The sequence below is a fragment of the Psychrobacter sp. van23A genome, from assembly GCF_030845275.1.
GTDB lineage: Bacteria > Pseudomonadota > Gammaproteobacteria > Pseudomonadales > Moraxellaceae > Psychrobacter > Psychrobacter faecalis.
Genome location: NZ_CP132595.1, coordinates 2,018,499 through 2,076,169, shown reverse-complemented (window position 1 = coordinate 2,076,169; position 57,671 = coordinate 2,018,499). Strand labels below are relative to the sequence as shown.

General features: G+C 43.7%; 48 protein-coding genes, 2 tRNA genes and 1 other RNA gene (2 of these 51 cut by a window edge). 25 read left to right on the top strand and 26 right to left on the bottom strand.

The features are described 5' to 3' along the window. From aroC to ssrA, 3 genes are all read left to right on the top strand, one after another. Positions 1-1,089, top strand: the 3' portion of a protein-coding gene (gene aroC, locus RAH45_RS08830) for a chorismate synthase (protein ID WP_068404446.1). 15 nt of this gene lie to the left of the window's left edge; the window shows 1,089 of its 1,104 coding nt (coding positions 16-1,104); its start codon lies beyond the left edge, outside the window; its stop codon occupies positions 1,087-1,089. Positions 1,090-1,278: 189 nt separating this feature from the next. Further along, positions 1,279-1,950, top strand: a complete 672-nt coding sequence (locus RAH45_RS08825) for an alpha/beta hydrolase (protein WP_068404444.1) — start codon at positions 1,279-1,281, stop codon at positions 1,948-1,950. Between the two features lie 85 nt (positions 1,951-2,035). Further along, positions 2,036-2,394: a transfer-messenger RNA gene (gene ssrA / locus RAH45_RS08820) on the top strand. Between the two features lie 198 nt (positions 2,395-2,592). Here the strand turns inward: ssrA and RAH45_RS08815 are convergent. From RAH45_RS08815 to RAH45_RS08780, 8 genes are all read right to left on the bottom strand, one after another. Beyond that, positions 2,593-2,679: transfer RNA gene (locus RAH45_RS08815), tRNA-Leu, on the bottom strand. 122 nt (positions 2,680-2,801) lie between these two features. Next, positions 2,802-2,875, bottom strand: a tRNA-Cys gene (locus RAH45_RS08810). 218 nt (positions 2,876-3,093) lie between these two features. Next, the gene (locus tag RAH45_RS08805; RefSeq protein ID WP_219621718.1) at positions 3,094-3,228 is read right to left on the bottom strand and encodes a putative transporter small subunit; all 135 of its coding nucleotides are present in this window, start codon (positions 3,226-3,228) and stop codon (positions 3,094-3,096) included. Positions 3,229-3,330: 102 nt separating this feature from the next. Further along, positions 3,331-4,977, bottom strand: a complete 1,647-nt coding sequence (locus RAH45_RS08800) for a sodium:solute symporter family protein (RefSeq protein WP_198328706.1) — start codon at positions 4,975-4,977, stop codon at positions 3,331-3,333. A 902-nt stretch (positions 4,978-5,879) separates the two neighbouring features. After that, complete coding sequence (fdhD, locus tag RAH45_RS08795) at positions 5,880-6,833, bottom strand: formate dehydrogenase accessory sulfurtransferase FdhD (RefSeq protein WP_102076593.1); 954 nt, start codon at positions 6,831-6,833, stop codon at positions 5,880-5,882. A gap of 132 nt (positions 6,834-6,965) precedes the next feature. Further along, entirely contained in the window at positions 6,966-9,362 is a 2,397-nt protein-coding gene (locus RAH45_RS08790) for an FdhF/YdeP family oxidoreductase (RefSeq protein WP_306495186.1), read from the bottom strand. A 200-nt stretch (positions 9,363-9,562) separates the two neighbouring features. Further along, positions 9,563-10,531, bottom strand: a complete 969-nt coding sequence (locus RAH45_RS08785) for a c-type cytochrome (protein ID WP_198328685.1) — start codon at positions 10,529-10,531, stop codon at positions 9,563-9,565. Then, positions 10,531-11,907, bottom strand: a complete 1,377-nt coding sequence (locus RAH45_RS08780) for a cytochrome c (RefSeq protein ID WP_306495185.1) — start codon at positions 11,905-11,907, stop codon at positions 10,531-10,533. Before RAH45_RS08780 ends, RAH45_RS08785 begins: the two co-directional genes overlap by 1 nt. Positions 11,908-12,143: 236 nt before the next feature. Between RAH45_RS08780 and RAH45_RS08775 the strand changes: the two genes are divergently transcribed. After that, complete coding sequence (locus tag RAH45_RS08775; RefSeq protein ID WP_306495184.1) at positions 12,144-14,378, top strand: sensor histidine kinase; 2,235 nt, start codon at positions 12,144-12,146, stop codon at positions 14,376-14,378. A gap of 235 nt (positions 14,379-14,613) precedes the next feature. Further along, complete coding sequence (locus RAH45_RS08770) at positions 14,614-15,267, top strand: response regulator transcription factor (RefSeq protein ID WP_082894261.1); 654 nt, start codon at positions 14,614-14,616, stop codon at positions 15,265-15,267. 75 nt (positions 15,268-15,342) lie between these two features. Here RAH45_RS08770 and RAH45_RS08765 read toward each other — a convergent pair whose 3' ends face one another. From RAH45_RS08765 to RAH45_RS08740, 6 genes are all read right to left on the bottom strand, one after another. Further along, positions 15,343-16,137, bottom strand: coding sequence for an ABC transporter ATP-binding protein (locus RAH45_RS08765; RefSeq protein WP_068404438.1), 795 nt, complete (start codon positions 16,135-16,137; stop codon positions 15,343-15,345). A gap of 31 nt (positions 16,138-16,168) precedes the next feature. After that, on the bottom strand, positions 16,169-17,068 hold the full coding sequence (locus tag RAH45_RS08760) for an ABC transporter permease (RefSeq protein WP_068404436.1): 900 nt from the start codon (positions 17,066-17,068) through the stop codon (positions 16,169-16,171). A gap of 341 nt (positions 17,069-17,409) precedes the next feature. Further along, entirely contained in the window at positions 17,410-18,438 is a 1,029-nt protein-coding gene (locus RAH45_RS08755) for an ABC transporter substrate-binding protein (protein WP_193029990.1), read from the bottom strand. 166 nt (positions 18,439-18,604) lie between these two features. Further along, entirely contained in the window at positions 18,605-19,654 is a 1,050-nt protein-coding gene (locus tag RAH45_RS08750; protein WP_193030040.1) for an ABC transporter substrate-binding protein, read from the bottom strand. A 308-nt stretch (positions 19,655-19,962) separates the two neighbouring features. Continuing rightward, positions 19,963-22,080, bottom strand: coding sequence for a methionine--tRNA ligase (gene metG / locus RAH45_RS08745; protein ID WP_306495183.1), 2,118 nt, complete (start codon positions 22,078-22,080; stop codon positions 19,963-19,965). A gap of 408 nt (positions 22,081-22,488) precedes the next feature. Next, complete coding sequence (locus RAH45_RS08740; protein WP_193029988.1) at positions 22,489-23,904, bottom strand: GntP family permease; 1,416 nt, start codon at positions 23,902-23,904, stop codon at positions 22,489-22,491. A 326-nt stretch (positions 23,905-24,230) separates the two neighbouring features. Between RAH45_RS08740 and RAH45_RS08735 the strand changes: the two genes are divergently transcribed. The 9 genes from RAH45_RS08735 (at position 24,231) to dcd (ending at position 31,884) form a co-directional block, all read left to right on the top strand. After that, complete coding sequence (locus tag RAH45_RS08735; protein ID WP_144296479.1) at positions 24,231-24,947, top strand: CoA transferase subunit A; 717 nt, start codon at positions 24,231-24,233, stop codon at positions 24,945-24,947. A gap of 68 nt (positions 24,948-25,015) precedes the next feature. Beyond that, positions 25,016-25,645: a CoA transferase subunit B gene (locus RAH45_RS08730; protein ID WP_306495182.1), complete on the top strand. Its 630-nt coding sequence runs from the start codon at positions 25,016-25,018 to the stop codon at positions 25,643-25,645. A gap of 67 nt (positions 25,646-25,712) precedes the next feature. Next, positions 25,713-26,513, top strand: a complete 801-nt coding sequence (locus tag RAH45_RS08725; protein WP_306495181.1) for a 3-hydroxybutyrate dehydrogenase — start codon at positions 25,713-25,715, stop codon at positions 26,511-26,513. Between the two features lie 171 nt (positions 26,514-26,684). Further along, positions 26,685-28,037, top strand: coding sequence for a magnesium transporter (gene mgtE / locus RAH45_RS08720; RefSeq protein WP_289050128.1), 1,353 nt, complete (start codon positions 26,685-26,687; stop codon positions 28,035-28,037). 260 nt (positions 28,038-28,297) lie between these two features. Then, entirely contained in the window at positions 28,298-29,521 is a 1,224-nt protein-coding gene (gene apbC, locus RAH45_RS08715; RefSeq protein ID WP_306495180.1) for an iron-sulfur cluster carrier protein ApbC, read from the top strand. Between the two features lie 91 nt (positions 29,522-29,612). Next, entirely contained in the window at positions 29,613-30,035 is a 423-nt protein-coding gene (locus RAH45_RS08710) for a hypothetical protein (protein ID WP_306495179.1), read from the top strand. 26 nt (positions 30,036-30,061) lie between these two features. Further along, positions 30,062-30,868, top strand: coding sequence for a DUF2804 family protein (locus RAH45_RS08705; protein ID WP_373429167.1), 807 nt, complete (start codon positions 30,062-30,064; stop codon positions 30,866-30,868). Further along, complete coding sequence (locus tag RAH45_RS13775; protein ID WP_373429166.1) at positions 30,840-31,157, top strand: DUF2804 family protein; 318 nt, start codon at positions 30,840-30,842, stop codon at positions 31,155-31,157. The genes RAH45_RS08705 and RAH45_RS13775 overlap by 29 nt, the downstream gene beginning before the upstream one ends. 151 nt (positions 31,158-31,308) lie before the next feature. Continuing rightward, on the top strand, positions 31,309-31,884 hold the full coding sequence (dcd, locus tag RAH45_RS08700; RefSeq protein ID WP_102076576.1) for a dCTP deaminase: 576 nt from the start codon (positions 31,309-31,311) through the stop codon (positions 31,882-31,884). A gap of 148 nt (positions 31,885-32,032) precedes the next feature. Here the strand turns inward: dcd and RAH45_RS08695 are convergent, their stop codons facing one another. Together RAH45_RS08695 and RAH45_RS08690 are read right to left on the bottom strand one after the other, a co-directional pair. Next, positions 32,033-32,470, bottom strand: coding sequence for a ClpXP protease specificity-enhancing factor (locus tag RAH45_RS08695; RefSeq protein ID WP_068404415.1), 438 nt, complete (start codon positions 32,468-32,470; stop codon positions 32,033-32,035). Positions 32,471-32,603: 133 nt separating this feature from the next. Further along, positions 32,604-33,218: a glutathione S-transferase N-terminal domain-containing protein gene (locus RAH45_RS08690; RefSeq protein WP_068404413.1), complete on the bottom strand. Its 615-nt coding sequence runs from the start codon at positions 33,216-33,218 to the stop codon at positions 32,604-32,606. Between the two features lie 232 nt (positions 33,219-33,450). Here RAH45_RS08690 and RAH45_RS08685 point away from each other — a divergent pair, with 232 nt between their 5' ends. Next, complete coding sequence (locus RAH45_RS08685; RefSeq protein ID WP_306495174.1) at positions 33,451-34,752, top strand: IS4 family transposase; 1,302 nt, start codon at positions 33,451-33,453, stop codon at positions 34,750-34,752. Between the two features lie 66 nt (positions 34,753-34,818). On the opposite strand, the gene RAH45_RS08680 is transcribed toward RAH45_RS08685, so the two are convergent. The 4 genes from RAH45_RS08680 to RAH45_RS08665 form a co-directional block, all read right to left on the bottom strand. Next, positions 34,819-35,532: a cytochrome c1 gene (locus RAH45_RS08680; RefSeq protein WP_068404411.1), complete on the bottom strand. Its 714-nt coding sequence runs from the start codon at positions 35,530-35,532 to the stop codon at positions 34,819-34,821. Next, positions 35,532-36,752 (bottom strand): cytochrome b, encoded by a 1,221-nt coding sequence (locus RAH45_RS08675; RefSeq protein WP_369811263.1) that lies wholly within the window; start codon positions 36,750-36,752, stop codon positions 35,532-35,534. The genes RAH45_RS08680 and RAH45_RS08675 overlap by 1 nt, the downstream gene beginning before the upstream one ends. Positions 36,753-36,759: 7 nt before the next feature. Beyond that, positions 36,760-37,344, bottom strand: coding sequence for a ubiquinol-cytochrome c reductase iron-sulfur subunit (petA, locus tag RAH45_RS08670; RefSeq protein WP_191692517.1), 585 nt, complete (start codon positions 37,342-37,344; stop codon positions 36,760-36,762). 449 nt (positions 37,345-37,793) lie between these two features. Then, complete coding sequence (locus tag RAH45_RS08665) at positions 37,794-39,743, bottom strand: ATP-binding cassette domain-containing protein (RefSeq protein ID WP_306495178.1); 1,950 nt, start codon at positions 39,741-39,743, stop codon at positions 37,794-37,796. 202 nt (positions 39,744-39,945) lie between these two features. Between RAH45_RS08665 and RAH45_RS08660 the strand changes: the two genes are divergently transcribed. The 5 genes from RAH45_RS08660 (at position 39,946) to RAH45_RS08640 (ending at position 45,379) form a co-directional block, all read left to right on the top strand. Next, complete coding sequence (locus RAH45_RS08660; RefSeq protein ID WP_306495177.1) at positions 39,946-40,227, top strand: SlyX family protein; 282 nt, start codon at positions 39,946-39,948, stop codon at positions 40,225-40,227. Positions 40,228-40,461: 234 nt separating this feature from the next. Continuing rightward, on the top strand, positions 40,462-41,913 hold the full coding sequence (locus RAH45_RS08655) for a hypothetical protein (protein ID WP_306495176.1): 1,452 nt from the start codon (positions 40,462-40,464) through the stop codon (positions 41,911-41,913). A gap of 401 nt (positions 41,914-42,314) precedes the next feature. Further along, positions 42,315-43,631: an OmpP1/FadL family transporter gene (locus RAH45_RS08650; RefSeq protein ID WP_306495175.1), complete on the top strand. Its 1,317-nt coding sequence runs from the start codon at positions 42,315-42,317 to the stop codon at positions 43,629-43,631. A 177-nt stretch (positions 43,632-43,808) separates the two neighbouring features. Next, a complete protein-coding gene (locus RAH45_RS08645; RefSeq protein ID WP_306495174.1) occupies positions 43,809-45,110 on the top strand; it encodes an IS4 family transposase in 1,302 nt (433 codons plus the stop codon). A gap of 125 nt (positions 45,111-45,235) precedes the next feature. Beyond that, complete coding sequence (locus RAH45_RS08640; protein ID WP_227514994.1) at positions 45,236-45,379, top strand: surface lipoprotein assembly modifier; 144 nt, start codon at positions 45,236-45,238, stop codon at positions 45,377-45,379. A gap of 82 nt (positions 45,380-45,461) precedes the next feature. Here RAH45_RS08640 and putP read toward each other — a convergent pair whose 3' ends face one another. Both putP and RAH45_RS08630 read right to left on the bottom strand, forming a co-directional pair. Beyond that, the gene (gene putP / locus RAH45_RS08635; protein WP_068407662.1) at positions 45,462-46,961 is read right to left on the bottom strand and encodes a sodium/proline symporter PutP; all 1,500 of its coding nucleotides are present in this window, start codon (positions 46,959-46,961) and stop codon (positions 45,462-45,464) included. A gap of 547 nt (positions 46,962-47,508) precedes the next feature. After that, on the bottom strand, positions 47,509-48,381 hold the full coding sequence (locus tag RAH45_RS08630) for a LysR family transcriptional regulator (protein ID WP_068407658.1): 873 nt from the start codon (positions 48,379-48,381) through the stop codon (positions 47,509-47,511). 380 nt (positions 48,382-48,761) lie between these two features. Here RAH45_RS08630 and leuC point away from each other — a divergent pair, with 380 nt between their 5' ends. From leuC to RAH45_RS08605, 5 genes are all read left to right on the top strand, one after another. Next, the gene (gene leuC / locus RAH45_RS08625) at positions 48,762-50,180 is read left to right on the top strand and encodes a 3-isopropylmalate dehydratase large subunit (protein ID WP_068407655.1); all 1,419 of its coding nucleotides are present in this window, start codon (positions 48,762-48,764) and stop codon (positions 50,178-50,180) included. Positions 50,181-50,234: 54 nt separating this feature from the next. Next, positions 50,235-50,885 (top strand): 3-isopropylmalate dehydratase small subunit, encoded by a 651-nt coding sequence (gene leuD / locus RAH45_RS08620; protein WP_102077110.1) that lies wholly within the window; start codon positions 50,235-50,237, stop codon positions 50,883-50,885. A gap of 157 nt (positions 50,886-51,042) precedes the next feature. Further along, positions 51,043-51,801 carry a hypothetical protein gene (locus RAH45_RS08615; protein ID WP_102077109.1) on the top strand — a complete coding sequence of 253 codons (759 nt, stop codon included), beginning with the start codon at positions 51,043-51,045 and terminating at the stop codon, positions 51,799-51,801. Between the two features lie 171 nt (positions 51,802-51,972). Further along, positions 51,973-53,076 carry a 3-isopropylmalate dehydrogenase gene (gene leuB / locus RAH45_RS08610; protein ID WP_102077108.1) on the top strand — a complete coding sequence of 368 codons (1,104 nt, stop codon included), beginning with the start codon at positions 51,973-51,975 and terminating at the stop codon, positions 53,074-53,076. Positions 53,077-53,499: 423 nt separating this feature from the next. Continuing rightward, positions 53,500-54,603, top strand: a complete 1,104-nt coding sequence (locus RAH45_RS08605) for a L,D-transpeptidase family protein (RefSeq protein WP_102077107.1) — start codon at positions 53,500-53,502, stop codon at positions 54,601-54,603. Positions 54,604-54,834: 231 nt separating this feature from the next. On the opposite strand, the gene infA is transcribed toward RAH45_RS08605, so the two are convergent. From infA to RAH45_RS08585, 4 genes are all read right to left on the bottom strand, one after another. Beyond that, the gene (gene infA / locus RAH45_RS08600) at positions 54,835-55,056 is read right to left on the bottom strand and encodes a translation initiation factor IF-1 (protein ID WP_021814850.1); all 222 of its coding nucleotides are present in this window, start codon (positions 55,054-55,056) and stop codon (positions 54,835-54,837) included. Positions 55,057-55,198: 142 nt separating this feature from the next. After that, positions 55,199-56,071: a tRNA pseudouridine(38-40) synthase TruA gene (truA, locus tag RAH45_RS08595; protein WP_226928824.1), complete on the bottom strand. Its 873-nt coding sequence runs from the start codon at positions 56,069-56,071 to the stop codon at positions 55,199-55,201. 37 nt (positions 56,072-56,108) lie between these two features. Then, on the bottom strand, positions 56,109-57,209 hold the full coding sequence (locus tag RAH45_RS08590) for an asparaginase (protein ID WP_198329073.1): 1,101 nt from the start codon (positions 57,207-57,209) through the stop codon (positions 56,109-56,111). A gap of 147 nt (positions 57,210-57,356) precedes the next feature. Beyond that, on the bottom strand, positions 57,357-57,671 hold the 3' end of the coding sequence (locus RAH45_RS08585) for a FimV/HubP family polar landmark protein (RefSeq protein ID WP_102077106.1). The gene runs 1,353 nt beyond the window's last position; only the last 315 of its 1,668 coding nucleotides appear in the window; the start codon falls outside the window, past its right edge; it ends in the stop codon at positions 57,357-57,359.

Sequence of the window (57,671 nt, the reverse complement as noted above, 5' to 3'; positions counted from 1 at the left end):
ATTGGACAGGTTTTCACCGTAACGACGTGCGGTGAGTCGCATGGTGCAGGCCTGATGGCTATCGTCGATGGCGTTCCGCCAGGTTTAGAATTGTGCGAAGCAGATTTGCAGATAGATTTGGATCGCCGTAAGCCTGGAACGTCTAAATACTCAACCCAGCGCCGCGAGTCTGATGAAGTCGAGATTATCTCTGGGGTATTTGAAGGTAAGACCACGGGCACCTCGATTGGGCTTTTAATTCGTAATACCAATCAAAAATCAAAAGACTATAGTGAAATAAAAGACACTTTTCGCCCCGGTCATGCCGATTATACCTATAGTATGAAATACGGCTTTCGCGATTATCGCGGCGGCGGGCGTTCATCAGCCCGTGAAACGGCTATGCGGGTGGCGGCAGGTGCCATCGCTAAAAAATATTTGCATGAGCGCTTAGGCGTACAAGTGCGCGGACATGTTACCCAAATTGGCTCGGAATACAGTCAAGTGCTAGACCCGAGTCAAATTGACTGGGATTTTGTCAATAGCAATCCGTTTTTTTGTGCGGATAAAGAAGCGGTCAGCCGCTTTGAAGTCTTGATAGACAGCTTGCGCCGTGAAGGCACGAGTTGCGGAGCACGTTTGGAGATTATCGCAAGCGGCGTGCCCGTCGGATTGGGTGAACCGGTATTTGACCGCCTAGACGCTGATATTGCCCACGCGATGATGAGTATTAATGCCGTCAAAGGCGTAGAGGTCGGTGATGGTATGGCGGTAGCTGGACAGTTTGGTCATCGCTCACGTGATGAGATGACCCCTGGTGGTTTTACGGCCAATCATGCGGGTGGCATCTTGGGTGGTATCTCATCAGGCCAAGACATCCGCGTTAGTATTGCCTTGAAGCCAACCTCTAGTATCACCACGGCTGGCAAGAGTATCAACACAGAGGGTGAAGCGATTGAGATGCTGACTAAAGGGCGCCATGACCCTTGCGTGGGTGTACGCGCGACCCCCATTGCTGAAGCGATGCTAGCGATTGTGTTACTCGATCACTATCTGCGCCATCGCGGTCAAAATGTCGATGTTAAGCTGCCAGTGCAGTCGATTACTTAAATTTTCTACCATCTATTTATTTGCCCTTTGCCGCATCTACTGCTGTTCTATTAGATACGTTAGAGGGTTTTTTTATGCATGCCTAAAAAGTTAAGTAGGTAAGTTATAAACTCTATTTAAATACGGTATGTCTTGCTTAATAAAACAAACAAATCTGGTTTTATTTATCAGTTGAAGGAACTTAAACACATGAGTAACTATTTAGATGCTGTTATTGTTGAACATAATCCTACAAACAAAGTGATTGACCGAGCCGTCATTTGGCTGCATGGCTTGGGTGCTAGCGGTCATGACTTTGAGCCAGTTGTACCACAGTTAGGTCTTGCGGATGACATGGCAGTACGTTTTATCTTTCCGCATGCGCCTAATCGTCCAGTGACGGTTAATGGTGGTATGGTCATGCCCGCATGGTATGACATCTTAGAAATGAGCCTTGAACGTAAAGTCGATATCGCTCAAATCGAAGAATCTTCTCAGCAAATCCATGACTTGATTGCTCGTGAAATCGAGCGCGGTGTTAAGCCTGAGCATATTGTCATTGCGGGATTTTCGCAGGGCGGGGCAGTGGCGTATCATGTGGCACTTGGCTATCCACAGCGCTTAGCAGGCTTGATGGCGCTGTCTACCTATCTGGCGACCAATGACCATATCAACTATAACGCCGCCAACAAAGACATGCCGATATTGATTGAACACGGTACGCATGACCCCGTCGTGCCTGTGGTTCTAGGCGAGCAAGCACAAAATTTGTTATCGGAGAAAGGCTATAGTGTCGTTTACCATACCTACCCGATGGCGCATCAAGTTTGTATGCCGCAAATTCAAAATATTGGCCAATGGATGAATAAAGTTTTGGCTTAGATAATTGAGCTGTAACTTAATGTAATACAGAAGGTTTTTAGGTTGAAAACTGATAGGCAGGTACTATATAATAGTCAGTCTTATTGGGGATGTTCTGGCTTCGACGCTGGTGATGAAACTCAATGATGCATGTCGAGAGTGTATGTCCTCTCGTTAATCAAACATATATTGTTATAGTCGCAAACGACGAAACTTACGCTCTAGCAGCTTAAACCCTGCTTACTTGGTTGCTGATCACCTACAGTTGGTCAACTAAGTTGAAGCGTCCGCATGTAGGCTCGCCACAAGTGATTGTCTCAATCGCTTGGGTTCAAAAGTAGAGAATCGTCCAATCCATCCTGACTGTCGGATCGGTGCGGATTAAAACTAAAGACAGAAACTAAACATGTAGATTCATGAGCGTAATGCTGGCGGACGCGGGTTCAACTCCCGCCATCTCCACCAAATACTAAAAATCCGATCACATAATGTGGTCGGATTTTTTTTGATTTAAATTTATTACTAAGTTCGGAATGTAAATTTTTAATGAGAGTAGAAGGTTGATTGATCTATTTGATAGAGTTCAAAGACAGTAAAAGCACTGTTTTCTTAATGCGCTTATAAGAAAAAGGCCTCCAATCGCTTGGAAGCCTTTTAATATAATGGTACCCGGAGCCGGACTTGAACCGGCACGCTATTACTAGCGAGGGATTTTAAATCCCTTGTGTCTACCAATTTCACCACCCGGGCAAAACTTGTCTTATCTAAAAGTAAGCTTTCTACTTATTAGATAGTGGTCGCTATTATAAGCATTTCCATTAATAATGCAAGCTAAAATTAACGTCATACTTATATATTTATAGCTAAATAATTGGAGGCTGAGGTCGGAATCGAACCGGCGTTAACGGAGTTGCAGTCCGCTGCATGACCACTCTGCCACCCAGCCAATCAAGGATGCCTATATTAGCAAAAATAATTTAAATTACAAGTCATTTTTTAACGAAACAGCGCTTATTTGCTAAGTTGCCGCTATTTAACCATAAATGAGGCATTATTTGAGCCTTAATAAGGTAAAAGGACAGCAAAAGTGGTGCAAATGAAGTCATCGCCAAACCTAAATTCAGTGATGACTTGTTAAAAATAGTTATTCTAGTTTAGCGCTTGCTAGACAATATCTTGATTATTACGTTTTGCTTTTTTGAAATCGCGATAAGTTGCGGTACAGATTAATGTCAGCACCCCAAGGGTAATCGCCGGCCAGACGAGGATATAAAATCCATAGATAAAGACGTTTTCCATGATGTCTCCTTATAGTGTTTATATAAATTTTTTGCTTACTAGATTTTAGTAACAATGGCTAGCCAAGCATTGGTTAACCATCAATGACTAATGAGTTTTTGCTTAAGTTTTTGGTAACGTTTGTGCTTGCGGCTGTTTATCGTAGTTGCCCACCCGCTGTTTAATGAGGTCAAAATCAAAATGCTCGTCACCCATAAGGCTAACAATCACGCAGACGATGGTACTGGCACCGTAAGCGGTCAAGGAAGCCAGCAAGACCATATATTGGCGTAAAAAGCCGGTGGCAAAAATGAGCATCAGTACGAGCGTAATAGCGGCGGCGCCCACACCGATTTTGCGTCCTAAAAAGCCAAAGACCATGAGTCCAATGACGACAGCAGCACCAACACTGGCCAAAATTTCAAAAAATAGTGCGGTGAAGCCTTCAATGGGAATCAGCTCAAAGCGCGCGACGCAAAATAATAACAACCCGACGATGACGGCTGAGGTAAAGGCCACATTGGTGACGCGATTCCAGAACACACTAGCAATCACAGGGAATACAATGGTGCCCCACAATGCGCCAACGAAGACCAGCATGACCAATATATCAAGCTTAAAGCTGGCAAAAATCAATCCGGCAGCGGTGGCAATAATCATGGTTGAGCGTCCAACCAGCATCATGGTTTTTGGTTTTACGCGCCCTTTAGCGATATTTTTGCCATAAACGTCCGCCATCATAATCGTTGATAGCGCCGATAAATCTGAGTCAGCGGTTGAGGATAACGAGCCAATGACCAAAATAAAGAACAAGGCAATAAATACCGGATGCAAATAAGTACTAACCATTTGCGGGATTAAGTTATTCATATTGCCATCGAGCGGTTCAATACCAATGGTCAAAGCCATCAAGCCAATCATACCAAGTCCAATGACGATGCCCGCGTAGCCGACCGTTGCAGTGACAAAAGTGGCTTTGATTTTGCTTTTATCAATGGCAAATAATCGCTGGGTAATGGTTTGGTTGCCGATAGCATAAGCCAATACCGCGACAAAATAAGGCGCCCCTTGCTGAAAAAAGGCTTCGGAAGAAAACAGGTTTTGCTGCTCTAAGGTTAAGTTTGATAAGCCACTGACCATGACCGATGGCCCGCCCATGGCAAATAGCACCGCAGGGATGATGATGACTCCAATCGCCATCAAAGCAACTAATTGAGCAAAATCGGTAAATACGGACGCTCGAAATCCAGAGGTTAACGTATAGCTGAGCACTCCGACACCTGCGATAATGACGCCGGTCTGAAAAGATAACGGCGATAATACTGATACCAAAGCACCAGCAGCGGTGAAGTTGACCATCAAGCTAATTAAGCTGCCCATAAGATTAGATATTGCTAAAATTAATTGGCTTGATGATCCGTGGCGCGCGTGGATAAGTTCACCTAAGGTGTGTCCATTAGGAGCAAGTTCGCGAAAGCGCATGCCAAAAGGGTAGATGAATAAAATCATCAAGGCGCCCCAAAAACCATAATGTAGCGGTCCTGAAACGCCGTATTTATAACCGGAGGTTGCAGCCGCATAAAACGAGGCTGCCCAAATCCAAGTTGCAGTCATACTCGCCGCGCCCATGCCAAAACCGACACCATGACCGGCGACCATAAATCCAGAAGTGGTTTCCTTATCTTTTTTAATCAATAAAGACAGCAGGTAAGTACCGCCATAAAATCCTAATAAAAGTAAAAGAATGGTGATTGATGAAAATTGGAACAATGACTCAGTTTTCAAATTCATACCTCGCAATTGTTTGAAGAATAAAGGTTTGCAATAAAAGTCATGCCACAAACTGTTAGGAATGTAATAGGACGCATTGGTTCTATTCGCTGCTTGTATACAGCGCACAAGCACGCAATGAGGCAAGCCAAACGCTCACGTTAAATGTGATGCCGCTTTTTCATTTAGCACAGCCTGTTAGACAAATATTTGACAAAAAATATAGACTAAAAATTTGTCTTAGAAATAACGGCGGCAACTCTCAATAGGCGTCTGTTAATGGATTGACCATTACGCTGTCAAGTGATGCCTACTCGATAGTAACGAGACGCTAAAAGACGCTTATTGACTAAGCATCTCTAGCAAAAATACGGATAAGCACTGAGCCTAAACTGCTTGAGCGGTGCTAAATAGAGCTGTTTATAGTAGCTGCGTTAAGCAACAGTTAGGATGGATTTTCATCCCTTTATTGCTTGTGAGCGAACATCCGCTGTCGTGATAATAAGTAAATTTTTACGGCAGTTATTGCCAGTATTTACTTCTCATTGATAAATAAAACTACAGCGATGTTAAATTCTCGTAACATGTTTGTGCGGTAAGAGTAACCTATTCTGTCTGCTATCTCAAATTTTACCGCAGACTTTTTAGTCAGCCAGCATTAAGATAAACTAATAGGTCGTCATTAAAATGATCCTAATAAGCAGAAGAGGTTAGGAGAAACTATGAAGTTTAAACAAATTTTCTTGTATTAAGGAAAGGTAACGATAAAGGCTAGGGGCTCTTTTACGAACTTACAGGGAGAGTTAAGTTGAAGTAAAAATAAGTAGAAAATAGTTATTGCTTAGCGGTTTAGTGATAGAGTTAAGTGGATATAATAAAAGAGTCGCCCCTAACTTGTTGTTTTAAGCGTCTTTATAATTGGTATAATAAGTAACTCGGTCATCGCGTAAAAACCCTGCCAGTCCCAAACCATAGTGTTCAGCGACGCGTACTGCAGTACTGGTCGGTGCCGACATACCAACGAGCCAAGGAATGTGGCTACGAATGGATTTTTGTACCAGCTCAATAGACAATCGCGAGGTCATCACCACGCATGTCAGCTTGGTCTTGTTGCGCAATTGCCAACCGATGAGTTTATCAAGTGCGTTATGACGCCCTACGTCTTCAAATAAATACAAATCCTTGCCTTGCATGGTGGCTGCAGCGTGTACCGCACCAGTGAGTTGATGGGTATGCTGGGCGGCGTTAATTTGCTGATGCATGTGCAGTAAATAATTAAGACTGGGCACGGAGGATTCTGACTGTTTTTGTTGCAAGCTGGATGATAAATAATGACTTAAATCGGGAAGCGCTTGCGAAAGCCCGGTGATACCGCACATACCGCAGCCTGTACGTCCTGCTAGCTGTCGCCTCTGCGCTTGAATACGCTGATGACAGCGCTGATTTAGTACCAGCTCTACTACATATACATCATAGTCTTGCAACTGCGCTGAAAATTGCTCAAATGCCGTCTTTTCATCAAGTAAGTCATCCGTTAAATCACTGGTGAATTTTCGGTAACTGGCAATATCGGTCAGTTGCGTTACCTCCCACTCTAATAATTCATGACTATGATGAATCAATCCTTCGCTATACAAAAAACCAATAGCAAGATACTCAAGCTGGTAGGGGCTTGCCATCAATATCGCATAGTGGATACCATTAATGACAATCGCAACCGCTGCCTCTACTGCCAGCAGCGCTGATTTGTCATCAACCTCTGTTTCTGCATTTTTAGAAGAGACATTTGCTGTAGATAAATAAGCATGTTTTTGTGTTAAATGTAGGCGCGATAAAGGCACGGTCTGCATATCCATTATTGGCGCAGCAGCATGATCAGCATTGGTTTCTAAATCGGCCGCTGAGCCATTTAACCAAGGTTCTACTGCAACTACGTTATGTTTACTGACCATCATATTTTAACCATTTCCTTTATCAAACTATCTTTGTTAAGCGCTGGCAGCTAGTGTGTTTTCAGTAACGCGCTGCAAAACAACGGTAACGGATTTATAAGAAGGCGTCCTTGAGTCTGGCGCGTGAGTGTCTAAGTCGATAAGGTCGTTACATTCAGGATAATAAGTCGCCACTGCATTGGCAGCGATATCCATCTCAGTCAGTATTAATGGACCTAAGGTGCGCTGTTCATCTTGACTGTCTTGACGCGATACCATAACACTATCGCCTTTTTGCCAACCTAAACGCTTGATTTCATCGGGATGCATAAATAACACGTCGCGGCGGTTGGTCTGGCGATAGCGGTCTTGATGACCAAAAATCATGGTGTTAAATTGATCATGACTGCGGACACTGGTTAGCTGCCATACTTTTTGCTCAGCGCTTTGGGTTGGATTGTGATCGCTATTGCTTGGATGAATCGCGGGTTCATTATTTTTGCTATGGTCACTTTTAGCATTGTTATTTTTAGCATGGCTATGATAGCTCGATGTGGTTTCTGCCATCTGTGCTGCGACATAAGTAATGGGATATTGTGGGACTTCAAACTGCGCTTTGCCGCTATCGGTATTCCAAACGCGATGACGGGCAGGGTGGTATAAATGAAAACCGCGCTCGTTTTCACGAATACGATCGTTAAAATTCTCAAAGCCTTCAATCGCTTGAGCGATATAATTACGGATGATATCAAAGTCGCTGCTCATTGTTTGCCATGGAATAGACGAATCAGCGTCAAGCGCGTGGGTTGCCATATCGGCCACAATTTGCGCTTCAGATTTTAAATTATCACTAATCGGCTCAATGCGACCGCGCGTAGGAACAATTTGGCACATAGAGTCTTCAATCGTCGCGAACTGCTCACCTTTTTCCGTTACTAAGCGTTCGGTACGACTGATACAAGGTAAGATAAGGTTATTTTTACCCGGATATAGCATAGTTTCATTAAGTTTGGTGCCGATGAAAACATTGAGTTCGGTAGTGGTTAAGGCCGTTTGAATCGCACTTTTATCGGGCGCGGCAACGGCATAATTACCGCCCATGCTGATAAAAGCTTTGAGCTTACCTTGCATTAATGCTTTTGCGCCAGCGATGACATCAAGCCCATCTTCTTGTGGCATAGGGCGCTTGAACACGCGCTCAAGGCTATCAAGTAAGCTCTGTTTAGGGCGCTCATGGATACCCATGGTGCGATCGCCCTGCACATTGGAGTGACCACGCACCGGTGAGGCGCCTGCGCCATCGACCCCAATCATCCCCATGAGTAGCAACAAATTGGTAATCATGGCGACGTTATCTTCGCCTTGGACATGTTGGGTAATACCCATGCCCCAGGTACAAATGGTTGCTGGGCTATCAGCAACAAGTTTGGCAAGTTTGATAATGTCTGCTTTACTAATACCGCAGCCACGCTCTACCTCTGCCCAAGACTGCTGGCGTAACCAAGTATCGAGCGCCTCATAACCTGATGTGTGCTGCTCAATAAAATCATTATCAATTTTGCCATTTTTGGTCAGCCATTTGGCCAAGCCCGTCAATAAAGCGGTATCACCACCGATTTGAATTTGAATGACTTCATCAACCATTTCATCACTTTGCCCTGCGGCCATATGGGTAGGTTTTTGTGGATTTCTAAACTTGCTTAAACCTTGCTCCCGCATCGGATTGATAGAGATGATTTTGCAGCCTTGCTTATGAGCGTGTGCCAGCATCTCAAGCATACGCGGATGATTGGTGGCAGGATTTTGCCCAAACAGCATAATTAGCTTCGCCTGTTCAAAATCTTCCAAAACCACCGTGGCTTTACCGACGCCTAACTGTTTACCGAGCATCACTGACGTTGGCTCGTGACACATATTTGAGCAATCTGGCAAATTATTGGTGCCAAAACAGCGTACGAACAATTGATACATAAAAGCAGGCTCGTTAGTGACGCGTCCTGAGGTGTAAAATAACGCTTCATCTGGCGAATCGAGATTCTGTAATGTCTCGGCGATACGCTCATACGCTGCCTGCCAAGAAATCGCCACATAGCGGTCTTGCCCCGCATCATAATATAACGGCTCTGATAAGCGGCCGCTGTGCTCAAGCTCGTAGCCTGACCAGCCTTGTAGTTCTTTAACGCTATGTTTGGCAAAAAATGCGGCATCGGCGCGCCTACTCATCGTTTCACTGGCAATGACTTTAATACCCGTTTCACAGACATCAAGGCTTTTATGGGTCTTATGATCTGGCCATGCACAGCCCGGACAGTCAAAGCCGCCGTTGGGCTGGTTGCTATGCAAGATACTTATGCTGCCACGCAAAAAAGCCTTATAATCCATTAACTTACGAGTAGAAGCAACCAAAGCTGGCCAACCAGCTGCAGGGTGAGAGTAAATAGGAATTTTACGCATGATAGACCTCATAAGCGAATGGCGATAAGTAAGTATGACTGTAATAAAAGTCATTGCCTTAAGCACTACTATATAATGGCTGGTCAAAATTTTTTAGTCGCATTAACCATAGATAACAAAAAACCTCAAAGTCATTCAGGCGTTTGAGGTTTTTTTATTTTAAAAATCAGCATGACTGATATGTTGTCAGGTTAGTGCATTTAATAACGCGCATCTTTAGGTTTTTTGCCATTAGGCCAGTCGTTTACTTTGCCAGCAAAGTCAGGACGCGGTTGATGGGTAAAAAATTCAGCGACATCGATGGCGTCTTGATCACTGAGCACATTGCCATGACCCCATAGACCTTTGGTTTGAATGCCCATCGGCATATTGTATTTCACAAAAGCCGCCGCTTTATAAGTACGCGCCATGCCCGCACCGATATTAAAGGATTCATCGCCCCATAATGGTGGGAAGACAATATCACCGCGACTGTCTTTCATGCCTTCGCCGTTATCACCATGACAGGTGGCGCATTGTACTTGGTATATTTTTTTACCGCGTACAGGGTTACCGACCAAGGATTCATCCACTTTACCCGCGTTTTGGATATCGACCTTTTGTTCTTTCGGCGTATTTTGGGACAGCCATTTCATATAGGCCAACATTGCTAGCATTTCAGGGGATTCAGGTTTTAATGGTTTGCCATTCATCGAACGCTGAAAACAGCCATTGATGCGTTTGATTAAATCGATTTCTTTACCTGCGCGTGGCATCACACGCGGGTAGAAGTTGTAACTGTTGATATACGGGTCGCCAAGGGGGATTTTACCTTGCGAAATATGACAGCTATTACAGTTCATTTGCGCGCCAACGTGCTCGGGTAATAAGCGCTTGGTTTCGTTTAATAATCGCTTACCATAAAAGATTTCATCAGCGTTTGGCTCATCCAAGATAGAAGTATCTTGCGGCAGTACATAAGTACCGATGTCTTCGTTGGCATCATCAGCAGTAACTAAGCCATATTTAGGCGCGTTTTGCTCAGTAGGCTCGGGCTGTGAGCAGCCACTACTAATAGCGGCGATACTAAGCGCTGAAGCAGTCAGGGCAGCGGTGGTTAGTTTGCCCATTTTTATTTTCTGAGAGATTACGCTAACAATAGCAGGCAAGTTGAGTGGAGAGTTTTTCATTATTTTGCTCCTTTTGTTTGCGCATCAATACTTAAGTCTGGGGCGATATCGGTACTGGTCTTTGGTTTTTTGGCAAGAAAAGCGCGCATTTTTACCACATCATCGACATCGATTTCAGGTGCTTGGTTGGTCCAGCTATTACGGACATAGTTGACCACTTCCGCCACATCGGCATCACTCAGGTTAATAAATTCAGGCATGGTAAAGGCCATGCGGTCGTGCGGGGTTTCTGGCATGCGGCCACCGCTCAAGGTGATTTGGAGTACCGAGTCGGCATTTTTCGCATATACCGCACTATTGCCATCAAGGGCTGGGAAGATACGCGCCACGCCTTTACCATCAGCACGGTGACAAACTTGGCAATACTCGGCGTATAGAATCGAGCCGCGCGAATCATAATTGCCATCAAGCAGTTTTTGCGTGGTAATGTCTTTTTTCGCCGGCAAGGTTTTTTCTTTATTGGGCGCTGGCGTTAAGGTTTTTAGATAAGATGACATGGCGTTGATATCATAGTTTGTCATATATTGCGTGCTGTGCTCGACCACTTCGGCCATGGCGCCAAAAGCAGCCGTGGTGTCAGTACGACCGGTTTTAAAGAAATCATTTAATTCTGCGACGGTCCACGTAGCCAAACCGCGATGCTCACCGCGGATACTTTTGGCGCGCCAACCATCGATAACCGCCCCGCTCAAATATTCTTCTGAGTCGGCATTGTTTAAGGCGATTTCTTGGAAACCGATACCGCGCTCAGTATGACAAGAGCCGCAGTGTCCAGGACCTTCTATTAGATACTGGCCACGGGTCAATAGCGCATCATCAGTTTCTGGCACAAAGTCACGTTTTGGGTCAAACAGTGCTTGCCAATAAGCCAGCGGCCAGCGCCAATTGGCTATTGGCGGCAACTCACTTTTTAAGTTGGCTTGCTTGACCGGTTTGACGTCAGACATAAAATAGGCATACATCGAGGCCAAATCTTCCTCTGGCATAAGCTGATAAGACGGATAGGGCATGGCAGGATATAGCGCTTTATTATCACGGCGCACGCCATGCTTGACGGCATTTTTAAAGTCGCTAAAGGTATATTGACCAATACCGGTTTCTTTATCAGGGGTAATGTTGGTTGAATAAATGGCACCTAGCGGCGTCAGCATAGGCAGACCACCGGCATAGTTCTCCCCGTCAAGCGTCGTATGGCAGGCGACACAGTCAGCAGTACGCGCGATGTATTCGCCTTGTTTAATAAGCGCAGGGTCGGTGACATTAACCTCAATGTCACTGCTGGTTGTGCGCATATTAGGCAGTATTTGCCCAATAATAAACGCTAAAATCAGCCCGACAATGGCTGCCATAATAATGATTAATAGCCACTTTTTCATAAGCCTGCCCTCCATAAGATATTTTTACTAAGCTTCTCATTCGTCATATACATTCTATGAGGACTATTAGATAGTCCTATGAAACATTTAGGATTTAAGCTTAGTGAATGAAAAGTTACACGATTGTCATTCAGTATAGAGGAGCGTGTAACATTGTGATATTGTGGAAAACCACATTATAATTATGGTTTTAATTTATAATGAAGGTTTGATAGCTCAATTGTAAGGCTAGGTGTATGGATAAAAAGTCTAAAGTCTGGGCGAGCTTGAAGGCTTATTTTCTTGTCGTGGTAGCATCCTTTACTTGGTTAATGCTAGCCAGTGCCAATGCACAAACCTACTATTTAGGCGTGCTGGCGCCGCAAGGGGAAACGGCTGCGCAAGAGCGTTGGCAACCTTGGCTTAATCAACTTAATGAGCAACTCCGAGAAGACACTGTGGTCTTGGTGCCGCTAGCGTTAGAAAATTGGCAGCAGGAAATCGAAGCGCAGCAGTTTGCCCTAGTGCTTGGACCACAAGTTCAACTGATTAAAATGAATACCACCCATTGGCGCTGGCTTGCGACCTTGCAAGCTGATACAGAGACCGCTCAATTGCATGCGCCTGCTGATATCAATGGTAAAAACTTTAAGGAAAAAGCTTTTCATGAAAAAGGTTTCAATAAAACCGTTGATAAGCCGCTTTCTACAACGGTTAATCTAGCTAATGAATTTAATAAACTGTCTCAAGATAGGCAGTTAAAAGAGCCCAGCGCCATGGAAGCCGTCGCTAGTGCTCTTTGGGTAAAGGCAGACAGCGGCATTTATCAGCTGCAAGATTTGCAGCAGCGTAAAATTGCTGCCGTCGACAGTGAGGCTTTTGGTGGTTATCTGCTCGTCGCGCATTTATTACAACAAAACGGTATGCCATCCAACCGTTATCAGACCCAGTTCGTCGGTTATCCTATTGAGCGTACCTTACATGCATTGGCGAGTGGCAGTGTAGATGCAGCGATTGCGCCACTTTGTTTGATGGAAGAGATGGCGCAGCAAGGGAAGATTAGCAAAAAACAATACCGACTTATTCACCCTGTGGCGACCGCTTCTAGCTGTCAGTCTTCAACAAAGATATATCCCAATTGGACATTGGCGGCGACCGAGCAAGCGCCAGCTGCCTTGATTCGGCAAATCAATCAAAATTTATTTGGTTTGAGTCAATATGGAAAGAGTCAACCAGAGCAAGAGTCGTTAGGGATAGGACAGCGCTGGCTACCAGCCGAATCGAGTAGCGATGCTGAACGTATCCTTTATGATATGAATCGTCATCCAGCACAAAAGCAGCTGGGCGCGCATATGGTCGATTGGGTAAAGGCGCATCGATTGTGGATGGCAGTTATCGTTTTAATTGTACTGATATCAACGGTGAATTATGCGTGGATGAGCTGGCTGGCATGGCGACGACGGCAAAAAATCATTCTGCAAAATCAACTGATTCGTGATTATGACCAGCAGCTACGTCAATCAGAACGCTTCGCTGTCATCGGTGAGATGAGTGGATCCATCGCCCATGAAATCAATCAGCCGCTGGCGACCATTCAAAATTATGCGCAAGGCTTACTTATTCGCAGTCAAAGCAGTGTCAGCCGCCAAGACGGTAAAGAAAGTACGGTGCTGGATAAAAACTCTGCCCATAGTTTGAATGCGCTAGAAAAGACCCTAACGGACAAGCAAGTGCTAGAAAAGCAAGCAATAGACAAACAAGCGACAGAAAGTGCGTTACAGCAAATTGTTAATGAAACCGAACGGGTCGCGGCTGTTATCAGTAATATTCGGCGCTGGGCAGGGCGCTCGCAGCCGAACAACGTTCAAGTGGACATCGTCACCACCTATGCGCAGTGTATATTGCTACTTGGTGAAAAAGCCTCAAGTATTGGCTTTTGGTTGGCGAGTGACTACCAGACTTTGCAGTTGCCAAGCTTGGTTCTTGACCAGTTATTGATGAATAGTATGCTCAATGCCGAGCAGCAAGGGGCAACGCAGATAATGTTACGTTGTCAGGCAAAAGATTATAATGGTAAATCTTATATCGTATTGCATATAACCGATGATGCAGGCGGTTTTGATGAGGCGCAGTTGCTTGACCATAAACCGTTAGAGGGTAATCAGCAGTTAGTTGAGGGTCAATCACAACAGCGTCTGACTAATAAATACGCCACCAAATCGACCAAAGAAAATGGTTTAGGCTTGGGGCTGATGATATGTCAGCGTTTGTGCAAGTCAATTGGCGGTATGATGCAGCTTGGCAATATCGAATTCCAGCAGGAGCTTAATACTATACAAGCGTTAGATGGTTATCAGCAACGCTTAAAGCGGTCGTTAAATGGTAAAGTGCGCTTGATAAAAATGGAAAACACTCATCCATTAGCAAACAGGGTAGGTGCGCAAGTGTCTTTTTATCTGCCGTTGCATTTGGCAGATGATGCGCAGAAATAAGATAATCAACAGAGACAGTAAGCAAAAGCGAAAGTGAGCAAGAGAGGGTTATCAACAACCAAGCATTTACCCCACTCTCAACTTATTTTTCTAAGGTATTGGTTTACTTAGTTTTTAAAATTTCAGTTAAAACAATTAGAATTTTAAATTCTATAAAAATCAAAAGCCTACGATAAGTTGAGATTGGCGTAAGCATTTATAAATTTTACAAATTAACTTAATCATAAGGTTGCGTATGAATGCTCAGCATAATTCAGTTAAGCACTCAGAATGGCAAACGCCAGTTGATAGCAATAATGAACCTCTACTGGTTCATATCATCGACGATGAAGAAAGCGTGCGTCATTCCTGTAATTTTTTAATTAGCAGCTTAGGATTGCCGACCCAAGTGTGGTCAAGTGCCCTGACTTTTTTGCAGCAAGTTGATATCTATTATCCCGCGGTGATCGTCAGTGATTTAATGATGCCAGCCATGAGCGGTCAAGCACTACAAGCGCACCTTAATCAACAGGACAGTCCGATAGCGCTTATTGCATTAACTGGTCAAGGTGAGATTGCTGATGCTGTTAATATGCTCAAACAAGGCGCCGCTGATTATTTAGAGAAACCGATTAATAGTCACCGTCTCCAAGAAGCGCTTGAGCGTGCGCAAGTATTAACCCTCAAACGAGCTGAGCTTTATAGTATAAAAAAGCTCTATGCGCAGCTAACCGAGAAAGAAAAACAGGTCGCTCATGAGCTGATGCAAGGCAATCTAAATAAAAATATCGCCGACCATTTAGACATATCGGTACGAACGGTAGAGGTACATCGCTCACAGGTGATGAAGAAAATGCAAGCGCAGCATGTCAGTGAATTGATTCAAAAATTGGTCATGCTTGATTCTTAAAAACTAAAACAGCCATAAAAAAACGCCTAATGAGAAGGCGTTTTATTTTAAATTCAAAATATTTTGCAAAATGAGTTAGCTTAATATCAAACTGTCATCTTCGACCTTTTCACCGCGGGTTTGCTCAAACATATCCAGTAAATCATGCACATCCATGCCTTTACGGATATCGCCAGATACGTCTAATACCACCTGACCTTGATGAAGCATCACAGTACGCGTACCATGAGCTAGAGCCTGCTGCATCGAATGCGTCACCATCATCGTTGTTAGCTGATTGTCGGTGACGATTTTATCGGTTAATTCTAAAACAAACGCCGCTGTTTTAGGGTCAAGGGCCGCCGTATGCTCATCAAGCAGTAGAATCTTAGACGGTTGCAATGACGCCATCAGTAAGCTCACGGCTTGGCGTTGACCACCGGATAACAGGCCCATACGGTCGGTTAAACGATTTTCTAGACCCAATTTTAATACCGATAATTTCTCGCGAAATAAGTCACGGTTATTTTGATTAAGGGCAAAGTTCAAACCACGTTTGCCGCCGCGCTTATAGGCTAGCGCCATATTTTCTTCGATGGTTAGCGCCTCACAAGTTCCCGCCATCGGGTCTTGGAAAACGCGAGCAACCCAATGGGCACGTTGGTGCGCGGTCTTTTTGGTGACATCAATACCATTTAACAAGATTGAACCGCTATCCACGCGCGTGGTGCCACTGACAGCATTTAAAAAGGTCGATTTGCCTGCGCCATTGGTACCGATGACGGTGACAAATTCACCATCGGCGATATTTAAATTGATACCGCGTAGGGCAGGGTTTTCAATGGGCGTTCCAGGGTTAAAGGTCAACCGCAAATCTGTAGCTTGCATCATAATAATTATTCCTTATGGTTGCATATTGACATTAAGCCCGAACTTTACGACTTAAAAATTTATTTTTAGCTTTTGGCAAGACTAAGGCTAATACCACGAGTAGCGCGGTAATCAAGTTCAAATCTTGGGGACCAAATCCGATACTACGTAGCGTACTGCTTGATAGAGCCACTTGAATAAAGAGCTTATAAAGCACCGCACCAACGACCACCGCAAAGGTAATCAGCCAAATACGCTTAGCTGGAATAATGGTCTCGCCGATGATGACCGCTGCTAAACCAATGACAATCGTACCGATACCAATTGAGATATCAGCGCCACCTTGCGTCTGCACAAATAATGCGCCTGCTAACGCAATCAAGCCGTTAGAAATCGCCATACCAATGATGGTCATCCATGAGGTATTGATACCTTGCGCCTGTGCCATGCGTAGGTTTGAGCCAGTCGCCCGCATCGATAAACCCGTTTCGGTACTATAAAACCAGTTTAAAAACAACATGGCCAATAGGACGACGACACCAATAATGAGGCAGCGCATCCAGTAACCATTACCATCACTGACCAAGGTACTAAATACGGTCGTTTCACCTAACAATGGTAAGTTTGGCGCACCCATAATCCGTAGATTGACAGAGTATAAAGCAACCATCACAAGGATACTGGCAAGCAGCTGTAAAATGCCCAGCTTAACGTGTAGCCACGCGGTGACAATACCGGCGACTGACCCTGCTAGCATACCAAAGGCACAAGCAAGCCAAGGATTCACTCCAGCGATGATAGAAATACCCGCGACAGCGCCGCCCAACGGAAAACTACCGTCAGCGGTCAAATCTGGAAAGTCGAGGGTACGAAATGAGATAAGGACGCCAAGCGCCACTAGGCCATAAATCAGACCACTTTCAAGCGCACCAAAAAAAGCAATTAAAGACATAAGAGATCAGTAAGTCATAACCCAGCGTTTAATAAATGATGGCGAGATAATTGAGATAGGCGACATATCGCGCTATCAATCAGCCAACTTTGCTTAAACGACTAAGCGGTGAATTTAACAGATAGAGGTATCTGCAGTTAGGGTCAAGCAAAACCTATTCTTAGAATGCTTGATTATAAGCTTTGCTTATTTACAGCCTTGAAAAAACAAGCCCAGCCTACTGACTGAGAGCTGGGTTTGTCTGCGCTACCTACATAGCCATATCAAAATAGCTATATCCAATTAACCTAGACGATAATTGATAAAAACTATCGTCTAAGAATTAGAGTTAAAAGCGGCAGTTATTCTAACACTACTTTTGCTTTATCGATAACGGCTTGTGGAAGCGTGATGCCTTCGGCTTGCGCATTCTTTGGACTGACATGTAAATCAAGCGATTGCGGCGTATAAACAGGGATTTCGCCTGCTTTTTCACCGTTTAAGATACGCGTAACGATTTTACCGGTTTCGCGGCCCAAATCGTAATAGTTCACTCCTAACGCAGCAACGGCACCGCGTTCAACCGAACTGGTATCAGAGGCAATCAATGGAATCTTACTTTCTTTAGCGATTTGGTACAGTGATTCGTATGCTGAAACCACGTTATTATCCGTTGAGGTATAAATCATATCGACTTTACCTTCAAGGCTACGAGCGGCCATCGCAATATCGTTACTACGCTGCGCAGGCGCTTCGTGAACGTTAATACCAAGCGGGGTCAGATTCTCTTTTAGCGCTTTTAAAACGATGGTTGAGTTTACTTCGCCTGGGCTATAGACATAACCGACGTTTTTTAGACTTGGGATAATTTGACGCATCAAATCGATTTGCGGTGCATAAGGAAGGGCATCAGAGGCGCCAGTAACGTTGGTGCCAGAGCCATCAAGTTTCGGTACCAATTTAGCTGCAACAGGGTCGGTGACCGCTGAGAACACCATAGGAATGCTGCTGGTAGAAGCGGCTACAGACTGAGCCGATGGTGTGGCAATCGCTACGATGACATCTGGTGCATCAGCGACGAATTGTTTGGCAATCTGACCGGCAGTGGCGGTATTACCTTGGGCGCTTTGGAAGTTGATGGTTAAGTTTTCGCCTTCTTTGAAGCCGGCGTCACTTAACTCGTCGATAACGCCTTTACGCACATCATCGAGTGCTGGATGTTCAACGATGGCGGTAATAGCGACCGTTTTCATGACAGCTTTGGCATCGCCGCCCGTTGCAGCGCCGTCAGTGGTGTTGGCATCTTGTGCTGGCTGGTTACAGCCGGTCAAGATAGCGGTGCAAACACCGCCCCATAATAAAGCTTTGGCAAAACGATTTTGATACAACATGGGTCTGACTCCTGAAAATAATAATGTGTCCGTACATTATATAAAAGATAAAAAAGGGTAGCGCTGCCAGCCATTATCCTAGCTGATTGTGTAATCCGTTGTATAGCTGATTATTAATTACCGTCCATTTATTCTTTACTATTGAGTCGCAACTATTTATTAGTGACTATTTACTGACCTTTTGTGCTTCTTTGTCGACATTGATGGCGTTTTTAAGTAAGTCTGCCGATAGGCTAGTACCTTGTTCAGCGGCGTGTTTTGGGCTGACATATAGCGTTAAGGTATTCATCACTTGCGGTGCGATATCTTTGGTCGCTTCACCGTTTAATACCCGATACACCATTTTGCCCGTGGTACGGCCAAAGTCATAATCATTAACCCCAAGTGCCGCCGTCGCACCGCGTCTGACGCTAAACTCATCTGAGGCAATAACTGGGATATCAAGTTCATTAGCCGCATTTGCCATTGCTTCAAAGGCAGAAACCACGTTGTTATCTAATGAGGTATAAATAACCTCTACCTTGCCTGCTAGACTACGAGTCGCCATTGCAACGTCGGTAGGGCGATTGGCAGTAACGCCCAATATCTTAAGCCCACGTGCTGGTGCTGCTTTTTCCAGTTGTTTAAGAACCACCACCGAATTGGCTTCGCCTGGGCTATAAACATAACCAATGGTTTTCACATTAGGGACAATTTTTTGAATATTGTCTAACTGCGGTTCAATAGGTAATTCGCTCGACAAACCAGTCACATTGGTTTGGATAGGCACGTCATTTTCGTCAATTAGCTTGGCTGCCACAGGGTCTGAAATGGCGGTATAAATAACGGGAACAGTTTTAGTCGACGCTACGATTGATTGCGCAGAAGGTGTTGAGATGGCGACGATGGCATCTGGATTGTCACCGGCGAACTGTTTGGCAATTTGCCCAGCCGTTGCGGTATTCCCTTGCGCACTTTGAAAATTAACGGTTAGGTTTTGCCCTTCTGCGTAGCCGTTGTCCGCCAGCTCATCAATAATGCCGCGGCGCATCTCATCTAAAGAAGGATGCTCGACAATTTGCGTGATGGCCAAGGTTTTGGCAGGCTTATCGTTAGTTGCGCTATCATCAGCGTTGACGGCAGGGTCGGTCGCATTATTAGAGCAAGCGGTTAAACCAAGCGCCGCGCTAAAAGCAGCGCCGCACAGGCTAAGGCGTAAAGTAGTGGCAAAGGTCATTTTATTTTGGCTCATAGGTTAAAAATTGCAGGTTACCCGAGTCAATGTTATGTGCATGCTGAGATAACGGGCGAACATAAAGGTAATCAATCCCTTGATGATTACGTCCATATTATGACAGTAATGTAACTTATGGCAATAAGAAAATAAAACGCATTTGTCATTGATTTTATAAAAGTGAATAAAGGCAGATTTTTGTCGATATTTTTATTTTTTGCCCACGCTCTTTTTATTTTGTCACCAATGAATTTTAGGCAAAAAAAAGATGCCACGAAAGCATCTTTTTTATTCTATAAGTACAACCGCATTTAAGCTAACACTTCACCAATCACGCAGTTGTCCGGTAAAGTAACCACCGTTAACTGAGTTTTCGGGTTGCCAGTCGATAATACCATGCCTTCTGAGATGCCAAATTTCATCTTACGCGGCGCAAGATTGGTGACGCAAATTACCTTTTTATCCAGCAATTGCTCAGGCTCATAAAACTTACGGATACCGCTAAAGACATTACGCGGTTTGTCTTCGCCAACGTCCAAGGTAAATTGTAAAAGCTTATCCGCACCTTCGACATAATTACAGGCTAAGACGTGTGCCACTTTCATCTCAACTTTGGCAAAGTCTTCAATACCAATATAGTCCGCTTGCCCAGCTTCACTGTCAGTATTAGCCGCTGGTACTGGCTGGGTGTTTACTACTGCTTTTTTATTATCTGAATTATTATCGCTGTTAGCAGTAGGGGCGTCTGCTTGCGCTAACGAGGCCTTTGAATCTTCAACCATTGCCGCAACGTCTTTTTCTTCGATACGCTGCATCAAAGGTTTAAATTTATTGATTTTATGACCAAGTAGCCATTGATTTCGGCTAGCAAAGCTTAAATCATCAATATTTAAGAATTCTTTAGCATTGGCTGTCAGCTCAGGCAATACTGGCGCCAAATAAACCATCAATTGGCGGAAGATATTAATCGCCACCGAGCAGACGTCTTGCACTTCTTTCTCAGTGCCCTCGATTTTGGCAAGCGACCAAGGTTTTTTCTCGTCGATATATTCATTGGCTTTGTCGGCACACTGCATGATTAAGCGCATCGCACGCGAGAACTCACGGTTTTCGTAAGCGGCGGCAATTTCATCACCAGTTTTGGTGATATTTTCTAGTAATTCTGATTCTACGCAATTGTCTGACAGCATACCGTCGTATTTCTTCACGATAAAACCGGCACTACGGCTGGCGATATTGACCACTTTACCCACCAAGTCAGAGTTGACCTTTTGCATAAAGTCTTCTAAATCAAGGTTAATATCTTCAACTTTGTCAGACAGTTTACTGGCGAAATAATAACGCAAGTATTCAGGGTGTAAGTGTTCCGCGTAAGTTTCGGCCTTGATAAAGGTGCCGCGTGACTTACTCATTTTTTCGCCATTGACCATCAAGAAACCGTGGGCAAAAACACCGGTTGGCGTACGGAACTCGCTGCCGGCTAGCATCGCTGGCCAAAATAGCGCATGGAAATAAACGATGTCTTTACCGATGAAATGATACACCTCGGTTTTATGCTCGTTTTCTTGCATCCAATAACGGTCAAAATCAAGCGCTTGGTCGCTACCTTCGCGCTTATCACATAGGTTTTTAAAGCTTGCCATATAGCCAACTGGTGCATCTAGCCAGACATAAAAGTATTTTTCTGGCTCATCGCTTGGTGTATCTGGGATTTGAAAACCAAAATACGGCGCATCACGCGAGATATCCCAGCTGGTCAGACCCGCGTCAAACCATTCTTGCAGTTTATTGGCGACGGAGACTTGCAAGCGATTTTCGCTACGCGTCCAATCTTTTAAGAATTGCTCAAACTCAGGCAAATCAAAGAAATAATGCTTAGAAGTTTTAAGCACGGGCGTCGCATTAGATAGCGTTGAATGCGGATTGATAAGGTCGGTTGCATCATAAGTGGTACCGCATACCTCACAATTATCGCCATATTGGTCAAGCGCGCTGCATTCAGGGCACTCTCCTTTGACAAAACGATCGGCTAAAAACAGCTGCTTTTCAGGGTCAAAAAGCTGCTTGACGTCCTTTGTGCTGATATGTCCGGCGCTATTAAGGCGACGATAAATCAGCTCAGAGAAATGCTTGTTTTCTTCTGAATGGGTGCTGTGATAATTATCAAAGTCAATCAAAAATTTGGCAAAATCGGCTTCATGTGAGGCTTTTACCGAGGCGATTTGCTCTTCTGGGGTGACGCCATTGGCTTCTGCTTTGAGCATAATCGCCGTACCGTGTGCATCATCAGCGCAGACATAGGTGACCTGATGGCCTTGTGCTTTCATCGCACGTACCCAAATGTCGGTCTGAATATATTCTACAAGATGCCCCAAATGGATATAGCCATTGGCGTAGGGCAGCGCACTGGTTACTAAAATCTCACGCACTTTTGTCACCTATATTTTTATATAAACGGGTTGATTTTCAAACGTCTCGAGCACTTTATGAGGAGTCAGCACCGTATTATCAATGCTAAATTATTAACACTTAAAACGTCCAATAACTCTAAAAAAGAGAAGAATTAAAAAAGTGCGCCTATGATACCGTAATTCGGCCGATTTTGTGATATTACCTTGGTAATTAAATCGATGCTAAGACAGTGATTAACTATATTTAGCATTTATATGGTTATTTGTTTGATAGAGGAAATTAGCTTTATTTAAAGTCAGCTATGCTAAAACTAACATAAAAAACCCACCCAGCAATTTGCTAAGTAGGTTTAATGAATAAGTGGATTCGATGAAAGGGTAGATTTCTGTGGTATTTATAGTCCGTTTTTATATTTTAGCTACTTTTTAGAACGAGCCAAACATCGTTCCTAAAATGATAATAACAACCACCGCAATAAGTGGGATTACTATAGTGACCATAGCAACGTTTAGATAAGATTGCTTATGCGTCAAACCACAAATCGCCAGCAAGGTAATGACCGCACCACTATGTGGCAAGGTGTCTAAACCGCCTGCTGCCATCACAGCGACTCGGTGCATCAGCTCTGGGTCAATGCCAGCAGCGACAGCCATTCTCAAATAGTCTTCGCCCAGCGTCGATAGAGCGATACTTAAGCCACCAGAAGATGACCCCGTAATACCAGCCAGCGTGGTCATAGCGACCGCCTCTGAGATAAGTGGGTTGCCAGGGGTTAGGTTTAAGATACTGTCACGAATAATAAGGAAACCTGCTAATGAGGCAATAACTGCGCCATAACCAACTTCCGAGGCCGTATTAAAAATTGGCAACATTGAGTCATAAGTTCCACGGTTAATGGTTTTTTGTAGATTGTTCCAATGTCCAATACGCAGCACAATGAGTACAGTACAAGCAACGACCAATGAGATGATAATTGACCATAACCCAAGTGAACCTGCGATATTTAAGTCCGGAAACTGGGCTTGTAAACCGCTAAAATCCATCGATGGAAAAATAAAGTAAGTTAATAAAGCGTTTAGTGCGATGACCAGCACCAGCGGGATCATAGCAACGGTAAAGGAACTGTGATGCGTGCTCGCCAAATTGGTTTCTACTGTTGCGCTACCAACACCACCCACATCACTTTCATCATGCTGACCATAGCCTTCACCTGCTGCAACGGCTTTTTTGGCTCTTGATTGTAACCACAACCAGCCACAAAAGAACATTATAAGACCGCCTACAATACCCAAAATAGGGGCAGCAAAAACGTTGGTATTGTAATAAGGGATGGGAATTGCATTTTGAATTGCTGGCGTGCCAGGCAATGCAGTCATAGTAAAGGTAAACGAACCTAGCGCAATTGCAGCTGGAATCAAGCGTTTAGGAATATCCGCAGCTTTAAACAAGTCTTTAGCGATCGGATAGATTGCAAATGCCACCACAAATAATGACACACCACCGTAGGTCAAAATAGCGCATACTAAAATAACGGCCAAAATAGCTTTGCTGGCACCGAGCTTTTCGACCACGGTTTTGGCAATCGCTGTTGCCGCACCTGAGTCTGCCATTAAGCGCCCAAATAGTGCCCCGAGTAGGAAGATAGGGAAAAACTTTAGCAAAAATCCACTTAATGCACCCATAAATACATCAGTATAGGCAGGAATGCTGCTTAAGAAATCACCTGAAAGTAATACAGCCAACATCGCCATAATCGGTGCCAAAATCAGCACGGAATAGCCGCGATAAGCAAAGAACATCAATAATAATAAAGTGATAATAATAGCAAATGTGCTAAACATGAAAGCCTCTCCTTGGCCGGTGTTAAATAGCGAATAAATAACGTTTGCTACTACGTCATGTGCAGGCGATAGTAATATCGCTATTATCAAGTAGCACAAACGTGAAATACCGCTCCCATTTCCTTATGGTTATTCTCTAGTCGCTGTGAGAATAATATGTTAAGTTAGCATAAGAATTTTAAATAAGATATATCGATACGCAGTGTATTGCTTTTAAAATAACTGTGTCTATTGGTTGGTAAGACGAGAGTTGCCATGATGTGAGTTGCATCATGCAGGAAAAATCATTAAATAAAATATAAAAAGTGACTTGCAAGGAGATAAGCATGAGTCAATCAAAAGTATATAGCAGCGCAGCAGAGGCGTTAAAAGGTATCGTTAGTGACGGGCAAACTCTTGCTATCGGCGGGTTTGGACTGTGCGGTATTCCTGAAGCGCTGATTGAAGCGCTGCGTGATAGCGGGGTCAAGGATTTGACCTGTATCAGTAATAACGCCGGTGTCGATGATTTTGGTTTAGGTCTATTGTTACAAACGCGCCAAATCAAAAAAATGATTTCATCTTATGTCGGTGAAAATAAAGAGTTTGAGCGTCAATATTTGTCAGGCGAGCTAGAGGTTGAACTGACACCGCAAGGGACGTTAGCAGAAAAACTGCGTTCAGGCGGAGCAGGTATTCCAGCGTTTTATACCGCTACGGGCGTTGGCACACAAGTGGCTGAAGGCAAAGAGACGCGCGAATTTGATGGTCGTACCTATGTGCTTGAACATACTTTGCGGGCAGATGTGGCACTAATCAAAGCGCAAAAGGCCGATAAAGCTGGCAACTTAATCTTTAATAAAACGGCGCGTAACTTTAATCCAGATTGTGCGATGGCAGGTAAAGTTACAGTTGTGGAAGTCGAAGAAATCGTAGAGATAGGGCAGCTAAACCCCGATGAGATCCATCTACCGGGTATTTTTGTCCAGCGTATTGTCTTAAATGATAATCCCGAAAAACGTATTGAAAAAACTACTACCAAAGCAGCCACTACAAGCGCTTAAATGAAAGATTATTTAATGGTTTTAATGAAAAAATAACAATAGGCTTTGTAAAAAATAAGGAAACTATCATGGTATGGACAAGAGAGCAGATGGCACAGCGCGCCGCGCAAGAGTTAAAAGATGGCTATTATGTCAATTTAGGCATTGGTTTACCGACCCTAGTCGCCAACTATATCCCTGAAGGCGTCGATGTTTGGCTTCAGTCTGAAAACGGTTTACTCGGTATTGGCGAGTTTCCAACCGAAGAAAATGTCGATGCGGATTTGATTAATGCAGGCAAGCAAACTGTCACCACCGAACCGGGTGCCAGCTATTTTAGTAGTTCAGAGTCGTTTGCGATGATCCGCGGTGGTCATGTCAATCTTGCGATATTGGGCGCGATGGAAGTATCCGAAAAAGGCGATCTGGCCAACTGGATGATTCCAAAAAAAATGGTCAAAGGCATGGGCGGCGCGATGGATTTGGTGGCTGGCGTGCAGCGGGTAATTGTACTGATGGAACAGGTCAACAAACATGGCGAGCCAAAAATCCTTGCCGAGTGTGAATTGCCTTTGACAGGTAAAGGCGTGGTCGACCGTATCATTACCGAGCTTGCCGTATTAGATGTCACTGGCAACGGTCTAAAATTGGTTGAGCTTGCAGAAGGCGTAAGTTTTGAGGAGTTACAAGAAAAAACGCCGGTGAGCATTACCCAATAAGCCAGTTTAATAAATAAGCGGGTAATACAGGCATCCAAACAACCTATTTAATAATGGACTATAAAATATGGCGACCACATTACAACAAGATTTGACCGGCAAAGTAGCATTGGTCACTGGCGCTGCAAGCGGCATTGGCCGTGATATTGCTGAAACCTATGCTAAAGCAGGCGCTGCCGTTGGTATTGCTGATATTAATCTGGCAGCCGCACAGCAAACGGTCGATGCTATCGAAGCCGCTGGCGGACGTGCACTTGCAATTGCCATGGATGTGACCTCAGAGGATGCCGTAAATTCTGGCGTACAGCAATTATTGGATACCTTTGGCAGTATAGATATTCTTGTATCAAATGCCGGTATTCAAATCATTGACCCGATTCATAAAATGGCGTTCGATGACTGGAGAAAAATGCTCGCTATTCATTTAGATGGGGCATTTTTAACCACTAAAGCGGCTGTGCAACATATGTATAAGGCTGACAAAGGCGGTACGGTCATTTATATGGGCTCAGTGCACTCGCATGAAGCGTCATTATTTAAAGCACCGTATGTAACTGCCAAGCATGGTCTATTGGGGCTGTGTCGTGTGCTAGCAAAAGAAGGCGCTGAACATAATGTACGCGCACATGTCATTTGTCCCGGTTTTGTCAAAACACCATTAGTCGAGAAACAAATCCCGCAACAAGCAGCTGAAAAAGCCATCAGTGAAGAATCTGTGGTAAATGACATTATGTTGGTCAATACCGTTGATAAAGAATTTACCACGGTTGATGATATCGCTCAATTGGCATTATTCTTAGCGGCTTTTCCAAGCAATGTATTTACTGGGCAGTCTATCGTCGCCAGTCATGGTTGGTTTATGAGTTAACGCTGTGGTCAATGGATAGATTTGCGGGCTGTTTGCTTGGTTTAAGCATCATTCGCTTGCTAATAAAACACCAATCCTTTAGCATTTGATTTTATGTTAATTTGAGCCAATAATATTGGCTCTTTTTTATGAGCGCCTGTTGCCCATTTTGCGCTGCACGGAGTAGAAGCGATGAATAATAAAGACTTGGCGTTGACCTATGCCGAAAAAATAAGCCGTGCTATCGAGCAGCAGCAGTATGAGCAAGCGATTGAAGAGATTCAAAACCAGCGCCCCATCGATATAGCTGATTTATTGGCATTAATTGAACCTAAACTCGCTTGGCAGCTCCTTGCGCATTTGCCCAATCGCTCGACGATATTTGCTTATTTAGACCCAGATAGTCAAGTGGCGCTCGCTTATGTCTTTCCGCGCGCTATTTTAGCCAAGATAGTCGGTGAGATGCCGTCAGATGAACGGACTGATTTGTATAAGCGCTTAAGTCAAGACCAACGCGACGTGCTATTACCTGCCTTAGCGCAGGCGAAGCGTGAGGATATTCGCCGTCTATCGGCCTATGAAGAAGGCACAGCTGGTGCCTTGATGAGCTCTGATTATGCGACGTTAGGGGCTGAGATGACTGTCGCCGAAGCCTTGGACGCGCTACGTTTAGAAGCGCCCGATGCCGAAACTATTTATCATGCTTATGTGATTGATGACGCGCGTAAGCTATTGGGCGTGGTGTCATTAAGGGTGCTTATTTTATCATCGCCTGAACAGCTGATTAAAGACATCATGGTCAGCTCGGTCATCTCTTCTGATGTCAACGATGACCAAGAAGACGTTGCGAAAACCGTTGCTCGTTATGACTTAATCTCCCTACCCATTACTGATGCCAGTGGGGCGTTGGTCGGTATCGTCACCCACGATGATGCGATGGACGTGGCAAGTGATGAAGCCACGGATGACTTCCATAAGTCAGGCGGTGTCTCGACCATGGTTGGGCGCTTAAAAGACGTCAGTATTACTGTCCTTTACCGTAAGCGAGTTTTTTGGCTGGTGTTTTTAGTATTTGGCAACTTGCTGTCGGGGCTAAGTATTGCTAACTTCGAAGACGTCATTGCGGCAAACTTGGTCTTAGTGTTTTTCTTACCTTTACTGGTTGATAGTGGCGGTAACGCCGGCTCGCAATCAGCGACTTTAATGGTACGCGCTTTAGCGACGGGTGATGTGGTGATGCGTGATTGGTTTTCACTCCTTGGCCGCGAAGCCTTAGTTGCACTGCTGCTCGGGGCGACGATGGCCGTTGCCATTGCCCTTATTGGCTATGTGCGTGGTGACGCGACCGTCTCTTTGGTTCTGGCACTAAGTATGCTGTGTGTCGTTATGATTGGTAGTGTCATTGGCATGAGTCTGCCTTTTATACTCAATAAACTCGGTTTTGACCCTGCAACCGCCAGTGCGCCTTTGATTACTTCAATCAGTGATGCGTCAGGCGTGCTGATTTATTTATTCATCGCTTCTAGGTTTTTACCAATTGGTTAGTTCGTTTAATAAACGGTCATTTACATAAGACCGCTTAAATAAAAAAATAACACCAATTTTGACCCTCATACCTACTGACAGTGTGGTTTTTTTATAGCGCCCATTGAGCTACACTGTATCTATATAAAAGCATTTGGCAAAAGTTTTATAGGCTAAAGTTTTAGCTAAGAGTTTTTTTAAACAATTTCAAACAGTTATTGTTTAAAAAGATTCATCGTTTTTGCCAAATTTAACCATCGATATAGGTAGTAGAGGTAGCTATGTTTAATTTTATAAAAAAAAGAGCATCTTCGAAATCCGAATCTCCGCAGCAACAAGCGGCTCGTGATAGCGCCGTTGATCAAGTTTTACTCAATTACCATTTAGGTAATAGTAGTCTTGCGACTATGGTCACAGGTCTAGAGCGCGATGGCGATGAGCTGACTTTGGATTTGCATCTGCCGCAAAATAGCGACCCCGAGACCATTCAGCAAGAGCTTGGCAATCTGCTGCATCCGCATGGCATCAGAGTGATTCATATGAATGTGCGCCTACCAGCGCCTGCAAAAGGCGCGGGCTCAAGCCTACCAAAAGCCATGCCAAAAACCACCAACGCGATGGAAAAGCAGACCAAACCTTCTGCAAATACGGATAGTAGCAATCAGGCTGAACCGCCGATTACGAAAGCGGCGCCGACGCAAGCGTCCTTAACGGCGCATCCGCGTATCCGCCATATTATCGTCGTCGCTTCGGGTAAAGGCGGCGTTGGTAAATCAACCACTACCGTTAATATCGCCTTAGCATTACAGAAATTGGGCAATCGGGTTGGCGTGCTAGACGCTGATATTTATGGACCAAGTATGCCGACGATGCTGGGCGTAGACAAGGTCAAACCCGAGCTAGAAAACGAGCAATTTGTACCTATTGAAGCGCATGGTTTGGCAATGCTATCGATTGGTAGCTTGCTCGATGGTGATAATACACCTGTGGCGTGGCGCGGACCAAAAGCCACTGGCGCCTTAATGCAGCTGTATAACCAAACCAATTGGCCGCAGCTCGATTACTTAGTCATCGATATGCCGCCTGGTACTGGCGATATTCAGCTGACATTGGCGCAGCGCATTCCGGTAACGGGTGCGGTGATTGTGACGACGCCGCAGCATATCGCCTTACTTGATGCGCAAAAAGGCATCGAGATGTTTAATAAAACCAATATTCCAGTACTTGGCGTGGTTGAAAATATGGCGCTGCATACCTGTAGCAACTGTAACCATACTGAAGCGATTTTTGGTACGGGTGGCGGCGAAAAAATCGCTGAGCAATACCATGTGCCACTCTTGGGTCAGTTGCCACTTGCTAGCGGTATTCGCGCCCAAGTGGATAAAGGTGAGCCGAGCGTGTTGGCCGATGATGAATTTGCGCCGTATTATCTAAGTATTGCTAAAAATATCGAAGCCAATATCAATAAATTTGCCAAACCAGTTGATGATAAGCGGATTTTCTAATAGTTTTTAATGGCTTCTAAAGTTAATAAAATAGCCTAAGCATATAAAGTCTTACAATCTAAATGACTTTGAATTTTAAAAAGGAAGTATCGTGAGTCTATCCATTTATCAACGTCATTTAGATACTATCCCCAAGCAATATCAGCTCCTAAAGCTATTTCGTCCGCCGATATACGTGATTGAGCTGTCGAATAATCAAGTAAGCGCGGTTTGCTACTATAAAGATGGCAGTGGCAAACGCTATCAGGTTAATGCAGATTTTAGCAATCGCCGAATGGTGATTGCTGATTTTTTACAAGCAGTACAAGCTATGACTGATTTATTGCTTAAGTTTTCTAGGCATCCGTTTGGCATAAGTTCTTTTGCAGTAGTCAATGTGACAGAAGAACTTATAGATGGTTTGACGATGATAGAGATTAAAGCTATTAGAGAAGCCGTTTGGGCTGCTTCAGGACAAGCGAAGAGAAGAATCGTCAGCAGCATGGTTAGCTACCAAGGACAGGTAGTCTCGTAATGAATTTTGGCTAGGATGCCTTAACCATGAAGCAAAATAATAATCATCAACCTATCGCTAATCACTTGAGAGTAGTTGAGATTGACCAGCTTATTCAAAACGCTCAACCTAACTTAGGCGTTTTTGCTAACGTTAAGCGCATCAACTATCTTGACTATCATAGTTATCTTATCTCGCAAAAAGCGCTGCCAAACTGGCGCAAAGCGCTTAAAGCCAACCAATTTTGTTTTATCCAAATTATCGAGCCGCCTTATCGAGTTTGCCTAGCACTGGCGACGATTAAGCTTGCGACCAGCGCCTTCGTTTATCTTTATCATGATGAAACTAGTGAGCTAGAAGTTTGCGAAGCCTTGCAACCTTTGCCGCGGCAGACCTTATTAGAAGGCGATTGCTATCAAGGTCAAATGGCGTTTACCCATGATAAGCTGACCGTAACATTGGATTTTACGCCTTCGCAGATTAACGTTGTGCTAGATAGTCAAAACCTTGCACTCAATGCAACCTTAGCAAGACAATCACAGCCACTAGCTATCTGTACACCAACGGGCAGACGCGGTTGGACCTTTACCCAAAAAGAGCCGCTGACAGCAATATCTGGACATCTACTTATTAAATCTCATTCAACATCTAATATTACTGTTCCTGATGCTAAAGCCAAGCAAATCGACTTTACTGACACGACTATTGCCAATCTAGATTGGACGCTTGGCTATATGCGCCACAAGACCAATTGGTTTTGGACTTGTATTAATAGCTACTTGCCAGACGGTCGTCATTTTACTCTTAACTTATCGATGGGTGTCAATGAAACCGGCGCCAGTGAAAACGCTTGATGGGCAGATAGTGTATTTGCCGCCTGTGATGTTTGTACGTCAAGATTTGGATGCAGCTGCGCAGCATACTTGGCGTATTTATCATCAAAATCTTGGCTGGAGCAAGGTTGATATTGATTTAACCTTTACGCCGATGACTGTCTATAAAAAGACCGATAACTTCGGTGTGCTCGCCAGTATCTTTGAGCAATGGCTTGGTTTGTATAGTGGTGAGATACGGCTAGTAGATGAGGTGATTAAGCTTGATAAGGTAATGGGCTTAGCGGAAGATCATTTTGCTAAATGGTAGCTTATGAGCGCTTATGATGCACTTATAAATAGCAGGTTTAACTTTAAAGTCGTTGCCGCTCTATAAATTGCGCCGTCAATTCCGTATAATCGTCGCTATCAAAATATCATTCATATCATCATCTCGATTTTATATTTGCTAAGGAACAACAATGTCTATCAAGTCTGACCGCTGGATTCGTAAAATGGCCGAAGAACATGGCATGATTGAACCATACGAGCCAGGTCAAGTACGTTTTAATGATGCCGGCGAGCGTTTGGTCAGTTATGGCACCTCAAGCTACGGTTATGATGTACGCTGTGCGCCTGAATTTAAAGTCTTTACCAACGTCCATTCAGTGATTGTAGACCCAAAAAACTTCGATGAAAAAAGCTTCATTGATGTCATCGGTGACGAGTGTATCATTCCGCCAAACTCTTTTGCTTTGGCGCGCACGATGGAGTATTTTCGTATTCCGCGTGATGTATTGACGATTTGTCTTGGTAAATCGACCTATGCACGCTGCGGTATCATCGTCAACGTCACACCACTTGAGCCTGAGTGGGAAGGGCATGTGACGTTGGAATTTAGTAATACCACCAACTTGCCTGCGCGTATTTATGCGGGCGAGGGCGTGGCACAGATGCTGTTTTTTCAAAGCGATGCGGACGACGTTTGTGAGACCAGTTATAAAGACCGCGGCGGTAAATACCAAGGTCAGCGCGGTGTGACACTGCCAAGAACTTAATACTCAAGCACTTAAACGCCAAGAGATTAAGTGTTTTTGAGCCTGTTAGCATTTTGGACTGACCATAAAAAAAGCCAGCATATGGAATATGACTGGCTTTTTTATGGCTAATTCTTTCGGCTATTTTAAAGTCGATTTTTTAACATAATTATTTTAAAACTTTTAACCCTGCTTTATTATCGCGCTTAGGTTTTGGGGCAGCAGTACTTTTCTTGGAGGTAGTCGCTGCGTCTTCTTCAGGGACATAATCATCGTATTCATTAGGGTCAAAAAACATCCCTTGCGAATTTTCTTTGGCATAAATCCCCATTACCGCCGTCAATGGTACCCAAATCTCTTGCGAGACACCGCCGAAGCGCGCACTAAAATGAATATAATCATTTTCCATGCTCATATTACCGGTCGCGCGGCTAGCAATGTTGAGCACGATACGTCCGTCTTGGATATGCTCTTTAGGGACTTGGACATTGTCAGCAGTAGCATCTACCATCAGGTATGGGGTGAGCGCATTGTCCTCTATCCATTGATATAGCGCGCGCACCATATAGGGACGTGTTGGGGTAATAGAGGTGGTTTCTTCGCTCATTTTTTGGTTTCCTTATGCATTATTATTAAATACTGTCTCGTTTGCGATAAAGTCGTATTTATAGAAAAATCATTCACTATATCGCTATTCTATATCAAAGTCTATTTTAGGGGAGTCGTTAGCGGTTGTCTAATTAACGTACGCTTTTTTGAAAGCTGTCACGTTCAAAGACCCGTTTTTGATAGTCAAATAGGGGGCGACTGATAGCGCGCGGTAACTCAATACCCATCTCTTCTAATCGCCATAACAACGGCGCTAATAGCACGTCGCACCAACCAAACTCGTCGGCCATAAAATAAGGTTTATGAGCAAATAAAGGCGACAAAGTAATTAAGGAGTCGCTTAGCTGCTTTTTAGCCAAGGCTGCTTGCGCTTTGTTAAAACTGTCCGGATGCATGAGCAACCGTTTGCCGAGCACTAACCAATCATGTTGTATACGCCAAGCCAATTGGCGAAACTGGGCGCGCTCTTGCGGCGTATCTGGCAGTAGTTTATTGGCATGATAACGCTCCTCAAGGTATTCGAAGATAACGTTAATCTCATATAGCGCAATCTCACGCTGTTGTAAGACAGGCAAAGTGTGATAAGGATTGAGCTCGGTCAAGTCTTCCGGACGCTCAGAATGTAGCCGCGATAAATAATAGGCAAGCTTTTTTTCTTCAAGCAATAGGCGTACCACATGGCTGTTGTAGCCATCGTCAGCGTATAAAATCAGCTGACTACTTGGAATGTCATTCGCATCAATCATGGAAGCCTAATGTATTAGTAAAGCCTATTATCGTAAACAATGTCGCTGTGTTTATCAAGGCAGCGTACGTAACCATTGCCCATAAGGTTATTTTTAACAGAAAACTTTATAACTAACCATTTATTCAAACATAAAAAAAGCACTACCGAGGTAGTAATGCCAGTCAGTTAAGGCAAAAACTCAATAAAAGTAATAAAATAGCCCATCTAATAAGTAGATGGGCTATTTTACTATGAGACTACAAAACGCTATTAATGAGACGCATAAAAGGATTCCAGACACCCTAGAACAATTTAGTGAATTAATAGATCCTGAGTGGATACAGCAAGCTTTAGAATATACCGGCAAAGCGAGCATTAGAAGGCGTAAGCTACCTGCTGAACATGTCGTTTGGCTAGTCATAGGTACCGCCTTATATAGAAACCGTTCCATCTGGTATATCACAGAGCAAATGCGTCTTAATCTAGACTCACAGGCCTGTGTACCCAGTGCAGTCGTACAAGCAAGACAACGCCTCGGGCATGAACCTCTAAAGCAGCTATTTCATCAACTAAGTGCTCACTACCAAACAGAATCACTAACCCAGCAGCAAGACTTTATGGGACTTAGCGTCCAAGCTGTAGACGGTGTCGTATACTCACTACCCTATACTGATGAGAACCTTCAGCACTTTAGTTCAAGCAAAGGCAGAACCAAAGAGGCGCCCTATCCACAAATGCGTTCGGTATGCCTGATCAATACTGACACGCATGAGATCATTGACACAACCCTTGGAGATATGGGTCAAGGAGAGATCACCTTAGCCCGTCAGCTAAACGTTCAAGACAATAGCATTACGCTATTTGATAGAGCCTATTTCTCAGCAGACCTACTTATCAGTTGGCAACAAACCCATCCAAACAGTCATTGGCTTATGCGGGCTAAAGATAATCTGCGTTACACTGTGATTGAAACCTTTAGTGAAGGGGACTACTTGATACAAATGCCGGTTTCTCCCCAAGCTCAAAAGAAAAACCCAAACCTACCCGATACTTGGCAAGCTCGATTAATTGAGTGTCGTTATGAGGGTAAGACAAGACGATACATAACCTCTTTAATAGATGATAAACGCTTTACTAAGGATAAAGTGGCACAGCTGTACTTGCAGCGCTGGGAGATCGAGATGGCTTTTAGGGAAATTAAGTCTGATCTACAGGAGGGGCTGGTGTTAAGAAGTAAGCTGCCACAGCTTGTGTTACAAGAGTTCTGGGGGCTTATGATTGCTTATAATCTGATAAGACGTTTGATGCGCTATATGGCAGTTAGAGCTAAGGTTAGCCCTCTACGAATTAGCTTTCATATGGCGTCTATTACGATTGTTGATCTGTTACGGTTTGCGCCTTTACAGGCTGCAGGACTCTTCCCTAAGTTGTTAGATACACTTTTAGAGGAAGGGAAATTGTTTGTTATTCCTGAACGTAGAAAGCGATCTTGCCCGAGGGTAGTTAAGGGTAAACCACAAAAATATCCCAAAAAAAATACCAGTCAGCGTTAACTGACTGGCATTACTACCGAGGTAGTGCTTTTTTTTTTAGATAAAGTTTGGATCTTTATTGCTTTATTATTTTACGTCTTTCCAGAATTCTTTATTTAACAAATAAACTGGAATGAGCAGTACTAATAAGAATAAAATCACAAAGAAACCGATTACTTGGCGGTCATGACGTACTGGCTCTGCCATCCACGCCATAAAGTTAACCAAGTCACCAACTTCAGATTCAAACTCTTCTTCACTTAAGGTTTCTTGCATATTATGCAACACATGCGGCATAGCAGCGTTTGCAAGTACTAAGTTGTTCGAGCCCCAAGGACGGCTTGGATCTTCATAGAACGATAGAAGGTAAGTATAAACCCAGTCATCACCGCGTAGTCTTGTTTCAAGTGACAAGTCCGGAGGTGCCGCGCCAAACCATGATGCTTGAACATCGGGGTCGATTTCAGCATTGATATGGTCACCGATTTCATCGGTGGTGACCATCAAATACTTTTCAACCAGCTCAGGCGGTATCTCTAAGTCTTTAGCAATGCGCGAATGACGAACATACTTTGCTGAGTGACATCCAGCGCAGTAGTTCATAAAGATTTTCGCGCCATTTTGTAGCGAACCCTTATTGGTAAAATCAATAGGAGCTGTACTACAAGCTAAGTGTTCAACCACACCATCGGCATTGGTAAAAGTACCACATCCACCACCTGATGCGCTTGCAGTGCCAGCAGTCAACGTCAGCGCGGCGCCTAAGCCTAGACCAGCTAGGGATTTAATTAGCGTGCTCATTAGTGACCTCCGGTAACGCGTTCTGGTGGCTGTTTACACTTCTCAATAGCTGTGTAGAACGGCATCAATAAGAAAAACAAGAAATACAGAATGGTAAAGATACGTGCCAAAATCGTCGCTGTTGGCGTTGCAGGTGTCGCACCCAAGTAGCCTAATACCACAAAGCTGATAGCAAAGATAGTAAGGGCAATCTTAGACAAAATACCTTTATAACGTATCGAGCGTACAGGCGATCTATCAAGCCATGGGATTAAGAATAGGAAGGCAATCGCACCGCCCATTGCAATCACACCACCAAGCTTATTAGGAACTGCACGTAAGATGGCATAAAAAGGTGTGTAGTACCATACTGGTGCAATATGCGCAGGTGTTTTCAGTGAGTTTGCTGCTTCAAAGTTTGGTGGCTCAAGGAAGAAACCGCCGCCTTCTGGGAAGAAGAATACCACCGCAAAGAAACAGATAAAGAAGACCACAATACCAACCATGTCATGCACAGTATAGTACGGATGGAATTCGATACCGTCTAATGGTACGCCATTCTTGTCTTTTAGCTTTTTAATATCAATGCCATCAGGGTTGTTTGAACCAACGTGGTGTAGTGCTACTAAATGCATAAACACTAAGCCGACAAGGACAAGTGGAATAGCAACAACGTGCAAAGCAAAGAAGCGGTTTAGGGTGATACCTGAGATGATATAGTCACCACGTACCCATTCAGCAAGACCGTCACCAATGACAGGTAGAGCTGCAGGTAAGTTTAGAATAACCTGAGCGCCCCAGAATGACATGTTGCCCCAAGGAAGTAGGTAACCGAAGAAACCTTCTGCCATCAATGCTAGGTAAATACCCATACCGATGAGCCAAATAAGCTCACGCGGTTTTTGGTATGAACCGTATAGCAAGGCGCGGAACATATGCAAATATACGACGACGAAGAACGCAGAAGCGCCCGTCGAGTGCATATAACGGATGAGCCAGCCTCCTTTGACATCACGCATGATATATTCAACAGACGCAAATGCCCCTTCGGCACTTGGGTTGTACATCATCGTTAGCCAAATACCAGTCACTAGCTGGTTGACCAATACCACCATTGATAACACGCCAAAGAAGTACCAAAAGTTAAAGTTCTTTGGTGCATAGTACTTTGACATGTGATATTCATAGGTTTCAGTCGCAGGAAAGCGCGCGTCTACCCAATGCATTAACTTTTTACCCATGCTCATATTAAGCCTCCCCAATCGTCAAGATAGTACCATCCATGCTGTACTCTGGGATTGGTAAGTTAAGCGGTGCAGGGACACCACTATAAACACGACCCGATAAATCGTATTTAGAGCCATGACATGGGCAGAAGAATCCACCGTACCAGTCATTACCGCCTAAATCAGCTGCGCCCACATCAGGACGGTAGTTTGGTGCACAGCCTAAATGTGTACAGACGCCTTCTACCACTAGGACTTCTGGTGATAAAGAGCGCTCAGGGTTTTTACAATATTCTGGTTGTAGCGACTCATCTGAATCAGGATCTGACAGTAATGACTTGACTGATTCTAAGGTGGTCAGCATCTCTTCAGTGCGCTTGACCACAAAGATAGGTTTGCCACGATACTTGACGACAATCATCTGTCCTGCTTCGATAGAACCAATATCTTGGGTCACTGCAGCGCCTGCAGCCTCGGCTTTTGCGCTCGGCGTCCAAGAACGGACAAAAGGTGTCGCCACAGCAGCTACCCCAGCTGCACCAATGACGGCAGTCGAGGCAATAAGAACTCTACGACGTTGTACGTTAACGCCTTCGGCATGGCTCATTAATACTTCCTCCAGGTGAATGAAATGGGATTATCCCACACTGGGTTTGTGGCTTAGAAAAATGACAATTATCAAGCCACGTTAGCTGTGCCTAATTTTGCTAATTGTTGCTATTCTAAGCTATTTCGGTCATAAAATAAATTATTGTGTTAAAAATAAAGCAGCCTTGAGAAAGCGTACTCCAGTGTTAAACAAGATAATTAGTCTAAAACTGCTTAATTATCAATATTTAACCTACCTTAAAGTACGCTTTTTTATCAACAAGACTATTATGAATAATGACCTTATAAATAATAAGGGTATTCAGCAATAGGGAATGATACTTGAAATCAAGACAATGTTCACTAACTTTCCGCACATTACACGGTTGTAAGTGGTCGTAAGCTATTTATAACCTTTCACCATTTTCGATATAAAGGTTATGTGGTGATAAATAGCGCTAGACAATATCAACTCTCAAGCGTGTGCCAACGCTCAAGCTTAGTCATCATCTCATCTTCGATGACCAATAAACGCTCACTGGCAGCCGTAGCGGCTTCCATATCTTTCGTAAACCAAGAACCGTCAGCCAGCTTTTCTTCTAGCTCCGTTTGCTCAGCTTCTAACGCAGCGATTTCTTTTGGTAAGTTATCGAGTTCGCGCTGTTCATTGTAGTTGAGCTTTTTGGCAGCGGTATTAGACTTTGCCGTGACCGTAGTTTTATTGTTAGCTTTGCTACTAGCAGCATTATCGTTAGACGATTTAGTTTTCTTAGCTTTCGCTTCTTCTTCACGGTTTTTTTGTACCAAGTATTCTTGATAGCCGCCGACATATTCTTTGACGATACCATTACCCTCTTCATCCGTGTCAAATACCCAAGTAGAGGTAACGACGTTGTCCATAAATGAGCGGTCATGGCTAATCAGCAAGATAGTACCGTTGAAGCTGGCGACCGACTCTTCTAATAGCTCAAGGGTGGCCATATCTAAGTCGTTGGTTGGCTCATCGAGCACTAGAATGTTAGCAGGCTTTAATAATTGCTTAGCCAATAACACACGGTTACGCTCACCACCTGATAAGGCTTTAACAGGCGTACGCGCACGCTCTGGGGCAAATAAGAAATCTTGCAGATAGCTCATGATATGCGTTTTGCGCCCGCCAACTTCTACGAAGTCAGAACCTTCAGAGACGTTTTGCGCCACGCTGGCTTCTAAATCTAACTGGTCGCGCAGCTGATCGAAAAAGGCAATTTGTAAATTGGTGCCAAGCTCGACCGTGCCTGTTTTAGTAACTTCATCGTCGGACATATCTAGTAGGGCTTTAATTAGCGTGGTTTTACCCGCGCCGTTGGGACCGACGATACCGATTTTGTCACCGCGCATAATCATGGTGCTAAAGTTGTCGACCAAGACGTTGCCATCATATTCCAGATGCAGGTTCTTAACTTTACAAACCAGCTTGCCGCTTTTCTCGCCTTCACCCATGGTGATATTGACGTTACCGACTTGCTCGCGGCGGCCTTTACGCTCTTCGCGCAGAGCTTTTAGCTCACGGACACGGCCCTCGTTACGGGTACGACGCGCTTTGATACCTTGGCGAATCCAAACTTCTTCTTGTGCTAACTTTTTATCAAAATTAGCGTTGTTTTTTTCTTCAGCAAGTAGCTGCTGTTCTTTTAATTCTTGATAACGCGCATACCCTTTAGCGCCTTGGGTGACGTCATAGCTCGTCAATTGACCGCGATCAAGCTCAACGATACGGGTGGCGAGCTTATTGACAAATGCTCTATCGTGCGTCACGAACAATAACGTCAGACCTTGCCAGTCGAGTAAAAAGCGCTCTAACCATTCGATACTTTCAACGTCTAAATGGTTGGTTGGCTCATCGAGTAATAGCACATCAGGCTTGGTGACCAACGCCCGAGCAAGTAGTACACGGCGTTTACGACCACCAGACAATGAAGACAGGTCAGCTTCAGGATCAAGTCCCATGGTCGTAATTAGACGGGTCGCATCACGCTCTAAATCCCAACCATGTACCGCATCGATATCGTGTTGCAAGGTTGCCATATGCTCGCAAGCATCCATATCACCATTGGCACACATATCGACTTGCTTATTATAGTTAATCAGCAAATCAGCGGTGTGGCGGCTACCGCCCATCACGATGTCCAAGATACGTCCGCTAGTTTCTGGAACGTCTTGCTCTAACATTGCAACACGCATGCTGCTATTTTTGATAATCTCGCCGCTGTCAGGCTGCAATGAGCCATTAATCAGTTTAAATAAAGTAGATTTGCCTTCGCCATTACGGCCAATTAAACAAACGCGCTCGCCTGCATTGATAGAAAAATCGATGCCATCGAGAACAGGAGCCACGCCAAAGGCTAAGTGAATATCTTTTAAATGTATCAATGCCATAGAATATCTTAAGCTTATATAATAGTGAGGTAGGGGTTGTTGCAAAATTCCTAGCAGTATAACATGCTGCCACCTAACTGTAGTATGCGTAAATGCCTTTGTAAACACTATTTTATAAAGTCTGTTTTAAATGGTTAAGTCTGAGATTTCATAAAGAAAATAACTATACTATCTATTATTGAGAACTACTATTGAGAAAAATATGAACCAACCAAATTCGATAGAAAAAAACGCTTCTAATCAACAAGCTCAGCTGTCAGATAGCCAAGCAGATTTACAAGCACAGGTCATTGAGTTGCAAATGAACCTCTCTCACCTTGAAGTTACCGTCGAGAGGCTTGATGAGGTTATTACGCGCCAAGATAGAGATATTCAAACCTTGCAACGTCAACTACAGTTTATCTATAAGCAAGTGCAAAGCCAAGATGGGGAGGGCGGTGTAGCGCCTTTTGATGTCATGGCAGATAGACCACCGCACTATTAGTAATAAGTTTTTTTAATTATAGATAACAAATAATTGCACAGCATTTATTATAAGTTTATATGCGAATTTTGGCATAAATATACGGTTTACTGACTATTCAGTCATATTGCAGAAATAATGTATTTTTCGGTTGTTTTCATGTAAAAAACACATTAGTATCCTTCACCTTAGATACTGTCTACCTAACAAAGTTCGGTGTAGCGGTAAAACAATGTGGATGTTTGGAGGTACACAATGGGCGCAAATTTCAATCTAAAGACTCTAACGGTAGCTTTGGCTGCTCTTTCTGCAGCTAGTATCGCTAGTGCGGCAGGTCTTGATCGTTCAGGTCAAGATATCACCGCGTTTTTGCAAGATGGTACCTATGCCGAAACCGTTTATACCTATATCGATGCTGATGTTAGTGGTAAAGACTCTTCAGGTAATAAAATTGATGACATCGCAGAAGATTATGACTTCTTCCGTTATGGTGTAAAAACGGATATCAACGACACCTTTAGTATTGGTATCTTATATGATGAACCATTTGGTGCTGCAGCTGACTATCTTGGTAATAACGATTTCGTAGCTCAAGGCAATGTTGATAATTCTACGAAGTATTTAACACAAGGTAAATATACTTCTTTTAATGATCTAAACTCAGACTTTAATAGTGCTCGTAACAATGCAGTAGAAGAAGCTACCAAGGCACAAGGTTTTGCTCAGCAAGCAGGCTTAGCTCAGCAGCAGGGCAACCTTGCTGAAGCGGGTAGATTGGCTGCTTTGGCACAAGATGCAAAAGAGAAAGCGACAGGCTATAAAACTGAAGCTGAACAACTTGGCGCACCCTTAAATGCTGTCAAATCTGAGCTAGACAGTAAAGGCGAGGGTACGAATGTCGAGGTACGCACTGAGAGTATTACAGCAATATTAGGCGCAAAATTTGGTACTAACAAAGAATTTCAAGTGTATGGTGGTCCAGTCGCGCAGCAAGTACAGGCCGATGTCAAGCTTAGAGGACTGGCTTATGGTTTAGCGAACGGTTATACCGCTCATATTAGCTCTGATAAGGATATTGGTTGGTTAGCAGGTATTGCTTACAGCAAACCTGAAATTGCTTTAAAAGCTGCATTGACGTATCGTTCAGAAATTGACCATACCCTTCCTATATATGAACAATATCCAGTAGCAGGAATAAAAAAGGGTGGTGATATTGATATTACCACACCAAAATCTGTAAACTTTGATTTTCAGACTGGTATTAATCCAACAACTTTAGCTACAGCAAAAGTACGTTGGGTGCCCTGGGGAGATTTTGCCATTGTTCCGCCTGTTTATAATGACGTAAGTAAAAACCTAACTAAAGATGATATAGGTTTGCCTTTAGTTAGTTACGATAAGGATCAATGGCAAGTAGAATTAGGCCTTGCAAAACGTCTAGCACCGAAGTTTGCGGTAAGCGGTACCGTTGGTTGGGATAGTGGCGCAGGCAACCCTGTTACTTCACTCGGTCCAATCGAAGGCTATTATAGCGTTGGTTTGGGTGGTAAATATGATATCACTGAAAACTGGGCAGTATCTGCTGGCGGTAAGTATTTATGGTTCGGTGATGCAGATGGCCAAATCCCAACCAAACAAGTAGTCAGTAAGTTTGAAGACAATGATGGTTTTGCACTTGGCGTAAAACTATCTTATCAAGCTAAATAATATTTTAACTAAGATTGCTATCATTAATGTAGGTTATAAATTTGCACAAAAAAAACGATCCTTAAAGGGTCGTTTTTTTACGTTTATGATAAAGAGAATGTAATAATAAATACCTTTTAACTGAAGAATAAAGATCTTTAATTTCCGATTTAAGTTTGTCAATAATATCAATTATAAATTAATGACTATTATTTTAATAAACTATTGTTTATTAAAAGGATTTAATATTTTGTACTGCTCAGTCATCAACAAGAAATAAAGCGTTTTAATTGTTGTTTTAGTATTGAAAAGTCATTACTATTCATTTCAGGACATCGTTTACATAAAATTATATTTCGCGTAACAATGCTAAATATGGATTATTAGAACGATTAAACAACGAGGATGTTTGGAGACATACAATGCGCGCTACTTTTCATTTAAAAACTCTTGCGATAGCAATCGCTACTATTTCTGTAGCCAGTGTGACTAACGCTGCAGGTCTTGATCGTTCTGGTCAAGATATCACAGCATTCCTACAAGATGGCACCTATGCCGAAGCTGTCTATACCTATATCGACGCTGATGTCAGTGGCTATGATAGCGCTAATAATAACCCGCTTGATAACTCTTACGTACGCGGCAATGCAACAGGCGATATCGCTGAATCTTATGATTTCTTTCGTTACGGTGTAAAAACGGATATCAATGATACTTTTAGTATCGGTGTTTTATACGATGAGCCATTTGGCGCTGCTGCTGAATACAAGGGTGATAATAACTTTGTTGCTAATACTAATCCAGCTGACTCAGTAGGTGAATTTGCAGATGACGAGCAGCCTAGTGGTTCACTTGGTAATGCAATCATAGGCGCTGAAGCAACGACTGCAGGTGAGAATACTAAAGTTGAAGTTCGTAGTGAGAATTTAACTGCTATTCTTGGTATGAAACTTGGTGCGAATAAAAACTTCCAAATTTACGGTGGTCCTGTAGCACAGCGCGTTAAATCTGATGTTAAGCTGCGTGGTCTTGCTTATGGGCCTGCTACTAGTTATACCTCACATATTAGTCCAGATCAGGATTATGGTTGGTTAGCAGGTATTTCTTATAGTAAGCCAGAAATTGCTTTGAAGGCTGCTTTAACATATCGGTCAGAAATTGACCATAGTATGAACATCTATGAAAGCTATCCTTTAGCTCCTACATTAAGTGGTGGTGCACTTCCATCTACTCAAGTTACTAACATGGAAATTACTACTCCAAAATCAGTAAACCTTGATTTCCAAACTGGCATTAACCCAACGATGTTAGCTACTGCAAAAGTACGCTGGGTACCTTGGAGTGATTTTTCAATCACACCGCCACTATACAATGCAGCCAGCAAAAATCCAGTTTCACGTCCTGATGGCTTGAACTTAGTTGATTATGAAGATGATCAATGGCAAGTAGAGCTCGGTCTTGCTAAACGTATTGCTCCTGCTTTAGCGGTTAGTGGTACAGTTGGATGGGACAGTGGTGCTGGCGATGTAACAACGTCATTAGGCCCTATCGATGGTTACTATAGTGTTGGTTTAGGTGCTAAATATAACGTGACTCCTGAATGGGCGGTATCAGCTGGTGGTAAATATTTATGGTTCGGTGATGCCAAAGGTCAATTACCGACAGGTAAAATCGTTGGTGACTTCCAAGATAACGATGGTTATATCCTTGGTGTGAAACTATCTTATCAAGGTGAGTAAAGATATTAGGGGCTGGCCTAGATAAGTAAAACTATTTAGGAGAGCCCCAAATATTATTATAAATGCAATTGCGATATTAAAAAAAGCGACCCACAAGAGTAATGCCAGTCAGTTAAGGCAAAAACTCAATAAAAGTAATAAAATAGCCCATCTAATAAGTAGATGGGCTATTTTACTATGAGACTACAAAACGCTATTAATGAGACGCATAAAAGGATTCCAGACACCCTAGAACAATTTAGTGAATTAATAGATCCTGAGTGGATACAGCAAGCTTTAGAATATACCGGCAAAGCGAGCATTAGAAGGCGTAAGCTACCTGCTGAACATGTCGTTTGGCTAGTCATAGGTACCGCCTTATATAGAAACCGTTCCATCTGGTATATCACAGAGCAAATGCGTCTTAATCTAGACTCACAGGCCTGTGTACCCAGTGCAGTCGTACAAGCAAGACAACGCCTCGGGCATGAACCTCTAAAGCAGCTATTTCATCAACTAAGTGCTCACTACCAAACAGAATCACTAACCCAGCAGCAAGACTTTATGGGACTTAGCGTCCAAGCTGTAGACGGTGTCGTATACTCACTACCCTATACTGATGAGAACCTTCAGCACTTTAGTTCAAGCAAAGGCAGAACCAAAGAGGCGCCCTATCCACAAATGCGTTCGGTATGCCTGATCAATACTGACACGCATGAGATCATTGACACAACCCTTGGAGATATGGGTCAAGGAGAGATCACCTTAGCCCGTCAGCTAAACGTTCAAGACAATAGCATTACGCTATTTGATAGAGCCTATTTCTCAGCAGACCTACTTATCAGTTGGCAACAAACCCATCCAAACAGTCATTGGCTTATGCGGGCTAAAGATAATCTGCGTTACACTGTGATTGAAACCTTTAGTGAAGGGGACTACTTGATACAAATGCCGGTTTCTCCCCAAGCTCAAAAGAAAAACCCAAACCTACCCGATACTTGGCAAGCTCGATTAATTGAGTGTCGTTATGAGGGTAAGACAAGACGATACATAACCTCTTTAATAGATGATAAACGCTTTACTAAGGATAAAGTGGCACAGCTGTACTTGCAGCGCTGGGAGATCGAGATGGCTTTTAGGGAAATTAAGTCTGATCTACAGGAGGGGCTGGTGTTAAGAAGTAAGCTGCCACAGCTTGTGTTACAAGAGTTCTGGGGGCTTATGATTGCTTATAATCTGATAAGACGTTTGATGCGCTATATGGCAGTTAGAGCTAAGGTTAGCCCTCTACGAATTAGCTTTCATATGGCGTCTATTACGATTGTTGATCTGTTACGGTTTGCGCCTTTACAGGCTGCAGGACTCTTCCCTAAGTTGTTAGATACACTTTTAGAGGAAGGGAAATTGTTTGTTATTCCTGAACGTAGAAAGCGATCTTGCCCGAGGGTAGTTAAGGGTAAACCACAAAAATATCCCAAAAAAAATACCAGTCAGCGTTAACTGACTGGCATTAACCCACAAGAGTCGCTTTTTTATGGTTTGTTAAGAGAGAAGAAATTATGTTAACTTCACAGATCATTAATGTAACGAGGGAAGTAAGATAAAATAAAACCACCTCATTAGGTCTGCAAGTATGGAAACGCGATTTTACCGTACTTGGCTTAACACCAAGACTGGTATTTGATTATGAGACCACCTCTAGTAACTTTGCTTATTATGATGATCGTGATGAAAAATCAGCGACGGTACTACTAACCAAAACTTTTTAATAATATATAAAACGTTGATACTAAAAGACCTCGCTACGATTAGCGAGGTCTTTTCATTAATAGAACCGTAAACAATAATGGTTTATTTATCTAAGTTCATTTCCATCTCTTTATACTTCGCAGATACTGACGGTCTTGGACCTCCAGTCATGATACTGACAGCAAAGATAGCGATGGTACTTAAGATAAAGCCTGGAACGATAGCGTACAACCAACTGTTTAGTGCGACGCCATTCATCTCGAACGGGCCATAGACCCACAGGATAACGGTCAATGCACCAATCACCATACCGGCGACAGCGCCATTGCGGTTCATACCGCGCCATGTCAGACTGAAAATAACCAAAGGCCCGAATGCGGCACCAAATCCTGCCCAAGCATTAGAAACTAAGTTCAGTACCGAGCTTTCTGGATTAGACGCCAGCAAAATAGCGACAAGGGCCACCACAATAACTGAGATACGGCCGACCAATACTTGACGCGCTTCTGGGGCATCTCTATCGAAGAAAAGCTTATATACGTCTTTGGTCAATGAGCTTGATACCACGAGTAGTTGTGATGATATGGTACTCATAATTGCGGCTAAAATGGCCGCTAATAAGAAACCTGAAACAAGTGGGTGGAACAAAAATTGCGTGAATACCAAAAAGATGGTTTCAGGGTCATCTAGCGTCATTGCCGTTTTTTGTACGTAGGCGCGGCCCGCGATACCCGTAACACAAGCACCGATCAGGCTGATAATCATCCAGCTCATACCAATATTACGCGCCGTTGGTACATCTTTCACTGAGCGAATCGCCATAAAGCGTACGATAATATGCGGCTGACCAAAATAACCAAGGCCCCAAGCGAGTAAGGAGATAATACCTAAAGCTGTCATGCCACTTGTGATATCGAGCATGCTTGGATCGATTGCTCTGATAGCATTGGTCGTTGCGCTTACGCCACCAAGGTCAGTCAAAGCAACGATAGGGACAATTACCATAGCAAAGAGCATGATAATACCTTGCACAAAGTCGGTCATTGATACAGCTAGGAAACCACCAAATAGCGTATAAGCGACGACGACGCCAGCGGTCACCCACAGACCTGTACTGTAAGAGAGATTGAGCGAGCTTTCAAAGAGCTTACCGCCACCGACCAAACTTGCGGCGGTATAGACGGTAAAGAATAAGATAATTACCACGGCTGAAATGACGCGCAGTAAATGCGATTTGTCCTCAAAGCGGTTGGCAAAGTAATCGGGTAGAGTGATGGCGTTGTCAGCGACTTCGGTATAAACGCGAAGACGCGGTGCCACGATAATGTAGTTTAAAAAAGCACCCAAGGTCAAACCGATGGCAATCCAAGCACTGACCACACCGTCAGCATACATGGCACCTGGCAGGCCAAGGAGCAACCAACCTGACATATCCGATGCGCCTGCTGATAAAGCGGTCACGGCGGGACCTAGGCTACGACCACCGAGCATATAGCCTTCAGTATCATTGGCTTGCTTAAAATAAGCATACACGCCAATCCCAATCATCACTAAGAAATAGGCGCCAAGTGATATCAGCACACCACTAGAAACTCCGTTCATATAAACTGTCCTTAACCAACATAGTTGGCTGTCATTATTTTTAATGAGAAAAATTGAGTCTTATAAGACGCTGCTTAAAAAACCCTATCTCAACGTATCTCAAGATAAAAAATCTAAAGACGAAAAAAGCCATTAAGTAGGACATAATGGCTTTTATTCAAAATCTGCTGTTAGTTTTATATGATTGGTGTGGTTGTGGGTTGATACCTACAAAGTCGTAATGAAATGCAAACGGCAAACTTGTATCGCAATCTTATCTTCTCACTCGCATCAAATCATCGTTTATAAATATCAGCCGCTTATATAACCAATCATTTAAAACCATCAAACCTACTGCTTACTATCATATATTACTAGAAGTCTTCAATATATGATTATCAGTGAGGTTAAGGTAAAATTATGTTATCTAAACAACGTCAGACGTATTATAACGTATGAGTCACACAAATGCGAACGCGCCTATTTATCGAATAAATATCTTTTTATCGAATAAATATCTTGATTAGCGAATAATTTAAAATCGCTTGCCAATGATTGAATAGATGGTTTAGTCAATCGGAGCAAGCAAATCTAGTAAAGCCGTTACGCTACTAGATTGGGTGAGTTTTGGATTAATGACCACGCCCAAATAGCGCTGCAATTCGATATTATCGGCCATATCGATACGTTCTAAATCTTGACTGATCATGGTTTGCGGCAGTACCGACCAGCCAAGTCCCACAGATACCAACATCCGAATAGATTCTAATGGGTTGGTGCTCATAGTGGCATAAGGTTTTAGATTGTGTTTGGCAAATTCCGCTAAGGTGATTTGGCTAGTAAAGGTATTGGCAGACGGTAAGATAGCAGGGTAGCGCGCCAATTGCTCGAGCGTCACATTGGACTTGGTCGCCAAAGGTGATAACGTACCGGTCATAAAGTAAAGCGGATCTGACCACAAGGTATGATAGGTTAAGCGTTTATCATAGACGGGTGGCAAGGTTAAAAATGCGAGTGACAAATCGCCATCGAGCACCGCTTTATGAGCGGTTTCTGAATCGACAAAATGCACTTCTAGCTGCACGGCAGGATAAGCTTGGATAAAATGCTTGAGTACTGGGGCTAAGTGGTGCAAGCCAATATGGTGGCTGGTGCCGATAACAAGTTTGCCCGAGACAATATGCTGCGAGTGCTGGAGATTGATTTTAAAGTTTTCATAATCTTCAAGCCAGCGTTTGGCATGAGGCAACATCTCACTGGCCGCTTGCGTTGGAACAATACCGCGCCCGACTGTATCAAATAGGGTGATGTTAAATTCGTCTTCTAAGTTTTTAATACGTTTACTGACCGCAGGCTGAGTGATAAACAGCTTTTCTGCGGCACCTGAAATGCTGCCTGTTTGCATAACCGTGACGAATGTCGTCAAATTTGTGGTATTCACACCGATGTCCTTAGCTAGTAGCGAGCTATAATTAAAAGTTGGCTGGCCTAATCAAAATGAATTAGAAATAAAAGTTTGTGACTATGTAAAAATCATCAATTATTATTATAGGATTAGCCTGCTATAATCACAAGACATCAAGACGTATTGTGACATATTTATTCTGTTAAGCGCATTTTTGACAGCGTATTGCTTGTTTTACCAAGCTTGTAGCACTATAAATAGTCATTATTATAAAATATTTGCCTTTATAAAATCTCTGGTTAATTAAATATTAGATGTAAACAGCAACTTAAAGTGCGCCAGCAAATAGATTAAGTCATACCTTCATTAGTAAAGTAATAAGCCATTTAGTCATTAGTAAATAAAAGGATAGCAACATGGCCGGTCAAACGTTATATGACAAACTTTGGAATGCTCACGAAGTCAGCAAGCGTGACGATGGTTCGAGCCTGATTTATATCGACCGCCATTTGCTGCACGAAGTGACAAGTCCGCAAGCCTTTGAAGGTTTAGAGCTTGCCAACCGAGAGCCATGGCGTCTGTCGGCTAATATCGCAAGCCCCGACCACAACGTGCCAACAGTGACCAAAGAGCGCTTAGAGGGTGTGTCTGGTATTAAAGACAAAGTATCGCGTCTGCAAGTGCTGACCTTGGATGAGAACTGTAGCAAGTTTGATATTGCTGAATTCACCATTAATGATGCGCGTCAAGGTATTTTGCACGTGGTCGGTCCTGAGCAAGGTTTGGTCTTGCCTGGTATGACGGTGGTTTGTGGTGATTCACATACCGCTACTCATGGCGCCCTTGGCTGCTTAGCGCATGGTATTGGCACCTCAGAAGTTGAGCATGTACTAGCCACCCAGTGTTTGATTCAAAAGAAATCAAAAAACATGCAAATCCGAGTCACCGGTAAGCTTGGCGCTGGCGTGACCTCAAAAGATGTGGTACTTGCTATCATTGCCAAAATTGGCACGGCTGGCGGCACAGGGTACGCCATTGAGTTTGCAGGGCAAGTATTTGAAGACATGAGCATGGAAGGTCGTATGACCGTCTGTAACATGGCAATTGAAGCGGGTGCACGCGTCGGCATGGTGGCGGTCGATGATACGACGATTGACTATGTCAAAGGTCGTCCTTATGCGCCAACCGAGGAGCAGTGGGAGCAAGCCGAAGCTTATTGGCGCACCCTGTATTCAGATAATGATGCGGTATTTGATAGCGTGATTGAGTTGGATGGTAGTGAGATAGCGCCGCAGGTTTCTTGGGGCACCTCACCTGAGATGGTTGTGGATATTACCCAGTCGGTTCCAACGCCTGACCAAGCGGCTGATGAAGCGCAAGAAGAAGGTTGGTTACGCGCTTATACTTATATGGGTTTAGACGCTGGGCAAAAAATTACTGATATTCAGCTTGATCGTATTTTTATTGGCTCATGCACCAACTCACGTATCGAAGATTTACGGGATGCCGCAGCAGTGATTAAAGGCCGTAAGGTTGCTGATAATATTAAAGAAGCGATCGTGGTAGCAGGTTCTGGGCAAGTGAAATTGCAGGCAGAAGCAGAAGGTTTGGATGCCTTATTTACGGATGCAGGTTTTGAATGGCGCGAGCCGGGTTGCTCGATGTGTTTGGCGATGAATGCCGATAAGCTTGAGCCCGGGGAGCATTGTGCCTCAACCTCTAACCGTAACTTTGAGGGTCGTCAGGGGAATGGCGGTCGTACGCATTTGGTCAGCCCAGCGATGGCAGCAGCAGCAGCATTGGCAGGTCACTTTGTCGATGTGCGCACGTTTTAACTTTTGATTCTGTGCTTTATTTATCAATAATAAATATATTTGATAGGAAATCTTATGCAAGCTTATAACACCCAAACGGGTATCGTTTGTCCGCTCGATCGCGCAAACGTCGATACCGACCAAATTATCGCCAAACAGTTTTTAAAGTCTATTAAACGTACCGGTTTTGGCGTCAATCTATTTGACGACTGGCGTTATCTTGACGAAGGCTATCCGGGTCAAGACAGTAGCACTCGCGTGATTAATCCAGATTTCGTCCTAAATCAGCCGCGTTATCAAGGTGCAACCATTTTGCTGGCACGTAGAAACTTTGGCTGTGGCTCAAGCCGTGAGCATGCGCCTTGGGCACTTTCAGAATATGGCTTTCGCACGATTATTGCACCAAGTTTTGCCGATATTTTTTATAACAACTGCTTTAAAAACGGCATGCTCCCAATCGTTTTAGATGAAGCCATTGTCGATACTTTGATGAAAGCGACGCTCGCCAATGAAGGCTATGAATTAACTGCCGATCTTGAGCGCCAAGTGGTCATCACCCCAACCGGAGAAAAGTACGCTTTTGAGGTCGATGAGTTTCGTAAGCATTGTTTGCTCAATGGTCTTGACGATATCGGGCTGACTTTGCAGCAAAGCGATGCTATCAAAGAATATGAGCATAAGATGATGCAAAAAACACCTTGGATATTCAATGAGGTTAGAGCTTAGTCTTTGATAAAAACGCTTCATATGAACATTTTAATCGACATAAAAAAGAGCTCAGCGCTAATACAGCGTTGAGTTATGGGCATTAAGTGGCTAAAATGAATGGCAATCTATTTTTTACCTTATTGTATTTTCTTCCTTATAAATAGTAGACGCCATTATGAATAAAACACGTTTTGCTGTATGGACAGGCACGGCTCTTGCCGCAAGCTTATTATTATCTGGCTGTCAATTGTTGACGGGCTATCAGCAGATAGACTCGGCAGAGAATGCCAAAGCGTGGACAGGCAAAATAAAACCCGTCGCTGGTGAAGTAAATATCGCCTGCGTGGGAACGTATCATTGTGAAATAGCGCGCATTGATCAGACACGCATTATAAGCAGTGAGACTCATGAGCCGATCAATCCCACTATGCTAGTCAAGACACAAGAGGCAAATGGCAAAAGTCGTGCCGGCAATAAGCAGGTCTCCGTGCCCATTGCGATGGATATGACACCGCTGAGCCATAAAAACGCCATTAAAATTGTTCCCTTAACTGCGTCTGCTATGCCTGGGCTTACCAATTATTATGCGCGAGTCACACCTGCGAAGCGCGAAGTGCAGATTAATTTTTATCCAGAAAATAATTTGGGCTACGTTGAGCGTTTTGCGATGATTCACGACTTTATGGAAGAAGGTACGTATCAGCTGCGTGCTTACCAAAAAAAATCTGGCGCAAATTCAGGTAGCTTGTTAGAAACGGCTTCTCCAGAGCCATTGTGTGTCGATCTTTATCAAGGCAACAGCGTAAAGCGCCGTTTTTGTAAAGAGATGGGGGCTGAGCACCAAGGAGAGTTTGTAGAAACTCGTGTGGTTAAGGCAGCGCCCGCTCAAACGCCATCAGCAGCGAAAAATAAAGTGAAAACCAAAGCTGGATAGATAAAGTTAGATACAAGTAATTATTAAATATTGACGATAGACCCTGACTTCTTGCGCAGCCCATTGCCCAAGAAGTCGTTTTTTAACAGGCTATATAAGCCTGCTAGCAATACTATAACTAGCAATACCATAAACAACAACTTACTTCCCCATTTACCCACAAGGATTAATATGGCAACGATTTTAACATTAGCAGGCGATGGCATCGGCCCTGAAATCATGACTCAAGCCATTGATGTGCTAAATGCTGTCAATGATAAGTTCGCTTTAGGTTTGACCCTAGAATCTGGATTAATTGGCGGTGTGGCGGTTGATGCAACGGGTGAACCGCTACCAGAAGAAACGCTTCAACGTGCGCGCGCAGCAGATGCTGTGTTACTAGGTGCTGTGGGTGGTCCTAAATGGGATGCTATCGAACGTAGCAAACGTCCTGAACGTGGTCTGCTGAAAATTCGTAGCGAGCTTGGTTTGTTTGCCAATCTGCGTGTGGCAAAACTCTATCCGCAGCTTGCTAATGCTTCAAGCATCAAGCCTGAAATTATCTCAGGTTTGGACTTGTTAATCGTTCGAGAATTGACTGGCGGTATTTATTTTGGTGAGCCGCGCGGTATTCGTACCCTAGAAAATGGCGAGCAGCAAGGCTATAACACCATGGTTTATAGCACCAGTGAAATTCAGCGTATCGGTAAAGTTGCTTTTGAGTTGGCAAAAACCCGCGCACAAGCAGCCGGTACGCCCGCCAAGGTTTGCTCAATCGATAAAGCCAATGTCTTAGAAGTCACCGAGCTGTGGAAGCAGACGATGATTGAGATGCAGGAAGCGGATTATAATGACGTAGCGTTATCGCATATGTACGCGGACAATGCTTGTATGCAGCTGATTAAAGATCCTAAACAGTTTGATGTCATGGTCACGGGCAACATGTTTGGTGATATTTTATCTGATGAAGCAGCCATGCTGACCGGCTCTATCGGCATGCTGCCATCGGCGAGCCTTGATGAGGCAGGTAAAGGTATGTATGAGCCTTGCCATGGTTCAGCGCCTGATATCGCCGGTCAAGATAAAGCCAATCCATTGGCGACTATTTTATCGGTGGCGATGATGCTGCGTTATACCTTTAAACAAGAAACCGCGGCACAAGCGATTGAGCAAGCGGTCAGTGAAGTGCTTGACGATGGCTTACGTACCATTGATATTCTCGATCGTAGTGAGACGGGGCTTAAACAAGTAGGCTGTAAAGAGATGGGGCAGGCGGTTTTGGCAAAATTGGCCTAATGAATACCGCTTTAATAGAAGCTGATATTTCTACATCCTAATTAGTTCTAAATCATAAGAGTAATATCCCCATAATTTGCTAAGCAAGTTATGGGTTTTTTTATGCCTATACGGCGCATTTATGGAAGGTAACACACTTACTCAAATAGTCGCAAAAAAAGCCTTTTTTTAACACAGCTACCGCAGGATATAGGTTTAATTAACACAAAGCTGTTATATCCTCACACGCCGATCTGTCACTATAAATAGCTCATTAGCCTATTAAAGTAGAGATTGTTTATCTGCACTATTTTTGTCTGACATCATAATAATTTAAAAACCATTAAGCTCTAAATAAAATATTTATAAACAAAGGGTCTTGATAGGCAATTTTTCATTAAATTCTAATAAGAACAATACCAATAAAAATTCTAGGAGTTTTACATGTATCAAGTAACAAAAATTACTAGCGCATTAGCAGCACTGGGTTTATCGGCGGCTTTAGTGATGAGTCCAAGCTTTGCTGCCACTGACCATACTAAAACTGACAATAATAAAGATATTAGCCCAGTAACCAACGGCGTCAGTCAAAAAGTTGCCAGTAATAGTAAAGCAGCGACGTCATTAAATAAGTACTTACCAACGATTAAATATACAACTGAAAATCTGCCAGTGCAGGCGCAAAAGGTAAATAGTGCTACTTGGAAACAAGGAATGAAGAGAGATCGTGATACTACTACCAAGCTGCAAGCTCTATTAAACTGGAACCAAAATGGCGTAGGTGCAGTTGATGGATATTGGGGTAAGAACACCATCAAAGCCATGCAAGCGTTTCAAAAAGCCAATGGCTTGACGGTAACGGATACTTTAAATAACGAGACTTGGCAAGCATTGACTAAAAATGAAAAGCTAACGACGCAGCCAGTATTGGTTCGTTATCAGCTGAGCGAAGATGACGTTAATATCAAAACCACCACCATTCCCGCTGGCGCAGAAGCCAAAGCCAAGCTCGATGGCATGTATTATGAAAGCGTAACGGAAGGCTTAGCAGAAAAGTTCCATATGAGCGAAAAATATCTTAAAGCGCTCAATCCTAATGCTAAATTCAGCGCCGGCGAAACCATTACTGTTTATAACCCGGGCAATCCAAATACCAAATCTGTGAGCCGTGTCGTTGCTGATAAAGCAACCGAAACGTTATATGCTTATGACGATAAAGACAACTTAATTGCTAGCTATCCGACTACTGTGGGCAGTACTGCAACGCCCTCACCAACAGGTACGCATACGGTAGAAGTAAAAGTGCATGAGCCTAACTATACCTATACGGGTGACGATGGCAGTAAGTCTATCATTCCGCCAGGCCCAAACAATCCGGTCGGTTTGGTATGGATAGGGCTGAGTAAGCCTTCTTACGGTATTCATGGCTCGCCAGATCCTGCGCGTATTAGCCGTCAAGCATCGGCTGGCTGTATCCGCCTGACTAACTGGGATGCTTTAGCTCTGTTAGGTGTGATTCAAGATGGTGCCACGGTCGAGTTTAAATAAGAAGTTGTTATGTATAGAATAATTAGACTTTGAAGCCTACTCCTTAAAATGAAGACAAAAAAATACCGCTACAATAGCGGTATTTTTTTATGGTAAAAGCAAAAAACTGATATTAGAACACTAAAATTCGCTAGGTAATAATGAGTAGGTTAGCAATGTCATTATTATTATCAGTTAAACCACTCAAGCATTTACATCAATGCAGTTATAACCATTTTAGGTAATAAAATTTTAGTTTTTACCACGGTAAGTAATGCGACCTTTTGATAGGTCGTAAGGCGTCATCTCAACCTTAACTTTATCGCCAGTTAAAATGCGGATATAGTGTTTACGCATCTTACCTGAAATGTGCGCAATGATTTCGTGTCCGTTTTCTAGGCGAACTTTAAATAACGTATTTGGAAGGGTGTCGATGACTTCGCCTTCAAATTCAATAATATCGTCTTTTGCCATAATTTTTTATCTATCAATCAATTAAAAATAAGACCATATTATACGCAAGTTAGCGGATTAAAGCAATACAGAACCTGATTTTTACTTGACAGCTTGTAAGTGATATGTATGTCTGTTTGTATTAACGATGTTCGCTCATTATTTAATCAGGCAGGTTAAGCCAAACAGGCGTCAAAGGCGCGTGTGGCAATAACTGTTGAAAGCGTTCAGGATAGTAGGCATTGATAAAATACAGGCCGTCACCAGAAGCGGTCGGCGGAGCAATGCTACGGTCTTTTTTGGCTAAAATATCTAAAAAGGCGGCTGGCGGCAACTCATGTCGGCCGATAGCGTAGAGGGTGCCCATCAGATTGCGCACCATATGATGTAAAAACCCATCCGCTTGAATATCAAAAACGATAAACTGCCCATGCGCAAATAGTCTGGCGTGACTGACATGACGCACAGGCTGATTAGATTGACAAGCGGCTGCACGATAGCTACTAAAATCATGAGTACCGGCAATATCAGCCGCCGCTAATTGCATCGCCGCTAAATCTAGCGGCTCATAAATGTGAGTCACTTGATGATTTAAAATAGCAGGGCGCTGGGCTTGATTAAGAGTGATATAGCGATAACGGCGGGCAATCGCGCCAAAGCGCGCATGAAAGTCAGCGGGCATCGGTTGAATCCAGCGCAGAGCAATATCATCGGGTAATAAGCTATTGATGCCGCGTAGCCAGTTATGGGTAGGGCGATAAGCATGAGTGACAAAATGCGCAATCATATTGCTGGCATGGACGCTTGAATCCGTACGCCCCGCTGCCACCACTTCTACTGGCTCATTGGCGACCTTGCTGATAGCGGTTTCTAACGCTTCTTGGACGCCAAGCACTTCTCGTTGTCGTTGCCAACCATGATAATTTGTACCTAAAAACTCGATGGCAATGGCTAAGGTATAAGTTGCTCGGTCTTCAGTTGCGGTTTCAGCTTTAATGTTGTCATTTTTGATATTTTCGGTCTCAGGTATTGTCATGTTAAAGCTTATAGAGTGATAAACAGTGAATAGTTATTTAGCGTTTTTTGATAGTAGTACCGGCCTGATTGACATTATTTAACCAACGCTGACGCCGTCTGGCCGGGGTATCATAACGCACTAATAGCCATAGCAAGCGCGCATAAATTGCGGGAATGGTTAAGCGGCCGCCGGCAATCACGTGATAATCGTATTGCCAACTGCCCGCCGCATAAGTGTCACTAACGCCGCCAAACGGGCATTGACTGGCACATATCAGCATGTGACCTTTTTCATAAGCCAGTTGCAATGTTTCTGCTAAAGCTGGCGAGTAAGGTACATTACCAGAGCCAAAACCTAATAAAATAATGCCACAAGGCGGCTGTGATAATAAGGCGCGCAGCTGATTGTTTAAAACGTCCGTATCATTTGGCAAACAATATAAAGCGTGAACGCGTGCTTGCTCCGCCCGAGCTTCGATAGTGCTGACCAGTGCTTGCTGATCATCTAGCCAATGCTGGCGGCGGGTATCTGATAAGCTTTTGATATAACTATTGGCCGGATATGCCGCTCGTGAGTGACCGGTAAACGCCATAAAGTCATGGCTATGAATTTTTTGCACGGTTTGTGCAGGCCATGATTCGCCGCCAAAGCTAATCTTCACGCCTGACTCACCAGCTGCCGCCAGTTTTAATGCGTCAGTGAGGTTGTCCCAAGCGTCGCTATGGGTATCAATCGTATAAGCATCCAGCACTTCACTATCGAGTAAGGGGCGCATGCTACCCGTAACGACAACGCAAATATCGCTGCCAGCAAAAGCCTCAGCCAAAAAAGCCCCTAAATAACTCAAGGTATCTGTACCAGTAATTAAAACAAAGCGTTTATGGCCTTGTGCATAAGCCGATAATAACAGCCGATAAAAATGAATAAAATCGTGAGGGGTAAGTTGGCTGCTGTCCTTAATCAGACCGTTATTTAACCAAGATACGGGCGCTAGGTGCGTAGCTGCACTGTGTTCAGCCAATAATTGTTGCAGCGTTGGCAAAAAAATATCTGCTGATAATGGCGCTAATGGACGTCCATAACTGCCAAAAGTGCCGCCAGCATAAATGAGTTGAGTAGGTGTGGAGAGTGTTCTTTTCATAGCAGAAGAGGGCATAGTATGGCCACAATCAGAGAGTATTGGAAAAGGTGATGATAATACGAGTAATTTAGCACGTTAAATAGTAGAAAAGCTAACTGCAAAAAAATCAGCAAGTATTCTTATGCTAATAGAATACTTGCTGATGGAAGAAAATGCTACTTTTTATGCAGTGCGATCTAGGAGTGCTTGCGCTTGACTCTGCTGCTCGCTATTACCTTGGTTAATGACCTCAATCAGTAAACGTTTGGCACTATCATATTCGCCCAATTGCACATATTGACTGGCTAAGTCTAAGGTGACTTGATTGCTGTCTAAGGTTTTAACAAAATCAAAGTCCGCGGCAAAACGTGATGAAAAGTCCTCTGTGGCTTCAATCTCAGTCTCAATAGTAGCGTTATCTAGCGTATCAGTGCTATTGATATCACTACTGACATCATAATCGTTTTCAACTTCAACCGGTGTCGTCGCTGTTGGTGC

What these genes read in the sequence shown, in the direction of transcription:
- RAH45_RS08785 (WP_198328685.1), bottom strand. Translation starts at nt 10,531, where the DNA reads ATGAAAAACTCTCCACTCAACTTGCCTGCTATTGTTAGCGTAATCTCT.
- RAH45_RS08690 (WP_068404413.1), bottom strand. Translation starts at nt 33,218, where the DNA reads ATGATTGATGCGAATGACATTCCAAGTAGTCAGCTGATTTTATACGCT.
- RAH45_RS08680 (WP_068404411.1), bottom strand. Translation starts at nt 35,532, where the DNA reads ATGAGCACGCTAATTAAATCCCTAGCTGGTCTAGGCTTAGGCGCCGCG.
- RAH45_RS08645 (WP_306495174.1), top strand. Translation starts at nt 43,809, where the DNA reads ATGAGACTACAAAACGCTATTAATGAGACGCATAAAAGGATTCCAGAC.
- RAH45_RS08730 (WP_306495182.1), top strand. Translation starts at nt 25,016, where the DNA reads ATGGTATGGACAAGAGAGCAGATGGCACAGCGCGCCGCGCAAGAGTTA.
- RAH45_RS08675 (WP_369811263.1), bottom strand. Translation starts at nt 36,752, where the DNA reads ATGGGTAAAAAGTTAATGCATTGGGTAGACGCGCGCTTTCCTGCGACT.
- RAH45_RS13775 (WP_373429166.1), top strand. Translation starts at nt 30,840, where the DNA reads ATGAAACCGGCGCCAGTGAAAACGCTTGATGGGCAGATAGTGTATTTG.
- putP (WP_068407662.1), bottom strand. Translation starts at nt 46,961, where the DNA reads ATGAACGGAGTTTCTAGTGGTGTGCTGATATCACTTGGCGCCTATTTC.
- RAH45_RS08605 (WP_102077107.1), top strand. Translation starts at nt 53,500, where the DNA reads ATGTATCAAGTAACAAAAATTACTAGCGCATTAGCAGCACTGGGTTTA.
- RAH45_RS08665 (WP_306495178.1), bottom strand. Translation starts at nt 39,743, where the DNA reads ATGGCATTGATACATTTAAAAGATATTCACTTAGCCTTTGGCGTGGCT.
- leuC (WP_068407655.1), top strand. Translation starts at nt 48,762, where the DNA reads ATGGCCGGTCAAACGTTATATGACAAACTTTGGAATGCTCACGAAGTC.
- leuD (WP_102077110.1), top strand. Translation starts at nt 50,235, where the DNA reads ATGCAAGCTTATAACACCCAAACGGGTATCGTTTGTCCGCTCGATCGC.
- RAH45_RS08765 (WP_068404438.1), bottom strand. Translation starts at nt 16,137, where the DNA reads ATGATGCAAGCTACAGATTTGCGGTTGACCTTTAACCCTGGAACGCCC.
- dcd (WP_102076576.1), top strand. Translation starts at nt 31,309, where the DNA reads ATGTCTATCAAGTCTGACCGCTGGATTCGTAAAATGGCCGAAGAACAT.
- RAH45_RS08775 (WP_306495184.1), top strand. Translation starts at nt 12,144, where the DNA reads ATGGATAAAAAGTCTAAAGTCTGGGCGAGCTTGAAGGCTTATTTTCTT.
- apbC (WP_306495180.1), top strand. Translation starts at nt 28,298, where the DNA reads ATGTTTAATTTTATAAAAAAAAGAGCATCTTCGAAATCCGAATCTCCG.
- RAH45_RS08750 (WP_193030040.1), bottom strand. Translation starts at nt 19,654, where the DNA reads ATGACCTTTGCCACTACTTTACGCCTTAGCCTGTGCGGCGCTGCTTTT.
- fdhD (WP_102076593.1), bottom strand. Translation starts at nt 6,833, where the DNA reads ATGGATATGCAGACCGTGCCTTTATCGCGCCTACATTTAACACAAAAA.
- mgtE (WP_289050128.1), top strand. Translation starts at nt 26,685, where the DNA reads ATGAATAATAAAGACTTGGCGTTGACCTATGCCGAAAAAATAAGCCGT.
- RAH45_RS08590 (WP_198329073.1), bottom strand. Translation starts at nt 57,209, where the DNA reads ATGCCCTCTTCTGCTATGAAAAGAACACTCTCCACACCTACTCAACTC.
- RAH45_RS08755 (WP_193029990.1), bottom strand. Translation starts at nt 18,438, where the DNA reads ATGTTGTATCAAAATCGTTTTGCCAAAGCTTTATTATGGGGCGGTGTT.
- RAH45_RS08650 (WP_306495175.1), top strand. Translation starts at nt 42,315, where the DNA reads ATGCGCGCTACTTTTCATTTAAAAACTCTTGCGATAGCAATCGCTACT.
- RAH45_RS08695 (WP_068404415.1), bottom strand. Translation starts at nt 32,470, where the DNA reads ATGAGCGAAGAAACCACCTCTATTACCCCAACACGTCCCTATATGGTG.
- RAH45_RS08740 (WP_193029988.1), bottom strand. Translation starts at nt 23,904, where the DNA reads ATGTTTAGCACATTTGCTATTATTATCACTTTATTATTATTGATGTTC.
- RAH45_RS08805 (WP_219621718.1), bottom strand. Translation starts at nt 3,228, where the DNA reads ATGGAAAACGTCTTTATCTATGGATTTTATATCCTCGTCTGGCCGGCG.
- RAH45_RS08660 (WP_306495177.1), top strand. Translation starts at nt 39,946, where the DNA reads ATGAACCAACCAAATTCGATAGAAAAAAACGCTTCTAATCAACAAGCT.
- leuB (WP_102077108.1), top strand. Translation starts at nt 51,973, where the DNA reads ATGGCAACGATTTTAACATTAGCAGGCGATGGCATCGGCCCTGAAATC.
- truA (WP_226928824.1), bottom strand. Translation starts at nt 56,071, where the DNA reads ATGACAATACCTGAGACCGAAAATATCAAAAATGACAACATTAAAGCT.
- RAH45_RS08760 (WP_068404436.1), bottom strand. Translation starts at nt 17,068, where the DNA reads ATGTCTTTAATTGCTTTTTTTGGTGCGCTTGAAAGTGGTCTGATTTAT.
- RAH45_RS08770 (WP_082894261.1), top strand. Translation starts at nt 14,614, where the DNA reads ATGAATGCTCAGCATAATTCAGTTAAGCACTCAGAATGGCAAACGCCA.
- RAH45_RS08780 (WP_306495185.1), bottom strand. Translation starts at nt 11,907, where the DNA reads ATGAAAAAGTGGCTATTAATCATTATTATGGCAGCCATTGTCGGGCTG.
- RAH45_RS08825 (WP_068404444.1), top strand. Translation starts at nt 1,279, where the DNA reads ATGAGTAACTATTTAGATGCTGTTATTGTTGAACATAATCCTACAAAC.
- petA (WP_191692517.1), bottom strand. Translation starts at nt 37,344, where the DNA reads ATGAGCCATGCCGAAGGCGTTAACGTACAACGTCGTAGAGTTCTTATT.
- RAH45_RS08615 (WP_102077109.1), top strand. Translation starts at nt 51,043, where the DNA reads ATGAATAAAACACGTTTTGCTGTATGGACAGGCACGGCTCTTGCCGCA.
- RAH45_RS08685 (WP_306495174.1), top strand. Translation starts at nt 33,451, where the DNA reads ATGAGACTACAAAACGCTATTAATGAGACGCATAAAAGGATTCCAGAC.
- RAH45_RS08790 (WP_306495186.1), bottom strand. Translation starts at nt 9,362, where the DNA reads ATGCGTAAAATTCCTATTTACTCTCACCCTGCAGCTGGTTGGCCAGCT.
- RAH45_RS08705 (WP_373429167.1), top strand. Translation starts at nt 30,062, where the DNA reads ATGAAGCAAAATAATAATCATCAACCTATCGCTAATCACTTGAGAGTA.
- RAH45_RS08655 (WP_306495176.1), top strand. Translation starts at nt 40,462, where the DNA reads ATGGGCGCAAATTTCAATCTAAAGACTCTAACGGTAGCTTTGGCTGCT.
- RAH45_RS08725 (WP_306495181.1), top strand. Translation starts at nt 25,713, where the DNA reads ATGGCGACCACATTACAACAAGATTTGACCGGCAAAGTAGCATTGGTC.
- RAH45_RS08735 (WP_144296479.1), top strand. Translation starts at nt 24,231, where the DNA reads ATGAGTCAATCAAAAGTATATAGCAGCGCAGCAGAGGCGTTAAAAGGT.
- infA (WP_021814850.1), bottom strand. Translation starts at nt 55,056, where the DNA reads ATGGCAAAAGACGATATTATTGAATTTGAAGGCGAAGTCATCGACACC.